This window comes from Paenibacillus barengoltzii NBRC 101215 (assembly GCF_004000745.1).
In the GTDB taxonomy this organism is placed as follows: domain Bacteria; phylum Bacillota; class Bacilli; order Paenibacillales; family Paenibacillaceae; genus Fontibacillus; species Fontibacillus barengoltzii.
In genome coordinates this window covers 1-57,671 of sequence record NZ_BILV01000031.1, presented here as the reverse complement: position 1 = coordinate 57,671, position 57,671 = coordinate 1, and the positions used below count along the sequence as shown (strand labels likewise).

The window sequence follows — 57,671 nt, the reverse complement described above, 5'->3', positions numbered from 1 at the left end:
AGATGTCGGATGCGGATCGCATAGCCTTTGAGGCTTTTCTAACGGAGAACTGGGGGGAACGGTATGGAATTTAACCAGTTGCTTTCCCTTATCTTTGGCGGGGCGGTCGTGCTGCTTCTAGCCGCGATCCTGCTATTCCAGTGGCTGTCCCGCAAAAATACGGGTGCGGGTTCGATCCGCGAATATGAGGAACTGCGGCTCCCCGGCAAACCGACGAATCGACAAGCGGTTTACAGCATCTTGCAACGCATCTATTTGGCTTGCGAACGGGTTCCGTTGCTTCGTGCTTACCTGAACACGATCCGCAGGCGGCTGATGGTGCTAGAGCGGTACGATGAATGGAAGCTGCGGCTGGAGACGATCAAGATTGCGCTAGCGGCGTGGGGGCTGTTGGCGTTCACTCTGATTCCGCTGATCGGCTTTGTTCGTGATCCGGTAACTTTGATCATGATGGTCACAGGCATTTGGGCCATACATGGCATGCTTGCGGATCTGTTTGTGCATCGTGCGGAAAACCGGCTGCTTCACCATCTTCGCCACTTTATGGCCGATGTGCGGCATCATTACCATCGGCATGAAATGGTGGAGGAAGCGGTCTACGATGCAACGGAAACTGCGCCCTATGAGATGGCGCTGCACGGGCAGGAAGTCTATGAGGTGCTGACCGCCCACGAACCGGACGAGAGGCTGGAACGTTACGAGGAGGTGGCGCCGAATCGCTTTCTGAAAGGGTTGGCTGGGATTTCGCATTTGATTAAGGAATACGGGGACAAGAAACTGCAGACCGGTTCGCTCTACTTGAAGGCGCTTGGCAAACTGACGACCGAACTGAACCTGGAGATTTTGCGGCGGGAGAAGCTTAGCTATTTGCTGCAAGGGTTGACGGCGATTGCGCTTTTTCCGATGTTGTTCACAAGGCCGATTGAAAGCTGGGCCAGCCACTATTTTCCGATGATGGACGAATTTTATGCCGGTAAGCTCGGGTGGATCACGAAAGTGGCTCTTCTACTGGTCATTCTGGTTTCCTATGTATTGCTTCGCAACATGCGGGAGTTGGAGGGCGAAACCAAACCGCGGCGTCGCAAGCCTTGGGAGCAAAAAGCGTACGAACTTCCGTGGATTCGTCGGCTTATCGACCGGATCGTTCCTCATCCCGAGACGCGGGAAGCCACGCGCTGCAAGAGGCTGCTAGCCGAAACAAACTCGCCGCTCCGCTTGGAATGGTTTTGGGTGCAGCGCGCGACAGCCGGCATACTCGCGTTTCTGCTGACACTCGGGCTTTTTGTCACGTTGCATGCAGTCACCAAACACCAACTGTTATATGCACCGGTCAAACCGGATATGATGTTTGGCCGCTTGTCCGCCCGGGAAGAAGCGGAAAGCCGGGAGAAGTCGGTGCTGGATCGCCGGATCATGACGGAAGTGAAGGGGGTGAAAACCGGACTTCCGGAAGCTGTGCGTGCCGCTTTGCGCAGCGACCCGCAGTTACAGTGGGAAGAAGCGGAGCTGTTCGTTGCCGCGCAGCGCATTCTGTCCAAAATGGAAGCTATGAACCAAGAATACTTGAAATGGTGGGAGGTGATGCTGGCGTTGTTTGGGGGCTGGGTCGGCTACTCCGCTCCGGTCGGCGTTCTACAGTTTCGCCGGCGAATGCGGCAGATGGAAATGAAACATGAAGTGGACCAACTCCAGTCGGTGATCGCCATGCTGTCCGAAATGGACCGAATGTCGGTAGAGCACATGCTCGAATGGATGGAGCGCTTTGCCCACATCTTCAAGACACCGATTCAGCATTGCCTGCTTCATTATGAACATGGCGCGGAACAAGCGTTGGAGAATCTGAAAGCGGAAGCCCCGTTTTTGCCGTTTGTTCGCATGGTGGAAAAACTGCAAATGGCGGTCGAACGGATTCCGATCCGGGACGCGTTCGATGACCTGGAATCTGAGCAAACCTACTTGCAGGAACAGCGTAAGCAAGATTACGAACGGCTCTTGGATGCAAAAGCCGGGTGGGGGAAAATGATCGGTTTCGCACCGATGATGGTCCTTATCTTCGGTTATCTTGTTTTTCCGCTCGTCTATGTCAGTCTGTCGCAGATGACCGTCTATTACGAGCAGATTCAGAAAATTCAATAACAGCCTCTAAGGCCGTTTCCGGCTCTTGCATACCGCAAGGGCTTTTTTTTCATTCTCATCAATTTAATGTAGAAGGAGAGGGAACTCCATGTCCAACGCTCAAAAAGCGATCGTCATGGCGGCCGGCATTTTGCTTGCCGTCGCACTGATCACCTTGGCCGTTCTGCTGTTTATTTCCGCGCAGGATTCGACGAAAACGGCACAAAGCAACTTTTCCAATCTTCAGACGGAACTGTCGCAAATGCAGTTTACCGTCTACGACAACACGGTGCTGTCCGGCAGCCAAACCGTCAATGCCATTCGCAAGTTCAGCGGGGAGGACCAGTTTGGTATTCAAATCATCACCGGGAAAAATCCGGCCGGCCAATGGTACGGCAAAGTCATCAATACGGGCGTGTCAATGGATAGCATCACCTACGGAACGGTCATAGGGGCCGCACCCGGTCAGCTTGATCACACGATGGATGAATCCAATGTCAACTACGTGAATCCGAGCGGCAAGTTTAGGGCCCAATTGATCAAGGACAAAAGCAACGTGATCCGCGGCATCATCTTCCGGCAACAGTAAGAACGGACCGGCGAACGGCATGTCTTTGTCCTGAAAGCGCAAAGGCATGTCCGCTTCGCTTTGCGGAAAGGAGGACGGCTCATGGGGCACTCCGTACGAACCATGATGGATATAAGCTTTGCATGTCTTGTATTTGTGATGGCAGCCACCGCCGGGTTGCTCCTGTTTCAAAATGGGGCGACCGCGCTGAATGCGGCCGTTGTTTCAGAGCGAATGCAGGACCGAAATGTTCACCAAACGTTTTTCCCGATAGCCGGGGACGGCAGTGTATCCGGCGCGGAAGTACTGCAATCGCTTGCCCGCATCGGGGACGCTGGGGTGGAAGTCGTTGTGAATGGCGTTTTATATGCAACGACGATGGAGCGAGATGATATCTCAGCATCAAGCATTCGGTTGGATAGCCGGTATCAACCCTCGTACGAACGCGGTCCGGACGGGCAGTTGCGGCGAATTGCCTATGTTTTGCGAGGTGAAGGATGAACAGTCTACTCAAAGTGTTTGCCGTCTTGATCGCAGTTCTTCTATTATATATCTTCCCGGTTTCCGCCGCTTTTGATCAGCAGGATGATGTATCCGAACTGGTGGTCTTGCGGGCAACGACATCGTTTGTCGACGCGGTCCGGGACAAAGGTTATATTTCCCCAGTCATGTACAACGATTTTATCCAGGCAATCCATTTGACGGGAAATACCTTCGACGTTCAGATGGAGCACGGACAAAAGCGGTACAATCCGGTTTATGACGATTCTACGCTTCCGGAAACGTTCCGTGGCGAATACGACGTGCATTACGACACATTTTACAATGCACAAATCTTGAAGGTGCTGTTTCCGAACAGCGCGGAGGGCAAAGACGATCCGGCACGCCGCTACCGGCTGCATGTCGGAGATACGTTCTCCGTTGTCGTAAAAAACACGAACCGGACGAATGGAACTATCCTACATGATTTTTTGAATCATGCGATCAGTCCGAATGAGAAAATCTTCGTTCCGTATGGAGGCATTGTCCGAAATGAAGATGATTAATTGGGCGGTCGTGGGTGTTCTGATCTTATTTTCGTTTTTCGTGATCAATCGTATCGAAACGGACACCCAGCGGCGGGTATTGCTCACCGAACTGCGGTACGATGCAGCGTTGGATACAGCGGTAGATGATGCGGCGCGGGCGCTTTTGATCACTGCCGATCAACAACAGGAAGCACGCTATGAATCGGTCAAACAGGTACGGGTGAACAAGGAGGAAGCGATTGATACGTTTTACCGAACCCTGTACATGAACTTCGGCATTGCCGAAGATACGGTAGCACAAGGCGTTCTTCGCCGTTACATTCCCGCGATCATCGTGATGGATTATAACGGGTTCTGGGTATATGCGGAGGAAGAGTTTCGTAATGCGGCCGGAGAAACGGAAATTCGTCCGGTCTGGGGTGCGAAAAAGCCGTATGCTTATGCCGATAGCCAAGGGAACAGTTTGTCCTTTACGTTGGACGATCACGTCCTTGCCTACGAAGCCGGAAGCGGGACTTGGCGGGAAGGATTTCGATCGGAAATACAGGCGGAGACCACGATTCCTCTCTTGCGGGATGCGGCATTGTTCGAACAGGTGCGTCGCAGCACGATCGTGGACGCCATTCAGAATGAACTGGCATACCGAATCAATCGGCATAATCAATACGTTTCCCGCTACGGCATCTCCTACACGTTTACGCTGCCGACGATCAGTGCCGAAGAATGGAATAACACGATCGACGATATCGGCGTAATGGCGTTTGTGCAAGGGATTCCGATGGGGAGCAAAACGTACAACAATTACGCGCTCGGCGGCAGCCGGGTGTTGAAAAAGCCGGCGATTATCGGCGCGGTGAAAGACGGCAGAAAAGTGTATTACCGCGACACATGCGACTACACTTATCCGGTTGAAGAGACGTTTGCGAGTGAAAAAGAGGCTGCGCGGAACGGATATTGGCCGCTGGAATGCAGCAATAACCATTGAGGTCAAACGATTTTTATCCAAGGGTGGACAGGTTGGCACAGGGATTATAAGATGGAGACGTAACGTCGATTTCTTCCTAATATTCACATTTTTTCTCGAATAAAGGAGTGAACCGGACATGAAAAAATGGGTAAGTATTAGCCTAGCGTTTATAACGTTGTTCGGCCTAGCAGCAGGCAACTCCAGCGCGGCATTCAAAGCGCCGACGTTTGTCAGTGTCGTGATGGATGGCGAAAAAATCTGGTTCCCCGATGCCCAAGCGTTTTCCGATGAGAACAACCGGACGCTCGTTCCGGTTCGCTTCGTCGCCGAAAAGATGAAAGCGAAGGTAGGCTGGGAACCACAAACCAAGACCGTCCCGATTGAACAGGGGGATCAGCGTATCCGCCTGACGATAGGCGAGAACAAGGCGACGGTTAATGGCGAAGACGTGACCTTTGATACGAAGGCGATTATGAGCGGTGGCCGAACCTTTGTCCCGTTGCGCTTTGTCAGCGAGGTACTGGGTGTAGAAGTCAATTGGGATGGGGCGACATCAACCGTTGTGATTTCCACAAAGGAGAAGGAAGCTGGTGCCAAGTACGATGAATGGGGCCGGCTCATTCGCACCACCAACCTGCCGAAAAATTCGCAGGATTACCCGTATATTTTGGCTGACGTGCCCAATGAAATGTATGAGATGAAATATCCCTTTTCCAACCCCGATCCCGAGGAACGGTCGGTCTCGGCCGATATGTATGCGAACTGGCCGGAGTTCAAGAAAGAGAACATTGACATCTGGATGGGGCGGCTTAAAACATTCGGGGCGTTATGGCTCAATGTCGACTATCGTACAATTGACGATACATGGGCCGAAAAGCTGGCCGCAGTCCAATCGGACGGCAATACCGGAAAGTTGAAGGCAGCCAAGGAATACGTGGACTGGGTGAAAAAGAACCAGATCGTTCTTGAGGGATACTTGGATCCGGAACCGTCCATAATTTATCAGGATGGATTCGGCGGGTACCATGTGCGATCCAAGTTCAGGGTTAAATTCAATCAATTTAAGCAACATAAAACACTTATTTATGATACGTGGTTCCCAGGGGAGATGAGGCTGGAGAACGATACGTGGGTTTCAAATGATATTCCTTTTAAAAAGGGAGTTTGGTATGAAGGCTATTCGGATATTGCCTTGGTAACCAATGTTGGCGGGAACTGGGGGAAGGCGTTAAAGGTCAGTGCGAATGCAAGCTTGTTCTTTAACCATATTATTCGAGAGGCTGAGTAACAGATGAATAGAGGAATAAAAATCGGTTTGTGCATGCTGCTGGCATGCACTTTTTTATTGTCTTCCTGGCCTTTGATTACTCATGCAGATGTCCCGGACGTTCAATTTAGTAAAGGAAAAATAACGTTCAACATTACCAGTACAACCGCATCATCCGGAATTCGTTTTAAAACCGTCGGTTGGACAGTGCGCCGGGAAAGTTCGCCATCGTGTACGTATGATTCGCAAGGAAAACACTGTGACCCGACCGGCCCGGGATCGGCGAGGGTCGTAGGGTTGGAACAAACGGGACAGTACCCGCCAAACCCTGCGCCCGGCACTCCCGTCACCACGTTCTTCGAAGTGCCTGAGGCGAAGGTGACAAAAGCGTTAACCGATAACGGCCTCGAAGGCATTAAACAGAACGACCAGCTCTATCTCTATGCGATCATGACCGTTACCCGGAACGGAACTCAGATCGGAGGGCCTTACTATACATTAGATGCGATCAAGAAGGCGCAGCCGTGGGCTCATCCCGACGATCTGGACAATTATTTTGGGATTCCCGTAACCTACGACAGTCCGTCCTTTCCGGTTGATATCGTCTGCAAAACCGAAGCGGGGATGGTCATCACGGACCCATCGTGCACGTTCCGGAAGGGCGAGTTTTTAGCTGGAGAAGAGATTGAGCATACGTTCGCCGAAACCTTGGAATCGAACGGGAAATCGTATGAAATCGTCCGATCGTATGTAGTCTCCAAAAATAATCCCGAGAAAAAACAATATGTTCGGGAAATCGGGCAAGACAATCTGCTTGACCGGCACATTAGCGTATTCATTAGCGGAGCTGATATTGTCGCCGAATATAGAGAGTCAACCTCCTTGGTTACCGTAACCTCTCGGATTGAAGCTCCGGCAGAGGTTGCTGGGTCGGTTAACGAAGTCGAGGGGGATTTTATCTTTGAGGCGAAATCGCCGAAGTCCTTAAAGTCATATGAAATCACCAGTATTCAGAATGCGGCGCTAACGCAACCGGCCGATAAATCAGGAACGCTTACCGGTACATCGGCTACCAAAACGCTTCCGATCAAAATCCCGTTTACTTCCGGAAACAGCGTCACGGTAAAGATAACGGTTGTCGTGAAAGATGTGGACGGCAATATGAGCGATTCCACCTCGAACCACACGGTACGCAAACCGGGAAGTGACGGTAGACCGACCCCGGGTGATTCAAAGGAAGCAAGCGTGATGGATCCGGAGGTGTCCGCCGTGATTCAGGCCGATGCGCGCGGAGCCGAAAAATTTGATGTTCTTAAGGGCATACCCACATCGGAGAGTCTGTACGTCAACGCTTTGGCGAAGTCGTATTTGTATCGAAATACGTTCTTGGAAATGATCGGGACAAAATCGTACCCGATTCAAGTGAGTAAGACGTACACGTTGCGGTGGACGGAACAGGTATCCGGTCCCCCGGATGAGAACGGGAATCCGACGACGAGGACGGTATCCCGTTCGGATACCCAAACGGTTACTAAAAATTACACGGTGCAACGTAAATACAGCTTCTGGCTGATTGATCGCCTTGAGGTTTATAGCATTCAAAAAGCCAACTTCACCAACTATGCGCTTCCTTCGGGTGGGGTCACATTGCAACCGGCTGGTTATACACCGCCGTCCGTTTCCGCAGCACACGACGCTTCGTTGAATGCGCATATAACCGATCCCGTTTATTCAAATGTGAGGCTGCCCGGAGAAACCATTTCCGGCGGAAGCAGCCGCCCGTCCGTTCCGAATGAGGATTGGAAGTCGGAAGCGGAGGAGGCCGTCGGAAAAATCAAGGTAAAGAACGATTCACTCGTCTTTAATGGAGGGACCATTATGGACAATCGAGTCGTCGAGGAAAAAGCGCCGACTCCCGGAGCGATTCCGGCTCCGACGACAATCGGGCAGTATGTGCTATACGGATCGGGATATGTGATTGATTCATCGAAAACAAACAAGGCCAACCAGCCAAGTTCGGGCAACATTTCGTACGCCTTAATCAAAGGAATCGGCGGCGGTGAAAACAAGAGCTTTCCGATCAAAGGCATCAACCCGGTGACCGTGCATACGCCGGTGGTGAACTATGCTTCCGTTTCGGATGATCAGGCGCACAACCAAAAAACAAAACCGACGGCAGGGCGTTCCGCGCTTATTTTGGATCGACCGTTTACGGTGACCGTACCGACAAGCGGACAGCACCGGGAGATCAAGGGCTACGGCAATCGGGATTACGCCAAATATACGCGGGACAAGCAGGTATGGTTCCCGTTTGATGTGTATGCTGCGGACCGGAAAACCTTTATACCGAAAGAAACGTGGACATCGATTCCGGTGGCCCAGACCAAGACGACGTTCTATTTACCGGTTTGGGTCGATGAAGGCCAATATGAGGTGCTGTTTCGCACCTTCGCGGAGAACTGCCCTTCCGGATTTACGACGCAGATGAATGCCAATTTGGACCTTTCGCATCATGTGGCTACTCAAGTGGTTCCGGTAGAAGTGATCGGACGGTTGTATGATTTCCGCATAACCGATATCGCTGATTTCCAATGGGAGACCGTATTCCGAAAGCAAAAAGGCAGTGCAACGCCAACCGGGAACGCCTATTGGGTCGGGATGAAGGATATAGATGGTGCGGCTCGCGGCAATAAGCAGCCGTTCACGCTGCCTGTTCGGCAGGGCAGCCATCCGGAGACAGGGAAGAAGAATGTGGCCGTCAAGACGGGATATCATGTAAAGTTCGAAGTCATGACGAAAGGAAATATGTTCGGCTCAGGCGACGGGATTCGAATTACGCCGACGTTCTATTTTGTAGACCGGCAAGGAAAGAAACGTCAAGAAGTAGACTTGTACTATCACTCTGACACAAAAAAATTTGTCCGGGTTGGTTCGAGCGAGGATGTTGAGCGGCGCAATATCACATTGGATACCCGGTTGCGAAATGTAGCCAAGCAGGAGTTGATGGACACAGCCGGCTCATTGTGGGCTTTAAACGGCAGTAGCGGAACGAAACAATCCTTCATCAATCAATATCTGAAAAGCGCTCAAAAGCCAACCTATGTTGGCGGGTACGATATTATGCTGCTGCCTTCACAGCTCCGGACGTTTGTCGGCAACATGAACGTACCATCCGGTGTCAACGCAGCGCGCGCGAATGCTTCGGTACAGCACTGGTTCGGCGAGTACAGTATTCCGGCCGCGGCATATGCCGTACCGAAAGGATTCAATCTGGCTGAGTACGGACGTAAAAACGGGTTGAACGACAAGTCTTCGATTTTCCTGCGGGACGGATATATTATCGTAAATTTCAACCTAGAAACGATTCGTAACAAGGACCTGAACAACCCGCATCTGCAATACATTCATGGCCCACTCAACAACCAGTGGCAAATGGAAGGCTTCCAGCGCAGCTTTACCGATCCGTACGGCGTGACGTTCCAACTGAAGGATGGCGACGCGGTGTTTTATCATGCCAATTTATCATCCTATGACGATTATGGAACGGGTGGTACCCATTAACCGACAAGGAGGTGCTGCGATGCAAAAACAGGAATGGGAGGTCACCATTAAGTGGAAGGATGGGACTCAATCCTGTTATGTCTACGAAGGGAAAAAGGAAGATGCGCGCCGCGATGCGTATCTCAGTTCACCCCAAGGAGATATTCGAAACGTGATTGTAAAGCCGTATCGTCTTGATTAAATCATGATCAGGAAAAACGGTTCAGGTCTATTTCTTATTAGTACAAGGAGGAAACCGATGTTTCGTGAAAAGGGAAGCGTTTGGATGGGACGACGATTTGTCGGAGAGGTGGACGGCTATTATGTGGAGGCACAAGTATTTGACGAGCCGTCCACTTACGGGATTGCATTTGGGCGAATAAGTCGGTTGGACGTGTATCCGGATCGCTCATCCGGATTTCGAAGTAGAATAGCTTGTTACGAGCGAGGCTGGGACGGCGGCCCGCCGCAAGATCGCCGCATACGCCGGGTAGTTGAGAAGACGGTGGAACACTTTGATCGGAAACAAGTGGACTGGGCGGTTGAAGAAAAACGTTATCGGGAAAGTCGGGAGTGAATCTCTAAAAGAGCGACTTGCCAACCATGGCGCGTCAGAGTTAAGATCGACACCAGCCTAATGATCAGGAAGGAGAGGTTGGTGTGGAAACGTTGTCGGGTTGGCTAATGGCGGTATTTCAAAAGCGTATGGATGTTCTGGATTACCGATTCGCACAGCAGAATCGTCAGACAGAGGAATATAAACGGATTGCGGAACTCCGCGATCAACTTTGTCAGAATTTGTCGAAAGAGCAATTTCAAATTCTGTCCGAGTGGGAAGATTATAAGAACGAACGTGCTTCGGCTGAACGGGAAGCGTGGTACCTTTGCGGTCTTTCCGACGGACTGGGGATGTTCATAAGCATGGAAGAGCTTCCGCCGTTTAACAGACGGACTTAGCCCGTATATTCTTCACTTATCCCGCCAGCGTTCTGGCGGGTATTTTCATGTAATGAAGAGGAACTGCTTGATTTGTTCCGATTTCAAACGAAAGGTTACCTGAACTTATCCCATCGAAAGCATGGATTGAAACTTATCAAACAACTCAGATGCCTGAATGCGTAATTGGCAAAATTCAAAGAAAACTTCGATCGATTCATAATACGTTTAATCGGAAAGCCCGCCGTTTGGCGGGTTTTTCATTTTTTTTATTTTTTTGGTCGTTTGCGTAATGCGACAAGCAAGCTTCAGCCGTTCCGTACGGCCACGGCCATATGCCATCAAAGTCTCTTTTGAAAAAGCGATTTCCCTTTTATAATGAAAGGAGAGATGGAGTTTTGCGCAGTGCAGAAATCTTAAGGTATTTAGAAAAAGTCAATGAACAACTAAAACAACAGCAGTTACACGGCGAAATTTGCTTGTTTGGCGGAGCGGTGATGTGTCTAGTGCTCCAAAGCCGCGACAGTACCAAGGACGTCGATGCCATTTTCGCACCGACTCGCGAATTTTATGCGATCATCAAAAATGTGGCCGATGAGTATCGCTTGCCGGCCGATTGGTTAAACAATGCGGTAAAGGGATTTGTTTCGAGTCGGCATGATGTCCAGCTTTATCGCAGGCTGAGCCACTTGGACATTTTCGCTGCCTCGCCACAATATATGCTGGCCATGAAGTGCTTGGCTGCGCGAACATATGAAAGCAAGGATGTGGACGATATCCGCTTTCTGTTGCGGTATTTGAACATCCGAACGGCAGAACAGGCGCTTTCGGTAGTCGAACAGTTTTATCCTCAACACCGGGTGTTGCCGAGAACAGCCTATCTGTTGGAAGAACTACTAAATCATTAATCGGAAAAGAGGGATGGACATGACAGTGTGGGACATTGCCCGGGAAGCAGCAGCAGATATCGACCAATTCGCCATTCATTGCGGTAATTTTCTCGATGCTTTTTATCGGGCTACGCCTGAACAAAGAATTCGCATGGTACAGAGGGAACCGGAAGCTTATCCCGGCTTTCCAGACCACATGCTCCCGTTCCTGGCGGCCATGACACATAAGCTTTGCAACGATTATCAAGTGGAATGCCCGGCTTGGGTTCATCGGAAGCAATATACACTGAGTGAGCCGCACTTTTGGCTCAATGCAACCGGTAATCTCCGGCGTATTCTTTTGGAAGAAAGCCCGACCGAATTTAAAACCCGGAATTTGTTTGTAACGGCGAATACGCTGTCCAGAGCATAAGCGGTTTAGGCAAAATATTACTTGCTAGCTTCACTAGTAAGCCAATTACAAGTCATACGGAACAGTTGAGCCGTCCCATCGGGGCGGCTTTTCTATGTCGCGTGCCCAGAGGCACGCATTATCTAGTTGGTGAAAGTCCAACCAAGAGAGGGGCCAAGCCACTCTTGTAGCTAGGATGCTTGTGCATGGCGAAATCTGTGCGTAAAAGCGCATCGACGAAAGTACCGGCCAGAGGCCGGGCGAGCAACAACCCAGGCCGTAACATCAAGTGAATCCTGCCGCGTCGACAAAAAGGCCCTGCGAAGGGAAGAAGAGGAAGCCGAGTCCCGGACATATGGACGAAGGCCAAGGAAACTGTGCAGAACTTGGAACAATAGTGAAGAATCCTCCGGCGTAGAGGGATCGGCATGGGTTGAAAGATAATGCAGTGAACTGGGGAGACCCTCCCCCACACGGGATTTTTTTTTTTTTTTAGAAACCCGTAAAGAGACGCTCTATAAGTCCAGAAGATGAAGTGAACCGTCTGTGGGAAGGGAGTCCGAGGGGCTCATAGTACCGAAGAACCTAAGGACAACATAACCTTAGGGAGGGAAGGGGTCCTACTTTGTTTATGCTTTTGGAGGAGGTACGAGTGAGTGAATGCCAAGCGGCTAACGACACCCAAGGAAAAAGTTCAAGAACTCCAAGAAAAGCTAGGTCATGCGGCCAAGGAGAACCATAAGCGTAAATTCCATGCCTTGTACGACAAAGTCTACCGGTGGGATGTGCTATGCGAAGCCTGGAAACGGGTGAGAGCAAATAAGGGAGCTGCGGGAGTGGATGCCGTGACGCTTGCAGATATTGAAGAACAAGGAGAAACAAGTTTCCTCAAGGAATGCGAGCGAGAACTAAAGGAAGGCCATTACCATCCGCAGCCCGTGCGGCGGCACTACATCCCGAAGAAAGATGGGAAGCCAAGACCACTAGGCATCCCTACCGTGCGCGACCGAGTCCTACAGATGGCAACCAAACTAGTCATTGAACCCATCTTCGAAGCGGATTTTAAAGAAGTCTCCTTCGGATTTCGTCCGAAACGAAGTGCAAAGGGAGCGTTGGAGCGAATCCGGAAAGCCTGCAACCGTAAAGGAAATTGGGTAGTCGACGTCGATATCCAAGGCTACTTCGACAACATGAATCAAGAGAAACTCATGAAGTTGGTACAGATGCGTATCAACGACAGGAGGATCCTGAAGTTAATCCGGAAGTGGCTACAAGCGGGAGTCATGGAGGAAGGAAACGTAAGACGCTCTGATTTAGGGACACCGCAAGGTGGCGTCATTTCACCGCTTCTGGCGAATATCTACCTGAACTACTTTGACCGGCTGTGGGAGAAACACGGAAGCGGGTTGGGAGAACTGACAAGGTATGCAGACGATTTTGTAGTGGTCTGCAAAACCAGAAAGGACGCCGAGCATGCCTATGAACTCATAGGCAGAATAATGGAACGTCTGGAGCTAACCCTACACCCTACGAAAACCCGCATTGTAGGTTTATGGACAGGAGAAGAAGGATTCGACTTCTTAGGGATGCATCACCGAAAAACAAAAGCAGAAACCTCTCAAGGGAAGGTGTACTATACCACACAACAGTGGCTAACGAAGAAGGCAGAGGAACGTATACGAAGCGTGGTCAAAGACAGATTAGCCCCGCCCGGCATGCGTTCGAAATCGTTCGCGGAACAGGTGGAATGGCTTAATCCAAGGATTCAGGGATGGAGAAATTATTACTACACGAACTACAGCCAAAAGAGATTAGCGAAACTGGATTGGTATATTCTGCAGCGATTCACCCGGTGGTACGCGAAGAAGAGACAACGCAGGAATTGGAAGAGTTCAATATCTGAGGTGAAGTATATTGCCCAAATACATGGACTACAAACGCTATTGTAATCTGCATGCCCATGAATGACGAACATCGGAAAGCCGTATGAGGGAAAACCTCACGTACGGTTTGATGAGGAGGGGCTGGCGAGCCAGCCCTTTACTCTAGCAAAATCGAGGTGGCAGGTGTGGATAGAATTAAGTTTACTTGTTCGAAATGCGGAAAAACGATCCAAATTGACCCTGAGATTTTTGTTCGCATATACCAAGGTCACGATCATTGTTTGTCTTGCCGTACAAATAAATTAAGAACGGGAAGTAAACGTTGGGGTGAGGTGCAGAATGAATCAACAATATGAATGTTTATTGGAAACCAAAGGATATCGTCTTAAAATTTCAATCTATTCGGATGGTGTATTCTCGGCAGAACAGATGGCGCGGCAACGGGCGGTGCGGCTTCTCAAAGAGAATTACGGGATATGTAGAAACGAAGAGGCTTTTAAGGTCGTGGATGTACAAAAAAAGAGTTCTCCAATTTAAAAGAAATAGTGGGGTGAGCCGGATGAGCAGTAACGTCGTTCCCATGTTGCAAAGTAAAAGTCCGTTTGCCAAGCCGAAACGACGCCGAAATGCGATAACGGAGATGAAATTCGAAAAAGGGACAGAAACCACATTGTCGTGGGATGAGGCGGTTGAACTTTTCATCGCGGCTAAGCGTACGGAAACGGAAGCGGAGCGGACAGTGGAATTTGAACAGGAAAACTTGGACAGCTATCGCAAAATCATGGTAGAGCAAGGAATCGAACCACAGGTGGAGGGATTGACGGTTGATTTCCTTCGAAACCATTTCGTGGCGTATATGGTGGATGTGAAAAATTATGCGTTGAATACGATTAACAATCGAATCAAGACGATCAAGCGATTTTTTGCTTTTTTACACCAGGAAGGGTGGATTCAGCAAAACCCGGCCGACTTGTTAAAAGTCCGAAGCGGACAAAAGCCGATCATCTATTCATTTACGGAAGAACAAGTCGTTACTTTACTGGCACAACCGGATCTGACGATGTTTACCGGATACCGGGATTATTGCATGCTCTATCTGATGTTGGACACGGGCCTCCGCTTAGGCGAAGTGGTTAGATTAGATCTCATTCAAATCGATCTCAAACAAAGCTATTTGATCGGTGTATTGGGCAAAAGCAAACGGCCGCGTGACGTCCCGTTTTGCGATGAAGTGCGCAAAGTATTGCTGAAATATTTGAAAATACGCGGGGAACTGCCGGAGCCTGCTTTATTTGTTACGGTAGACGGCACTCGCTTAAGCGGGAGAACTTTCCAGGAAACGCTGAAAAAATATGGGGAGCAGGCAAAAATCCAAGGGGTCAGAGTCAGTCCTCATACATTGCGTCATTCCTTTGCCAAAATGTATATCCTCAATGGCGGCGATCCTTACAGCTTGCAAGAAATCCTCGGCCACACCACACAGGACATGGTCAAAGTATATGTGAACCTGTGGAAGCCGGAAAAGAAGCTGCAGCATATGAAAGCATCTCCGATGCGGAATTTGGGACGGAGGAAATAAAATACGCGTATGGGGGTAAAGGGACTTGAGGTATCGTTTTTCGGGTCTATATTTTTCATTCACAACTTGGATTGGCGGATGGCAAGGTGGATGTGCTGGAGCTGCCGGTGGACGAAGTCTGAAAGACAACGAAAATCTAAAATGTTAAAGTATGAAGGAGAAGGAGTTGAACTCTCCTTCATACTAAATTTCAATACTCCTCGGGAATTGCTTTTTCAAATTTAAGTCTAAAGCGTATTTCTAATTCTTGGATACCTAAGCGTATAGTACTTCTAAAGTTTTTGTAAATTTGTGAGTAGTTGCTGTCCACCCAATCTCCTTGATCATTTTTATAGATAATGTGAGGCCGTTTTTTTGCGTTAAGTTCATCTGAAAATGTGTTGCAAGCATCGGTCATACTTCTCAAAATAGTCTTAGTTGCGTCTGAGAATGCACGGTCACCGAGTAAAACAACGATAAAATTTTTAATTTCTATCGTTGAGGTAGCGCAATGTTCCGGCATTTCCATTTCAATAGGATTTGTAAGAAGTCTCTTTGCCTCCAGAAAATAAAATAACTTTTCAATTCCCTGTCGTTCACTTTCAGTGATTTCCCACGATAAACCTCCAAATGGGGCACTGATTCCTGTAATTTTGATACCCAAAATTGCATCCCTCCAATAAGCAAACCAATATTTACCATTATGGTATCATCGAACACCCTAACAATTCAATAACAGGTTGAATAGTAGCAGTAATACGTAGACCGCAAGTTTTATTACGTTTTGGACACGACTCGGTTTAATCCAATAAATAGGCCCCGAGTACTATTTATGTTGTCGAGTTAGGCAGGGGAAATGGAAAAAATGTAGAAATATATCATAAGGCAAGTATTTGATTTGAAGAGGGAAAATATGAAAAGATGTCGAATGTACATCAAAGTACTTAGAAAGTAAATCAATCGGCTCATTTTTATAGAATAGGTAGGTGATAGCTGTGGCAATGCTTAGTCCAAGCGAGCCGGAAAAACAATTGATTATTGATAAAATTCATAAAATGAATCCTACACCTGAACAGATTGAGAGAGTTTGTCGTGTCGTACTTGAAGAGCATCCCAATGATGTTTATCCGCAGCGATCAACTACGTTTCAAGCTCTAAGTGCAATAGTAGATCGATCCGTACAAAAAGGGGTTACTTCAAAGTTAATTGAGGAGTTCGAGGTATCGATCCACCAAAATGGAAATAAAAGCTCAGGGATCCGACCAATCGATACAGATCTAGCCAATCAATTCGGTAAGGTGTTTACTTCGTTACTGCAAGCGCTTGAGCAGATGGATGATGCTGAATTGGAACAATATACTGCGGATATTGACAGTGCAGATATGACTGAGTTCAAAGACAAGCTTGAAAACAAAGCAAAGTTTTCTAAGGATAGGCAAGAACATGCGATGAGAAGTCGAACAGAGATTTCAGTGCTTCAACGCTTGGCAAAAAAATTAGGATATCGCAAATATAATAATCTTAAAAAAAAGGTCATGTTTTTATATTTTCGCATTTGCGATAATTACCCAGTGAGTCAGTATACAGCAGATTTTAGATTTGAGCGTTTACTTGAACATTTATATGCGCAACTGCCGCCTCAAATTCGGGAATACTACGATGAATGCCTTGAGCAGATAACGGGAGTTATTTTCGACACAACATACGATTGTTACATTTTTAATGAATGAAGGTGAAAGATTATTTTTAAGCGAAATATTGAGCAAGAGTTGGCTACATATGATATTGAAGAGAGTAGTTCAGTCAATGGATTGATATTAATTATAATACTAAATTACATGCCGAAATGCTCCATGAACCAATTGGCTTGCGCACTATACCTTGTACGCTTCTCTAAGGTACTCTCCAAGTTTTTAAGCAAGGAAGAAGAAGTTGATTTTCTAAATAAAGTCCCCGAATGGGAGCTTGGAAATTTAGATGCTATGCTGGTACCGTATATTAACCAAAAATACGATATACGTTTTATTAGGGGTATAAAAGAATTGTTTGCAAAAGGTCTTATTCAAATTGAAAATGAATTTGTTCAACTAATTTCCAAGAAAGAAATCTCATCAGGCAGCGAAACCATTATGCGGATTCAACACAAAGCTGATTATGCGAGTCGCTTGGTGATGGGAATGAACATTGAATTACTTAATAAGCAAATATCACGAATAGTAGGAGAAGAACAATGGGGAACTTTCTCTTCATCAACCGTGTCGCAATAAATCCGCCCAGAGGAAAAACAGATGTCACATTCAGGGCGGGATTAAATGTGATTCGTGCAACTTTAATGGAAGAAACCTCTAGAGAAGGACAAGATAGCCAACCGGGAATACGAAATAGTGTTGGAAAAACAACTTTTTGTCATTTGCTAAATTATGGATTGGGGAAAAGCAGCTTTTTAAATCGAGATAAAGCGTTTGGAAAAAAAACACTCGAATCACATGATTTATTGATGGAATTTAGAATTAAAGATGAAAAATATACCGTTCAACGAAATCTTGTTAAAGGTGATATTTGTATTTTGTATAAAGATTGGCGCATAAGTGATTTACTAAATGGAATACAGCTCACAGGCGAAAGATATCCAATTGAAAATTATAGAAATTTTTTGGAGGAAACAATTTTTTCTAAAGCAAACATTTTTGAAGGGGAAAGATTTATAACGTTTCGTGACATTATGCAGATTTTATTCAGGGATCAAGTTGGTGGTTTTGAAACTATAGATAAAGCGGGGAATTATTATACTAAAGCTGATGAAAAACGTAAACTGCAACAATTTCTTTCTGGATTAACTACCTCTGAAACCTTAGATGCAAACAAACAAGTAAGTGATGCTGAGGCAGCAGAAAAAGAAGCTAAGAAGGCTTTTGATATCATAAAAAAGTATGTACATCATAAGGTTAATCAAGCTGAAGAATTGATTAGATCGGAAGCAGCAACAATATTAGAGCAGATCAAAGAAAAAAATGATGAAATAGCTGGCCTCAAACAACAATTAGTCCTACTTCAACAAAGAGATGATGAACGAATCACGCAAAAGCAAGAGTTTCTTCAGCAGAAATTAAATCTTTCTAAAGAAGAAAACATAATAAAAATGAGAATTAACAGTTTTCAGGCCACGCTTAATGAAGTTCAAACGGAAAAAGAAAATTTAGAAACGGCTCATCATGCACACCAACTATTAGATCCTTATGAGTATGAGAAATGCCCTGTTTGTTTGGTAACTATTACAAATGACTCGTCCTTTAAATGTCCCCGAAGCGCAGAGGATCAAGAGGATTCTAATAAGGCTTTGGAGACTATGCAAATTATTTTGTCCAACGAAAGACAAGATTTGGTTCAATCTATTAATGAGTTAAATCATATATTAGAAGAGCTTCAACTTAGGATGTCTGAAATTGACAGCAAAATAGATGAATTGAATTTGGAAATTTCAGAAGATGCAAGTGAAATACTTTCGAAAATCGACCTAATTGAAAAGGAACAAAAAGAACTTAATGAGAAACTAACTGGATTAAGACAAGACTTAGAGTATTTTCGAGATCATGAAGAATACAAAAGGAAACATGGTTTAGCAAAGGATCAACTTGCGATTGCAAAATCAAACAGAAACCGAGTTCAACAACAAATGGAAGATAATATTGATAATTTGAAGAAGTACTTTCATGAAGTTGTTTCCTATTTATATTTTGAGAACCGAATTGGTTCATTTCAACTAAGTGAGAGGGCGAAAAATTTCGAAGTTGAAATTAGATATCTTAATTTGGGTGAGGGCAAAGATACAGGCGCGGCAGCAATTACTTTGGCAGTGATTGCTTATGACCTGGCATTATTAAAATTGGCACTAAAGGTTGATACACCCCATCCCAGATTACTTGTTCATGACTCTCCTAACATAAATGACATTGATCCAGCTGTTTATAACAGGATTTTTACTTATGTGAAAGATACCTTAGAAAAATCATTCACTGATGAAGGTTTGGAACCTGAATTCCAATATATCATTACAACTATCTTGATGCCAGAAGAACTAGCAACTGATCCTTACATTAGATTGGAGCTCAATAATAATGGAGACGAGGGAAAACTCTTTGAATTCACATTTTGAAAACAATCTGGTGAATCAACAACGCTTAATAGATTTCTTGAAACGATCATTCTCTGAAGAAGAAATTTATGCATTGGGGCGCTTGTTAAATTTAGAAAAAGAAGATTATGTTGGTAGGGGGATGACCAAGCAACAGTTATGTAGTGCTTTTGTTGAAATGCTCACTCAACGATCGTTATTCAATAGATTATTTGTATATCTTGAGTCACCTTCATATATTCGCCCAAGGATGTATCAAGAATTTGGTGACTTAGGAATAAAAGAACCTTTGTCTGATCATGGTTTAGAGCAGGCATTACAGGAATTTTATGGAAAAGTTGAAGAAGCCAAACAAAATAAATCTTTTTCGGATTGGCTTGATAATTGGAAGAAATCAATGGTCCTAGTTTTGGGGAAAGACAATACACCAGAAGCATGGGCAAAATTGGTCGCAATTTGTAATGAACTAAAACAACTAGGATATTCACCTTATTTAATTAAAGATCAGCCCGACATCGGTCATCTTACAAATGAGGAAAAAATGTTAGCGTATGCTGCCGCATCAAGATTTATTGTTATTGAAAAATCAGAGCCATCTGGACATATTGATGAAGCCCATATTTGTGCTATAAATCGCTTTGTTGGGATTTGGATTAGAGAAGAGGGAAAGGGAGACACCTGGATGCAAGGCGATTACGAGGTAAGCTTCCTTAATATCAAGAGTTTTACATATGCTACAGGAAATATAAAAAAGGCAATCAGCGATGGTGTTGATTGGGCAGAACAATACTTAGAAGAGAAAGAAAAACAATTAAATGGGTTGTATCCTTTTAGAAGGTAGGACTTCGACTCTGGTTTACATTGAGATGAAATAATAAGTAGTTACAGTATTTTCAAAAGAACAGTTTGGGTATTCCTCAAAATTGTCTTGAAAAGTAGCAAAGGGCCGCCTAATGCAGCCCTTTGTTTATTTTCTTATTGTATATTATCCACCGATCCGGAGTCGACTCATATTCTCCACCGGACTATATTTCTGATGCTGTTCCCGAATATCCTTGCTAAAAAGCTCTACATAATAGCGGACCATGTCCAGTGTGCTGTGGCCGAGAATCTGTTGTAGGGTAAAAACGTCGCCGCCGTTCAGGATGTAAAACTTCGCCATTGTATGTCTGAATGTATGAGGCGATACCCGAACGCCCGATATGCCGGCTAACTTCCCATACTCCTGAATGTTTTCCTGTATGGTTCGTGTACGAAGGGCTGTGCCCTCTACATTCACGAAGAGCCAGTCCGTCTCTACATTACCGCGTTCGGCTAAGTATTGTTTCAACACTTTAATGCACGTTTTTTGAATGGGGACGCGCCGCGCTTTTCCGCCTTTGCCCCGAACAATCCGGATCTCCATTTCTTTTAAGAAAAGATCGCCGACCTTCAAGTTCAGCAATTCTCCGATCCGCATCCCCGTTTCCAGCATAACCATCATGATCGTATAATCCCGAAATCCCGTAAAGGTTTGGCGATTGGGTTGGTTGAGCAAGGCAAGCAATTGCTCTTTGGTAAAGGTTTGGATCATTTTCTTTTCCGCTTTGATTAGCCGTAGTTCATCAGCCAGTTTGTGCTTGATATAGCCTTCCTCATATAAAAACTTGAAAAACGCTTTGCAGGTTTTGATGCGCCCGTTTACCGTATTGCTGGCCAGTCCTTTGCCAAGCATATATCCGATATAATGATGCTTGATGTCCCGGTTGGTCATGGTGAGGATGTCAAAGTCCTGGTTTTGTTCTTCGAATGTCTTCTGCATCATGATCATATTTTCTTCATAAAACTCGATAGTTCGATCGGATAAATTTTTGGCTCGGCATTCAAACACAAATGATTGCAGCAGTTTGGGAAAACCGATTTGGGGTTTGCTCGGTGTAGCTGCCGATATTGGGGCAACTACCTGAGTAGCAGCGGAGGTAAGTGTATTTTTACGACGTTTTACTGGCATCTCCATGTTTACTGCACCTCGCTTTCATTGAAGCTGCCTTCGACCGCGAGGTTCTCAATCGGGCTGTACTTTTCGTGCTGTTTATGAATATCGGTGCTGAACAACTCGACGTAGTATCGAGTCATTTCGAGGTTGGCGTGGCCGAGGAGGTATTGCAAAGTAAAGATGTCGCCGCCATTCATCAAAAACAATTTCGCCATCGTGTGTCTAAACACATGGCAGGCTCCTTCCACGCCAGTAATGCCTGCTCGATGAAAATACTCCTTCACCATTTTAATGAAGGAATTTCTCGCCATGGGCATATTGAATACTGTAATCCAGATGTCGTCGAAGGGCTGATCTCCCCGTTCCACAATATATCGTTTGAGGATCTCCGCACATGTGGCTTGAAATGGCACCAATCGGAATTTACGGCCTTTCCCCATTTGAATGTGCACCGTATTTTCCTCAAAATTCACATCTGAGATTTTCAAACGGCTCATTTCGATGACGCGTATGCCGGTTTCAAGGAAAAGAAGCATAATGGCATAGTCCCGTAATCCGGTAAATGTAGTTTGATCGGGGGAGGCTAGGATTCGTTTGACTTGCTCTTCGGAAAAAGTATGAACGACTTGCCGTTTGTTCTTGAGGGGCTTTAACCCTTCGGCAATGTTAGTCGTCAGTAATCCATCCTCGAATAAAAATTTGAAAAACTGCTGAAGCGTGCGAATCTTTCCGTTGATCGTATTGGGCTTATATTGCTGTTCGAGCATTTTGTTAATCATGCGGACGGAGAGGTCTTTAGGGGTCAAAGTATCCAGGGAAAGGCACCAATCTTCAAGATCGCGTTGCAACGATTTGAGATAGACGTGGTAACCGTCTATGGTAAACTTGGAGAGATTGCGAAACTGGCAGTCCATCAAGAACAGCCGGACGGCTTCGGTGTATTGGTTTTTTGCCGAAACTGCGTCGTACGCTACAATAGTTTCATCAAAATTTTTTCCTTGCAACATTGCATATCACTCCCAGAATTTGGATTGGGAGTTTGGTGCGGTGAAAAGATTGGCGCGCCTGACGGCCTTTAGCCGCGTCAATCTGTGGGTTTAGCGAGCGCATACAACCCTGTCGGAAAACAAGGGACGTTTTGGGTCGGTGGGAAAATAATCCATGTCCGACTTCCCTTGTCCTATGCGGAATCTCGGCGATTGGCGAATGAGTGGTTCCCTCCTTCCATAGCGCCAATCTCAAAATCGTGAGGGAAACCGTGGGGGTTCGAGTCCCTTCACCGGCATCAAACAAGCAGATTTGTTAAATCACGGATCGTGATTTAACAAATCTGCTTTTTTTGTTACAACGTGAGATGATCTTAAGTTTAATAATTACAATACCAAATGACACCGAAGAGCTCAGGAGGAAACGATACAAAAGTTACATGGTTAAGCCGTTTACTTTTGAATATACAAATGAAAAGAAATTTGGTTTCTTCAGTAATCGGCGGAGATAGCCAGGAACCAGAAGTTGTAGCAGGAAATTATAAATAAGACTATCTTTAGTTTTAAGAAGGAGGGAATGAAAAGGAAGGAATCCAGCGAGTAATAAGAAGGAGTTGGGATTTAAAAGGATATATTTCCTATTGATGTAATAATGCTTGACAAAAAATATTGAAATCAAGTTGAATACACTATATAATATGTATAAAATTACAATATTTACCTCAAGATTAATGGTAATCCCTCCATCATGAGTACCACTTTACTTCTTTTACAATAGTGCAGCCAACCCAGTTATCCCCTCTCTTCTTCGACATTTAATTTGCAGTTTCTGTCTTGCGTCGATGTTGTAAGATGTTAGCTTTAATGTGCGTGCCGGAGGCGGACAACGCAGAATTTCCGCTTCAAACAAGCATTGTTTAGAATGAGCGTAGGAAAGGTGTAAGTCGAAGTGTTTATGTATTGAATGGTTTGATTAATGAAGCAGATATTGATGTTCAATAATGACTGATTGTATCAAGAATACCAGAAGGGGTGTATCTGATATCTGGTATCTTGCTGCAATAAATAAGAGTCGATTTCCATACTGCTTTTGGAGGAGCGATGGAAATCAACTCTGTACGCTCTTTGCTATGTTCAAAGCAAACAGCCTAGATACTATTATAAGATAAAAAATGTTTTGTACATAGTTGATAGAGTGGGCTTTTAGAGAGGAGGAGGGATTTAGTCTAAATAGAAAGATTGAGAATTTCTTGTAGGGTTAGATGTGCTGTTTTTTAATTGGAATGAAAAACTTTTAAAGAGGTGAAAAACAGTGATCTCAAAAAAGATGAAAGCATTAACTGTATTTAGTCTTTTGGCATCTTTATTATTACTTAGTCTTAATTCAGGTGTTTATGCAGCGGAAACGAATCTTTCAAAAAGAACATTAGATGAAATTTCTGCTGTTTATGACTCCCTACCAAAGAATTTGAAGCAAAATAAGGCCAATCTTATTGATGAGAACATTATGATTTATGATGAAAGCGGCCGAATTAAAAATGAAATCCATTCTGACGGACGAATTTACGATATTCAATGGGACAATGATAGAATTATTCAAGTTACTGACACAGCAGGGTATAAAACAGTTTACGACTATTCCAAGAATGGACAAGTTGTCGAGAATATTTTTTATAACAATCAACTGCAGACATCTTACTTTCGGGAGAAAGAGCTGTATCAAATAAATCTTGGAAAATTCAGCAATGCAGAAGCAACTTTGAAAGATGAAATAGCTAAACAATATTCCCAAGGGCTAGTTGACAGTTCCACTGTTAATAGGCTTGAGAATAGTTCTGTTACTCCTTTTGCAATTGTCGATTATTATGTTGCCGGCAAAAGGATGAATTCACTATTATCCTCAAGTGATTTTCTTTATAACAATGACGACGCAATGACTGAAAGTGAAATTCAGAGTTTCCTTACAAGTAAAAATTCTGTTTTGAGGAATAGCATTAAGATTTATGCTATCAATTCTAGTGGTAATGCTTATGATACTGGTAGAACAGTAAAACCTTCAAAGGTTATTAGTGATGCAGCAAAGAATGCGGGTATTAATCCTCGAGTGATACTGGTTACCCTACAGAAAGAAAGCAGTCTAGTTACCAGTACAGATACTAACGTTAATAGAAGAGCATTTCATTACGCTATGGGCTATGGAGCGACGGATAGTGGAGATATTACCACGTACACCGGTTTTGATAAGCAGGTCGAACTTGCCAGTGCGTGGATGTATGATAAGTGGCTGCATGATTCCAAGCTAGATGTGTTTTTGACTGTTAATGGCGGTGTATCAAAAACATCTGGTGGTGTGACTTATGCTGGGAAAATACAGGTGGACACTTTTCCAGCATGGGTATTGTATACGTATACTCCACATGTAATTGACTATTCTTTATTACCGACAATAGGTGGCGGAAACTATTTATTCCTGAAAGTCTTTGAAGGCTGGTGGAATAGTTGGTATGATTGAATATGAATAAAGAAAAAACACATGCGAGAGGATTTTTTATAATAAATGAAAAAAAATTTAATTGTTATTGTAAGTTGTCTGATTTTAATAGGCGTACTTTATTATATCAACTCTGATCAAAAGCGAGGACAAGAAGATCTTCAAGCATTATTCAACAGGTGGGATAGAGGAGAAGTAGAGGATTCAGAGAAAACAAAGATCATGAACACACTAGCCGATAGATTAAGGGAAAATCCACAGTTTTCTATTAAAGAGATAGAAGAAATATCAAAATTCTTTTCATTTTTTGAAGCTGATTCCTTAAAAGTAATTCAGTACATTGAAAATCCGGAGTTTTACGGCTCCAGTGGTAGGGAAAGTTTTCACATTGTGGTCTATAACGATCTGGTCGAGATCATCGACAGTCGAGGGAGTATGCGGATTGAAGATATAAAAAGGCGGGACGAACACCTTTATTATGTTTATGCCACTGATTATAGAATTACGAATATAACAGGTATCCACGTATTTAAGATTGAGATCGAGGATGGACAAACCCTAGACTGGAGTTCTTTGATTAATAAAGAAAGGTTGACTGACAATTTTCAATATGATGAAGCAAGTGAAGTATTATATTATCACGATGGACACATCTATTATAAAGAAATAAGGGACAATGGGAATGAAGTTTTGATTACAGCAGCTGATACCGACTACTTATTACAATTGGGTGATGATGGTCTTTATTATATACCACCCGAATAACGCTTATAAGGTATCGGTTCCATCCGACTCGCAAGAAGTGACTGTACGTCTGAAGGGGAATAGATAATAACGAATAAAATCGAATATTAATGCTTGACTTGTATGTCGAAGTCGCTATAATAGAAAGAGTGGCCCGATTTTTTAGAAATCGGTAAATCACTTGATAACGGGACGTAGCTCAGCTTGGTAGAGCACCTGGTTTGGGACCAGGGGGTCGCATGTTCGAATCGTGTCGTCCCGATCTATGGAGCAGTCATCTTAATGGATGGCTGCTTTTTTGATGCTTACGAAAGGCAGCCGTTGTTTTTGAGAACTGAATAAAGGCTTCCACTATCGGTCAAAATAGAGACAAAAGTCCGATAGAAGGGGATAACCGTGAATATCTTCCAAATCAAAAAACATCTGAAAAAGCGATGGAGAAGATGGAGACGCGCCATATGGACCGCCAGCGCCTTGGCTCTGATTGCGGTTATGGCCTGGATGGGGCTTCCATTATCCGATCAAATGGAGAAGTTGATGGCTCGTGAACCGATGGCGATCGAAACCCTTGGCATGTGGCAAGAAGCTGCTCCGGATGCCGATAACGAATGGTTATCGGAGCTGGAAGAGGGGAAATCGAGAATCGTCCATCTGACGAAAATATATACCTGTGGAGAAGAAAGCAGTGTTCTCGGCATTATGACCCCAAATGAAATCGCTGAGTTGATGAAGGATCACCCGACATGGAAAGGCAGACTTGGCGCCGGGGGCGACGTATGGATCGAAGAGAGGATCGACGGTCTTTCCGAAGACTGCAAAACGCAAGGATACATCGGCTTGGACAAGGATGGCAACTTGACGTTATTTGACGGTCCACCGAAGAAGGAGAAGGCGGTTCGTACTTTTTTTCAGATTGACGTGGAAATGATGGAGAGCGCCTTGCCGGCAGAAGTCATCCAGCAGCTGCGGCAAGGAATTCGTATTCAGGATGTGGAGGAATACAATAGTGTATTGTCCACCTTCAGCGATTTTGCAATTGAGCCGTCGGAGAGAGTGATGCAGCAGGAGGAACAGCCATAAAGCAGCTCGTTGCACGCTTTCGTTCACCGAAAGATGGATTGGATCAACCAGAAGAGGGAGTTCCCATAAGTTATCGTAGATAACGGAGGGACATCCCTCTTTTTATTTTGCCTGCATGAATTACACTTTTTTCACCTGCAAATAAGTTTTTCCTCAATCTTGACCGATCTTTTGCTATAATAAAGTGAATACATATGTTCGCTTTATGTAGGACAGGGCTCCATCCGAGGATCATGGGGGAGTTATAGCAACGATAGGGAGAGATGAGCCTTGCGGATACTTGGAATTGACCCTGGCATTGCGATTGTCGGGTTCGGATTTATTGATAAACAAGGTAATAAGGTTACGCCGGTGCAGTATGGCTGCATTCAAACTGAAGCCCATACGCCGGAGGAAGAACGGCTTATGCATGTTTATGAGGCGATGGTTCAGTTGATTGACAAATATAAGCCGGATGCGGTGGCGTTCGAGAAGCTGTTTTTCAATCGGAACGTGACGACGGCGATGTCGGTCAGTCAAGCGAGGGGCGTGTTGGTGCTTGCTGCGGCGCAGAAGGGGCTTCCGATTGCGGAATACACCCCGATGCAGGTGAAGCAGGCAATCGTCGGTTACGGGAAAGCGGAGAAACGCCAGGTGCAGGAGATGACGCGCATGTTCCTGAAGCTCCAGGCGATTCCGAAGCCCGACGACGTGGCGGATGCATTATCCGTGGCAATCTGCCATGCACATTCGTATACTTTAAAATCTAAAATAAACGAGGTATTGCGTTCATGATTGATTTTTTACGGGGCCAGATTGCCCATTTGGAAACAGAGTACGTCGTCTTGGATGTACAAGGGGTAGGGTACCGGGTATTTTGTCCGAATCCTTATGCTTTTGCAGCCAAAGGACAAGAGACGGTGACGATCTACACCCATCACCATGTGCGTGAAGATGCGATTCTGTTGTTTGGATTCCCCACTCGTGAGGAGCAGAAGCTGTTCCGCAAGCTGATTGAGGTATCCGGGATCGGCCCGCGTGTCGCGCTGGGGATTTTGAGCGGTGGAAATCCGGATCATGTTGTGGCGGCAATTCACCAGGAGAACATCTCCTTCTTGACCAAGCTGCCGGGGATTGGGAAGAAGACGGCGCAGCGGATGATTTTGGATCTGAAGGACAAGTTGGAGGGCGTTGGCGGCACGTTGTTTGATCCAGTGCCTGCGGATGCCGGCGAGATCTTGGGAGATGGCGGTAATCCGGGATGGCCGGAGGCCCGCGAAGGCCTAAAAGCGCTGGGGTATACCGAAGCAGAGTTGGACAAGGTATGGCATCGCCTGAAGGACGATGTCGGGCCGGACGAGGCGGTGGATTCCGTCATGAAGAAGGCGCTCAAGCTGCTGTACGCCGGCTGAGGATGAGGACAGGAAGGGGAGCGTAGCGCATGATGGAGGACCGGATCATCTCCGCGAATTTAATGATGGAAGATCAGGCGGTGGAGTTAAGCCTGCGGCCGCGTTATTTGGCGGAGTATATCGGACAGAACCAGATCAAGGAAAACTTAAAAATATACATTGAAGCAGCGAAAATGCGCAAGGAAGCGCTGGATCACGTGCTGCTCTATGGACCACCGGGGCTCGGCAAAACAACGCTGGCGAATATCATTGCCAACGAGCTAGGTGTGAACCTGCGTACGACCTCTGGGCCTGCGATTGAACGGCCGGGGGATTTGGCTGCGCTGCTGACCAATCTGCAGGAAGGCGACGTCTTGTTTATCGACGAGATTCACCGGCTGCATCGGACGGTGGAGGAAGTGCTGTATCCAGCGATGGAGGATTTTGCGCTGGATATTATGATCGGCAAGGGGCCAAGTGCGCGGTCGGTTCGACTGGACTTGCCGCCCTTTACGCTTGTAGGCGCAACGACGCGGGCAGGGCTCTTGTCGGCGCCGTTGCGCGACCGCTTTGGCGTCGTCAGCCGGCTCGAGTTCTATAACATCGATGAGCTTAGCTATATCGTATCGCGAGGCGCGGATATTTTCGGCATCGAAATGATTGGGGATGCGGCGACGGAAATCGCCCTTCGTTCGCGGGGAACGCCGCGGATTGCAAATCGCTTGTTGAAGCGCGTGCGCGACTATGCGCAGGTGCGGGGCGATGGCATGATTACCACAGAAATTGCCAAAGAAGCGCTGAAAATGCTGCAGGTTGACCCTATGGGGCTGGATTTGATCGACCATAAAATGCTGCGGGCAATGATTACGAGCTTCCGCGGCGGGCCTGTCGGCCTGGACACGATCGCTGCGACCATCGGCGAGGAGAGTCAGACGATCGAGGATGTATATGAGCCTTACCTGCTGCAGATTGGATTTCTGCAGCGGACGCCGCGCGGACGGGTGGTTACGCCGGCAGCGTATCAGCATTTAGGTCTGCCGATGCCGGAGACACCTTAAGACCTCAGTGAATTTGGCTCGAAGGCACCATGAAGGGAGAGAAGCAAGGTTGAAACGTACAACACGAACGAAGCGGTCATTTTCGTTAGCCCGATGGGGAAAAGGCATGATTGCGGGCTTGCTGTTAGCTGGGGCTTTTCAGTTGCCGGCAGCAGCTGATGATTCAGATACATCCCTTGTCCGCGTAGCTATGTACCTGGACTTGGGCAGCACCTATAAATCGACTACTCCGGCCGTTACTTTAAAAACGGCAGCTGCGGCAGAGGTCATCCTGGCAGGCAGTACAGGGCCGGAGTCTTGGCTCCAGTTGGGAGCGGGAGCTACAACGAGATTTAGCGTCAGCGGTTATAAGGTGAAAGCGTTGGAATCTGCGGATTGGGCAACGGTCGCTGCTGCGGTTAAGAAGCTGCAGGCTACATCTGATCGGCCGGTGGCTTATGCGGTAAATCAAGCGGGAAGCACAATCTACCGCGTGTATACAGGCCCTTACGTCAGTGCGGCAGAAGCGCAAAAAGCAGCGGATCGGATCAGCCAATCTTTAGCCGCATCGTTAAAAGGTGCTAAAGCCGAAGCACGTGGACCACTCTACGTCTCCGCCGGTTCGTTTGCAAGCCAGACGGAGGCCGAGAATCTTCGCCAAACGCTGTCCGCACAGCATGCAGAGGCCGTTGTGGCAATGACCGGCTCGGGACAGTATGCGGTATGGGTTGGGGGCGCGTTAAGTGCTTCTGAACAGTCCGCACTCCAAACCGAGCTGTCCGGACTGTATCCGGGGCTTTCTTTAGCGCCGGTGAATGAGCATGTCCCTGCATTACTCCTGCATCGGGACGTGACGTTGAATTTGGAGGGTCCAGTCAGTGTGGACCATTATGAGTTAAGCGGAGAAGGCGCCAAATTGACAGTTCGGGATAACGGCAATTCGCCGATCCAGGTGGTGGAGCGTTCGGGACGCAGCTACCGCGGGGATTTTGAGATTAGTAAAGTGAACGGTCAACTGGCGCTTGTCAACGAGGTGCCGTTAGAGCAATATCTGTATTCCGTTGTCGCCGGCGAAGTACCATCGTCTTGGCCGCAGGAAGCGTTGAAGGCTCAAGCGGTTGCGGCGCGCAGCTATGCGCTGTATAATGCAGGGCTTAATAAGTTTAAAGTAGCTGGACTGGTGGATACGACACTAAGCCAGGTCTACAACGGGACAGAGAAAGAGGTCGCCAGCATCGTTCAAGCGGTAGATGCTACTGCGGGAGAAGTGCTGGTATCGTCAAACGGACAAATTGTCGAAGGCATCTTTGCATCCAACAGCGGCGGGGTGACCGCAGATTCGGTTGAGGTTTGGGGGAATGTGAACCCGATCTACGCCAGCGTACCCAGCGATGGAGATGAATCGGCACAAGCCTCATTAAAATCGTGGTATCATGTGCTGCTGTCAAACGGGATCACAGGATATGTCCGTGAAGATAATACCGTCGTCAACGGGACGAATCCGGCAGGGTTGCAGAAGCTGACGGTGACGACCAGCAATGTACTGGTCCGGAAGCTGCCGCTCATTCAATCGGATGTAGAGCCCCTAGCGAAGCTGAATCCAGGCGACCAAGCCATCGTATTGGATAAGGTGCCTGAATCCAGCTCCTATGCATGGATTCGCGGACCATATACCTCCGATGAACTGGTGAAGTCTCTAAAGGGGAAAACGACCTCCGACGTCCCTTCCTCGATATCCAATCTGGAGGTCAGCCAACGGGGCCCATCCGGACGCGTGACCCAAGTTACAGCCAACGGACAGCCATTGAACGTCAAATATGCGGACACGTATCGCTCTGCTCTGAATGGCTTGCCCAGCACTTTGTTTGATATCGTGCAAACAGGACGTTATACTGTACAAGGTGCAGGAGGAACGACAGGTACCGGCACCGCGACGTCCACAACGACGATTCAGTCGGCATCGGGCAAGACGACAGCGAGCGGCAAGCTGGTGGTGATGAGCGGCGATCGAACCGCCCGCGTGGTGGACACGCCAAATCAATTCGTCTTCGTGGGACGCGGCAACGGCCATGGCTTGGGACTTTCCCAATGGGGAGCCAAAGGATTGGCCGACGCTGGGTATGATTACCGGCAAATCTTGCAACACTACTATCAAAACGTGTCTATCGTTAAGGAATGAGAATATACCGATGAATGTAGATCTATATGACTTCGAGCTTCCAGAGGAGCTCATCGCTCAGACCCCACTAGCTGATCGCACCGCTTCGCGCTTGCTGACGCTAAATAAACAGACCGGTGAAATCCGGCATCACAAGTTTTCCGATATATTGGATTACTTGCAGCCAGGCGATACGCTGGTGCTGAATGATACGCGGGTGATTCCTGCCCGGTTGTTTGGAACAAAAGAAGGGACCGGTGCCAAAGCCGAAGTGCTGCTGCTCAAAAATTTGGGCGAAGATCGCTGGGAAGCCTTGGTCAAACCCGGTAAGAAATTAAAGACCGGGGCGGTGATCGTGTTCGGGGACGAACTGAGAGCCACCGTTGAGTCCGAAGGAGACATGGGGGAACGCGTGCTTCGGTTCGCCTATGAAGGGATTTTTAACGAAATCCTAGATCGCTTGGGGCAAATGCCGTTACCTCCTTACATTAAGGAGAAGCTGGATGATCGCGAACGTTATCAGACGGTGTATTCCAAGCATGAGGGTTCGGCCGCCGCACCAACGGCGGGCTTGCATTTCACCGAAGAACTGCTGGAGCAGGTGCGGGCAAAAGGGGTGACGATCGCCTTCGTCACTTTGCACGTCGGGCTAGGCACGTTCCGGCCGATGTCGGTGGACCGGGTTGAGGATCATGTCATGCACGAAGAATATTATGTGCTGCCGCAGGAAACGGCTGACATCTTAAATGAAACGAAAGCGAGAGGCGGCAGGGTCATTGCCGTCGGAACCACCTCGGCCCGAACGCTGGAGACGGTAGCAAAGCAATGTGAGGGCGGACCGATCGTCAAGAGCAGCGGCTGGACAGGGATCTTTATTTATCCCGGATACCAGTTTGGACTGGTCGATGCGTTGCTTACGAACTTCCATCTTCCGAAATCGACGCTGGTGATGCTGGTCAGTGCGCTGGCAGGACGGGAGCGGATCCTTAAGGCTTATCAGGAAGCGATCGACTTGAAGTACCGTTTCTTCAGCTTTGGCGACGCCATGTTTATTTACTAAACGTATTTTTATTTGAGTAGAGGACGGTTGATCAGATTGGCAGCAGCAATTACGTATGAACATATCAAAACCTGCAAGCAGTCCGGAGCCCGGTTAGGGCGCGTGCATACTCCGCACGGCTCGTTCGAGACCCCGATCTTTATGCCGGTGGGTACGCAGGCAACGGTAAAAACGATGAGTCCGGAAGAACTGAAGGAGATGGATGCGAAGATCATCTTAAGTAACACGTACCATCTCTTCCTGCGTCCGGGACATGAGATTATTCGTGAGGCAGGCGGACTGCATAAATTTATGAATTGGGATCGTGCGATTTTGACAGACAGCGGCGGGTTTCAAGTGTTCTCGCTGAGTGAAATGCGCAAAATCACGGAGGAAGGCGTGCATTTCCGCTCCCACCTGAATGGTGACAAACTATTCCTGTCTCCGGAAGTTGCTATGGAAATTCAAAACGCACTCGGCTCGGACATTATGATGGCGTTTGATGAATGCCCGCCGTATCCGGCGGATTATGAATATGTGAAAAATTCGCTGGAGCGTACGACCCGCTGGGCGGAACGCTGCTTGAAGAGCCATGCTCGTCCACAGGATCAAGGGCTGTTTGCCATCGTTCAAGGCGGCATGTACGAGGACCTGCGCAAGCAAAGCGCTCGTGATTTGACTTCCCTAGATTTTCCGGGGTATGCTATTGGTGGACTGAGTGTAGGCGAGCCTAAGCCGCTCATGTACGAGGTGCTGGAATATACCGTTCCGCTGCTGCCGGCAGACAAGCCCCGTTATTTGATGGGCGTCGGGTCTCCGGATGCTTTAATTGAAGGAGCGATTCGCGGCATCGACATGTTCGATTGCGTGTTGCCGACACGGATTGCGCGTAACGGAACGACGATGACCAGCCAAGGCCGTTTAGTCGTACGCAATGCTCAGTATGCCAACGATTTCGGACCGCTGGATCCCGAGTGTGACTGCTATACCTGCCGAAATTACTCCAGGGCGTATCTCCGCCACCTGATCAAAGCCGATGAGACGTTTGGGCTGCGATTAACTACATACCATAATCTGCATTTCCTCATCAATTTGATGGGTAAAGTGCGTCAAGCGATTATGGAAGATCGGTTGTTGAGTTTCCGGGATGAATTTTTTGAGCAGTACGGTCTGTTTGGCAATGACAAAGGATTTTAAGCAAAGTTTCAGTTTGATGTTGGAAAGGGGGAAATCACATGTTCTTTCAGTATGCCGCGCAACAAACATCTGGAGGTAATCCGCTAATCTCCATGATCATTCCGTTTGTTATTATGATCGCCGTTTTCTACTTTTTATTGATTCGTCCGCAGAAGAAGAAGCAACAGCAACGGAACTCGATGCTGAGCGCTTTGAAGAAAGGCGATAAGATCGTTACGATTGGCGGATTGCATGGAACGATTATGGAGCTGACTGACGATACGGTCGTGCTTCGCGTGAATGACGTCACCAAGCTGACGTTTGATCGCAGCGCGATCAGCCACACCATTAAAGAGTCGGAAGGTTAATCTCATAAGCAGACAAACACAATAAGAAAGAGCCTGTTGCAGGCTCTTTTTTTTATGGTCGCTAACCGCGGTCAGTTTTACTTGGAATGTACGTCGATAGACGTTTTAGTGATGGACTGATGCGGCTTAAGGTTGCCAAATCGCGTGGAATTCGCTAAACGGTTGCCCCAAACAAGGCCGAGGGTGGAAGCCAAAACAGCCAGTACCAGCCCCCCAAGCATATCTGTGAACCAATGAATCCCCATATAAAAGATAGATAACACGATAATCAAGGAACAAAGAGAAGCAAACCAGCCCCAGCGCCGGTTTCCTGAACGAATCGCCAATATTGCCATCGAGACGGAGACCGAGGTGTGCAGGCTAGGAAAGCAGTTATCCAGACCGGACAAGGGGCGATACACCTGTTCGAAGTTGGGGAAAACCTCCAGCATATAAAAATCAGCTCCCGAGGGAGGATAAGACCATACTTCATTCACCGGGAACAGTAAATAAAACGGGATCGCTGCCAAATAATTGAGGATCACGGTACAACAAGTGGCATACAGAAACGGCAGACGATCATCGGAAGCATAGATCCCGAGCGATGCAAGAATTAATGCCTGCAGGATGACCAAATAAAAGAAAGCCAAGATGGCAGTTACAGTCGTTGAATGAAACAGACTTTGAAACGTTGAAACGAAATGTCCCTCCATACGATATACCCACGGCGTGAAATCGTGATGAAAGGGAAGATGATCTTCTAGGATCAGTTCAAACTTATTGATCAGCAATACGCCTACCGTGAGCAGCAGAAGCCAAAGCAAATGTTTGGATTTAATCAATTGTTCAAAAAAAGAAGTAACGGCATGCCACGGCGAGCGAAGCGTGTTTACCCAGACGATGATGATGACGGAAATCCCGGTTAGCCATGAAATGCCGGACATGGAATGATACATCGTGCAAGAACGACCTCCTCATGATGATGTCGATAGACTTAAGTCCAACTTACCATGAATGGAGGCCGTTCGTAAAACTATAGTTACTTGCGGCCAAGATTTACGCCAATCATGCCGCCGATAGCACCGATGACAAACCCAGGCAGGATATATGCCCATTCCCGGAGCCCTAGTGATGTATCCAGAGCCAAGAAGCTGATCAACAGCAAGATGAGCACATACAATGCTCCGGTTAATGCGCCTTGATACCATCCTTTCTGTTTGGCACGTTTGCCGGAGACAATCCCCGCGAACAAGACGGCAACGGCATGCACCAGATACGTGTACATCGACAGTTCCAACTCTTCAACCATTTCACCCTGTAACAATAAAGAGAGAATCAATGCGCCGATCATCATCCATAAAAATCCATACCACAACCCGGCAACGGTGGGCTGGGACATACGCATCCCGAAAATTCGGCGGATCAAATGCATTGTGGTCAGCCTCCTGTTTTTCATGTCTTCGACAGACGTTTTACCACATTTTATGGTCAAGCTAACTCGGATAGACCAACTTGGCCTAATTGAGTGAGGAAGATTCATGTAAACCTCCCGGATTTTAACCGGATCTCTTTCGCATGGAACGGGAGGTCGGCGGTCAGAATACCAATACCATGTTTTGTGCGAACTTGTAACCTGAAGGAGGGATTGGCGTGGTCGAGCATGTGGTAAACCATGTTTTCCGAACCGTCCTGATGTATTTTTTGGTATTCGGAGTCATGCGGATCATGGGAAAAAGAGAAATCGGCGAGCTGTCGATCTTCGATTTGGTCATCTCGATTATGATCGCAGAGATCGCCGTTTTTGCCTTGGAAGATATAGAGCGTCCGCTCTATGACGGAGTCATACCGATGTTGACCCTGCTATTGATTCAGATCGTTATCGCCATGCTGTCGCTTCGATTCCGGAAGTTAAGGCTGTGGTTTGACGGCGAACCTAGTGTCATCATTCAAAACGGGCAAATCAACCGAAAAGAAATGAAACGTCAGCGTTACAACTTAGATGACTTAATGATGCAGCTGCGTTCGCAGCAAATCGACAGCGTAGCCGATGTCGAGTTTGCCGTGCTGGAAACGAGCGGGCAGCTGAGTGTGATTCCTAAAGAAAAATCTGGAGGAGGGGGAGGGCAACCTTCCAAGAAGAAGGATGCTGACCTCTCTGCCAAAATCAAGTATGAAGCTCTTCCGCTGCCGCTCATTATGGATGGCAAGGTGAACGACGAGAACTTGCGTAAAATCGGGAAGACCCGCTTTTGGTTGAAAAATCAGATCCAAATGAAGGGTTTAATGGATTTCAAGCAGGTGTTCTTTTGCAGTATCGATCATAATGGAAAGCTGTATATCAATGCGATGGACGAAAAACAATGACCTCCGTTACTTCCGGAACCATTTACCTAGGATAGGGAGCCGTTTCAGGTCATGGAGATCAAACAATCCCATGATGGCAGCAAGAGCTAGATACAGCAATCCGGATAGAGAGGCCGCCATCAAGAACTGCCAGCCCATTTGCGAGCTTAGGATGAGGTTTTTATATAAATAGTCTGCGGCGGCGGCCATAATGATCATTGCTGCTCCAACCTTGAGGATATCCAGGTAAGGCATGCGATACCGCAGTGATTTTGATACACCAACCGCATGCATAACCGTCACGATAATAAAGTTGATAATAATGGCGATGATGGCCCCGTAGATTCCTAGTGTTGGGTTCGAAGCGAGATAGAAGATTAAGGTGATTTTGATGATGGCCCCAACCAGCGTGTTGATCAGTGCGCGCCCCGGCTTATCCAGCGCTTGCAGCGTGGCCTGCAGCGGCGTTTGGATATACAGCAGGAGGGCGAAGGGGGCCATGATTTTGAGCATACCTCCGATCGTGGCATCGTTGTACACCAGGCGGCAGATCGGGTCTGCCAACACGAACATAATCGCGGCGAACGGAGCGCCGGTGACCAGCGCCAGCCGTAAGGATTGATGGAGCCGCAGGTGGATCGTCCTCATGTCACCGCGGGCTTGCGCTTCAGCCAGCGAAGGGACAAGCGAGACGGCGAGTGATGAAGTTAACGCTCCTGGCAACAGTAACAGCGGGATGATCATACCTTGCAATGCTCCATATTGGGAGGTTGCGACGCCAACGGCTACGCCGGCGATAGCCAGGCTGCGTGCTGTCGTAATCGACTCCAGCAAGTAGGAGAGCGAACCGACCAGGCGGCTGCCGGTCACCGGAATGGCGATGCGCAGAACTCGGCGCAAGGTGGCGCGGAACGGATAGGCGGAGAAATCAGAGGTGTCCTTGTTCGGGCTCACAGCACTGTCAGGGCTTCCTGCGAGATCACCGGGAGGTGAGCCTCCCTGCCGCTCCCGTCGCTTCAACCGATGATACTGCCAGAGGAGAACCCCCATTCCAACGACCTCGCCGGCAACAACGCCAAGCATGGCTCCTGCAGCCGCATAGGCGATGCCCAGCGGGAGCATGAGATAGGAGAACCAGAGGACGCCGATGATCCGGGCGACCGTTTCCATGATGGACGACACCGCCGAGGGAATCATATCCTGCTTCCCTTGGAAATATCCGCGGAAGACCGAAGAGACCGCGACGATGATGATCATCGGGCTCATCGCGATAAAGGTGTGGTAGACACGGGCGTCGGTCAGAATATAGCGGGTCACCCATGGCGCACCAAACAAGCAGAGGAACGTAAACAGAAAGCCGGCTGCCGTCGTAAATACCAAGCTTGTCCGCAAAATCGACACCGAACGTCCCGGTTGACCCGAGGATTCGGCTTCAGCCACCAGCTTGGCTACAGCAAGCGGTATGCCGCCGGTAATAATTGTTACGATCACGAGAAAAAAAGGATAACCGAGCTGATACAGCCCTACGCCTTCGGCCCCGATCACACGGGGCAACATGATGCGCGGAATGAAGCCCAGGAGGCGGTTTACGATCCCAGCCACAAGCAGGATCATCGTACCTTGGATAAAGGTTTGCTTATTCAATCGAAACTCCACTCCCCCGGCAGCACTCTGGTAACTTCTACATACGCGAATTCGATAGAAATCTGCTGCCTTATAAACTCGTAAGCGAGGCGTACAACCTCTCACTTCATGGATATGACAGACCTGTCCCGGTTCATGACTTGTCTTTTTCGCAAGATTCGAAAACCGAACAACTCGAGCAAGCAGGATTCGAAGATTTAGGGTAGAATGTAATAAGACGGGTTTTCGAAGGAGGCTGGAAGTATGGCTGAAGAACAAATGACGGACCAACAATTAAATGAGGCAATCGAAAGCTTGTGCCGCAGCAAGGCCGAGGAGTTTCGGCTGATCGGGTACGAGCATGTGACCGGACCTGACATTTGGGAATGTATCAGCCATAAATACGAGAAGGGGGGAATCCCTCCCTTGTACCAACTGGTGAATGACATTCTTTCTCTGAAAGCAACCCAGTTTATGAACTATATGACGATGTCTGCCTTTCGGGGATCCCGTTTGGATTAAATGGGATCTTTTTTCGTGCCGATCGTTTATCGAATTGACAAATTTAGATAAATTGACTGGTTTTTCGGCCATCGCTATAATAGGAATATTGAGAATTTGAAAGGGGAAAGAAGTACGGGATGAAAAGAATTATCGCATTCATAACCGTCGTGGTTGTCTCGTTTGGCATCATGGCTTGGACAACCCCCGACCTATTAAAGAACGTACGTCTCGGCCTTGATCTGAAAGGCGGCTTTGAGATTCTATATGAAGCCAGTCCGCTGGAAGGCGGAGGTCAGGTCACGAAGGAATCCTTAATCCAAACGGCCAAGAGCCTGGAGGACCGGGCGAACAAGCTGGGGACCAGCGAGCCGGAAGTTACAACAGAAGGCACGAACCGGATCCGCTTGAAGGTGGCCGGCGTTACCGATGAAGAAACGGTGCGCAAGACAATGAAGGAGCCTGCTTCGCTGACGTTCCGCAGTAAGGACGGCACGGAAAAGAACGCAGACGAGTACAACAAGATCGAAATGATCGGAACCGATTTCGCGGAAAATGGTGCCAAGCTGGAGTTCACACAGATGAATGAACCCGTTGTCAGCATTAAAGTGAAGAACAAAGAAAAATTTGCTGAAGTCACCAAACGTTTGCTGGGACAACCCCTGGCAATTTACATGAACGATGAGCTGGTCTCCGATCCGATCGTTCAAGCCGTTTTGACTGACGGATCCGCTCAAATCAGCGTGGGCGGCGATTTGGAGAAGGCGAAAGAGCTGCGCGATAAGATTAACCTCGGCGCACTCCCGTTGAAGCTGACGGAGAAATATTCGCAAAGCGTTGGTGCAACGCTTGGTAAGCAATCGCTGAATCAGACGATTGAAGCTGGTTTGATTGGCTCTGTTTTCATTTTGCTGTTTATGGTTGGGATGTACCGGGTGCCCGGGCTGATTGCCTCTTTTACCCTGATTGTGCATACCTGGCTGCTCATTTTGGTGTTCGTATGGGCAGACTTTACGTTAACTCTTCCAGGGATTGCGGCGATTATTCTCGGGATTGGTATGGCGGTGGATGCCAACATTATTACCAATGAACGGATTCATGAGGAAATACGGGCCGGCAAAAGTATCATGTCTGCGGTCAAAGCAGGGGACAAGCATTCCCTTCGTACTGTGCTTGATTCGCAGATTACGACGATTATCGTTGCGGCCGTTATGTATGCGTATGGTACGGGGGCCGTTAAAGGCTTTGCCTTGGTGCTCATCGTGGAAATCGTACTGAGTATCGCCACGAATATCTATCTCGCCCGTTTCCTGCTAAACCTGCTGCTCAAAGCCGGCAAGCTGTTGAAACCGAAGTACTTCGGTGTGAAGGAGCGTGACATTCGTGAGCTTTAAGAAGAACCTAGATTATATACATCTGAGTAAATACTTCTACACCCTTTCAATCGTTTTGACGATTGCCGGCATCATTTGCTTGGCGTTCTTCGGTTTGAACTATAGCGTAGATTTCAAAGCCGGGTCGAATGTGGACATCTCTCTGTCCAAGCCGTTGACGGCTGATCAAGTTCGCCCGATCCTGAAAAATATGGGGATCGAAGAGGATGAAGCAAGCATCAGTCCAGGACAAGACCGGATGAATATCCGGTTCACGCAAGTATTAAGCGAAGAGAATGACGCGAAGCTGAAAGCGGAAATTTCCAAATTAGACGACAGGGCTTCGTTTGAAGTAAATACGGTGGATCCGGAAATGGCCAAGGAACTGGCCCGCAATGCGATTTATGCCGTGTTGATCTCCTGTATCGGGATTATTATTTACGTTAGCATCCGATTTGAATGGCGGTTTGCTGTTGCGGCGATCATCGCGTTGCTGCACGATGCTTTTATGGTCATTGCCGTCTTCTCGATCTTCCGGCTTGAGGTTGACTTGACCTTTATCGTCGCTGTACTTACGATTATCGGTTACTCAATTAATGATACGATCGTTATCTTTGACCGGGTTCGCGAAAATCTGCGATTTGCCAAAACGAAAACTCGTCAGGACCTGATCAATCTGGTGAACCTGAGCGTATCGCAGACGATCATGCGTTCCTTGTACACAGCGTTAACGGTGTTCGTAGCGGCCTTCTTCCTCTTCCTTCTGGGCGGAGAGTCAATCCGGATGTTCTCGCTTGCGATGGTCATCGGCCTGTTGTTCGGGGCGTATTCGTCCATCTTTATCGCAAGCCCGCTCTGGTTCCTGCTCAAGAGTAAGCAAAAGCATAAACCGGCTAAAGCTTCCTGAACGGCCGAAATGTCTGATTGAAGCACCCATTCACTTGTGAATTAAGCTAAAGCCGCGTCTTCTGACGCGGCTTTCGTAACTTGTCCGTTTTTACGTGCATCAGGAGGGGGATTATGACACGAGAACAAGCTGTAGTTCCAGCACCGGCTACATGGCCCGGGATCGCTGGGGATCTTGTCCTGGCCGTGTTTTTGGGGACGGTTGGGCTGCTGTATAGCAGCCTTGCCTTGCTGGCCGGGGCATTATATGCCGCCTACGATGTTGCAGTTGGCGTGGCCGCAAGATTGTCTGTTCCGGGCAAAAGGCGTATACGGCTGGCCGGTTCTTCCACAAACCTTGCGACGCCTGAGCCGTTGCCGGCGATTTTCTTCTCCGTTTTTTTGCTGATGGGCACCGTGCAACTGTGGATTGCGGCCATCACTGACATGGTTGAAGGCGACGCTACTCCACCGGAGACTTTTGTTTTGGCAGCTGTACTCCTATCGATGGCTTTGCGCGAAACTTTGTTTCAAGTTAAGCTTCGTCTGACTCGCAGGAGGTCTAATCAAGAGTTGCAGCAGATCGTTGAGAAACACCGTCATGCCTTGTTCTCATCTGTAGTTGTTCTCGCGGGTGTGTTTGGAGCGATGGCAGGGCAAGCCTGGGAGGTGCCTGTCCTAGCGTATCTTGATCCAGTTGCTGCAATTCTGGTCGCTTTGCATGTTATGCTTCAAGTCTATCGGCTAGTAAGACGCTCCATCTATGGACCAGTTCGTACGGAGGTACGCGAAGAGGATGCGTCGACCTTCATCGAGACGGTTCAGCGGGTGCACGGCGTAATTACAGTAGACGATTTGAAAGCGCAGGAGAATGGACATTATGTGACCGTGACCGCCAAGATTAGCGTAAATCCTAAGCTTACGGTGATGGAAGCCAACGATATCGCCAACCGGGCCAAAATGCTGCTGCTTAACCGTTTCTCCCATGTCACTGACGTTCGAATCCAAGTCGGGCCTTACGAGGCGGGGTATCCATATAAGAGCAATACCGATGCTGATAGTGATTTGCCGAACTTGCTGCAGTAAGCTGGCCCTGACCGACAGGAAGAAAGAAGGTGACGTTATTGCTTCATGCCAAATATCGCTGGACACAGCTTCCCTATGACGAAGAGGCGGCCAGTCGACTGGCCGGCCAGTTGAATATTTCCCCTTTGCTGGCGTCATTGCTGGTAAAGCGGGAGATGGAAAGCCCTGAGAAGGCAGAGCTCTTCTTAAGAGGAACCCTTGCGGATCAACACGATCCGATGCTGCTCAGCGGCATGAAAGATGCCGTTCCGCGTATTCGCCTAGCGGTGGAGAACGGGGAGCGGATTTTGATTTATGGGGATTATGATGCCGATGGGGTGTCGTCAACGACGCTAATGATCTACCTGATGAGGCATCTCGGTGCGACATATGACTTCTACATCCCGCATCGAACGAAAGAGGGATATGGACTACATATTCCAGTGCTGGAGCATTATCAGAAGAAGGGCTTCACGCTGATCGTAACGGTGGATACGGGGATCAGCGCCGTTGAACAGGTGGCCTATGCTAATTCGGTTGGGATGGACGTCATCGTCACTGACCATCATGAACCGCCGGCTGTTTTACCAGAAGCGTATGCTCTAATTAACCCCAAGCTGCCATACTGCACGTATCCGTTTAAAGGATTGGCCGGGGTTGGGGTGGCGTACAAGCTGGCCCAAGCACTCTTGGGGAAGGACACCCCTGTTGCATGGACCGAGCTGGCTGCGTTGGGGACGATTGCCGACCTGATGCCTCTGACCGGAGAGAACCGGATGATCGTCAAGTCTGGTCTGGCCTCGATGGAGCGCTCGGCATTTCCAGGCATGACGGCATTGCTTGGAACTTCCGGCTGGTCCAGCGGGGAGGTGACTTCAACGGCGGTGGCCTTCGGACTGGCACCGCGGATTAATGCCAGCGGCCGTATGAGCCACGCCAACCGTGCCGTTGCCTTGTTGACAGCGGAGGACATGGAAGAAGCCGAGGCGATCGCCGAGGAGCTGGATGTGCTAAACAAGGAGCGCCAAATGCTGGTGGAGGATATGGTGCAGGAGGCGCTGCAGCAGTTGGAAAGCCAGGAGCAGTCAGAAGGGCTGCCTGATGTCATCGTGGTGGCTGGCGAAGGCTGGAATGCAGGCGTTGTAGGGATCGTCGCCTCTAAATTGCTAGAACGGTATTATCGCCCGACGATCGTGCTTGGAATAAATCCGGAGACCGGCGAATGTAAAGGCTCTGCCCGCTCGATTCCCGGCTTTGATATTTATGAAGCATTAACCGATTGCGCCGACCTGCTGGACCACTTTGGCGGACACCCATCCGCTGCAGGGATGTCTCTCAGCCGAGAGCGGTTGGAGGAATTTGGCCGGAGGCTGAATGCATTTGCCGCTGGGCGGCTCACGCCGGAGCATTTCGTACCGGTGTTGGAGACCGATTTGAGTTGCTCCTTAAAAGACATTACACTGCAAGCAATCGAGCAACTTCAGCAATTGGCTCCATTTGGCATGGCCAACAGCTGTCCCAGGCTGCTGCTTCGCGGCCTGAAGCTGCTGGAATGCCGTCAGATGGGCAAAGAAGGCAAGCACTTGAAGCTGATACTTGGCCAAAACGGCAAAACCGTAGAAGCGGTCGCTTTTGGCAAAGGTGAATTGGCCCCGCTGCTGTCAGAGGAAGCGCGCATCGATATCGTTGCGGAAGCCAGTGTCAACGAGTGGAATGGTTCGCGTAAGCCGCAGCTGATGATCCAGGATTTGGCGGTGTCTCATCTGCAGGTGTTTGATTACCGCGGCTCCCGGAATCCTTCACAGCTGCTCGAAGAGCTTCGACGGAAGCTGGATAAGCTGCCCGCCTGCGGTTCAGGAGCGTCGGCAGTTGTCGTAAATGAAGGCTCCGCATTTTTCCATACCCTTGATTTGAAGGAGACCCCGATTTGGGTATATGATAAGAACGTTGGCGTGCGTGCTGGGAACGAGCTCGCGCAAACCGCCGGGCTTCACGCTGCGTCGACCTTGTTTGTCCTGGAGCTTCCGGATGCACCGGAGAGCTGGACCGGGATGGTATCCGCTTTTACCGGTTTGGAGCGCATCTATATGCTGCATTCGCCGCGTGCACCTCAAGAGCGGATCGAGCCGCCTTCACGTGATCATTTCAAGCTCGTGTATAGCTTGATCTATCGTGGGGCCAGCCAAGGGCTTCCAGAGGAAGAACTGGTAGCGGCGTTAGTGAAGCGTACCGGTTGGTCAAGGCGGATGGTTGAGATGGCGCTTGGGGTATTCGAGGAGCTAGGATTTATTATTCGGGCATCCGGGATGATTCGGATCCATCCGTCTCCTTCCAAGCAGGCCTTGGAAACGTCAAGCCGTTACCGGGAGCTGGGACTGCTGGCTGAAATCGAACAGATGCTGCAGTACGGCCGGGTGCCGGAAATTACTGAATGGATGCTAACCCATATTCAGGGAGCCTCATAAATGTTTTGATTTGAAACTTAAGAATGATTCGCACGCATTTGAACTAGGAGGAGATTGGTTTGGATTTTAAAGAGTACATCCGGGTGATTCCTGACTTCCCGCAACCGGGCATTAGCTTCAAGGATATTACGACGCTGCTGAATGACGGGAACATGTACCGCAAGGCGATCGACGAACTGAAGCAGCGGGTATCTCATCTGAAGATCGATTTGATTGCCGGCCCTGAAGCCCGCGGTTTCGTTGTAGGTGCGCCGCTGGCTTACGCGCTTGGCGTTGGATTCGTACCGATCCGCAAGAGCGGGAAGCTGCCTTACGAAACGATTGAGGTGGAATACGACCTGGAATACGGCAAAGACCGGTTGGCGATGCACAGCGATGCGGTAAAACCGGGGCAAAACGTGCTGATTGCCGACGACTTGCTGGCGACAGGAGGAACGATCTCGACTTCGGTGGATCTGGTTCGCCAATTAGGAGGTAACGTCGTGGGTACTGCGTTCCTGATTGAGTTAAGTGAATTGGAAGGCCGCAAGAAGCTGCCGGGAATTGAAGTCTATTCCCTCGTACAATACGAATAAGGATAGATCTCATACAAAAAGGGGCTGCTGCCATGGATCACATGGCAGCAGCCCCTAGTTTGTATAGAAGAGTGAGCTTAATGGGCCGCTTCTTCGTTATCGTTGCTCAATTTCAGCACTTGAATGAGCTTGAAGAACAGACTAAGCAGAATACCAACGATCGTTGCCAAGGCCATCCCCTTCAGCGCGACATTCCCCATGGTCAGTTGGGTGCCGCTCAGGCCGATGACCAGGACAACCGTAGTCAGCAGCATATTGGTAGGCTTGGAGAAGTCCACCTTCTGTTCGACGAAGATCCGCAAGCCCGAAGCAGCGATAACGCCAAACAGCAGCAGGGATACACCGCCCATTACCGGATCTGGAATATTCGCGACAATTGCCGAGAACTTCCCGGAGAAGGAGAGCAGAATGGCAAAGATCGCCGCACCTCCGATGACGTAGACGGAGAATACGCGGGTTAATGCCATGACACCGATGTTCTCCCCGTAAGTCGTGTTCGGCGTGGAACCTACAAAACCGGAAAGAATCGTGGAGATCCCGTTCCCCATCAGCGACCGGTGCAAGCCCGGGTCTTTGGACAAGTCCTTACCCACAATGTTGCTAGTTACCAGCAGGTGGCCGATATGCTCTACGATGACAACCAGCGCAACCGGCACGATCGAGATGATAACGGAGGTATCCCATTGCGGGGTCGTGACCGTCGGCAGGGTAAACCACTTCGCTTGTTCGATCGCTGCGGTGTTAACTACACCCATGCTTAAAGCAAGTACATAACCTACAACGATCCCGATCAGGATATGGATGATTTTTGGAAAACCGCGGAACAAGACGGCACCAAGCAACGTGACAATTAATGTTACGAGCGACAGGGTGATGGCCGTCCCATCTGGCGTCCAGCCCTCCGATCCATCAGAGATCCATCCAGCCATGCTGGCAGCGACCGGAATCAGTTCCAAACCGATCAGGGCAACGATCGCCCCCATCGCAGCCGGCGGGAATACGACGTCAATCCACTTCGTGCCGGCGTATTTGATCAGCAGCGCGACCAGAACGAAGATCCCACCGGTGACGATAAACGCGCCGAGGGCCATCGCATAACCGTTTCCCGTATGATTCTGGATAACCGCTGAAACTGGGGCGATAAAGGCAAAGCTGGAGCCCAGATAAGCAGGGATTTTTCCTTTACAGATCAGGATGTACAACAGGGTACCGATGCCGTTCATCAGCAGAATCATGCCGGGGTCAACACCAAACAGATTTGGCACCAGCACCGTGCTTCCGAACATGGCAAATAAGTGCTGCAGGCTTAACAGCACGCCCGGTCCGAACGGGACTTTCTCATTCACTTGAATTTCACGTTGCAACGCGTTCACTCCTCTATAGATACGTTCATAAGATAACTATCCCTAATAGGATAATGACATTGGCGACAATTTTCAACAGAAAAATACTTGACATTTGTCTTTCTCCCCCAAATATTCCCTTCATCGATTGGTCGGTATCCCCTCCTAAGGCAGGTTCATCCTGCTAAGGTGCTGTCCATGCAGCGTAGACAATACCTGGAGTTGACGTGAGGGAACGCAAGAGGCATAATTATAGGAAATCAAAATGAGGCGAATTATGCTCTTGTATGCGTTTTTTCAGTATATTTTCATATAGAAAGGAATCAACAGGATCTCAATGGGCATAGAGCAATTACTCGAAAAGGCGTCTGCCTATATAAAGGAACCGGATCTGAAGCGGATTCGGGAAGCGTACGAGTTTGCGGATCAAGCCCATCACGGACAGGTTCGCAAATCCGGAGAACCTTATATTCTACATCCTTTGGCCGTAGCGGATATCGTTGTGAGCATGCAAATGGATGCGCTATCGGTCATTGCGGCCCTGCTCCATGATGTGGTGGAAGACACAACAGTGTCCTTAAAGGAGATACAGGAGCATTTCGGCAGTGATTGTGCGTTGCTCGTTGACGGCTTAACCAAGCTGGAGCGGATCAAATTCCAATCCAAAGAAGAGCAGCAGAACGAGAACTACCGTAAAATGTTCATTGCGATGGCACAAGACATCCGCGTCATCGTCATCAAATTGGCGGACCGGCTGCACAATATGCGGACGTTGAGATATCAGTCCGAGGAGAGTCAGCGCCGGATTGCCTATGAAACGCTGGAAATCTTTTGTCCGATCGCCAATCGGCTTGGGATCTCCGCCATCAAATGGGAAATGGAGGATATTGCCCTGCGGTACTTGAACCCGCAGCAATATTACCGGATCGCGAATTTGATGCGCAAGAAACGGGCAGAGCGCGAGGAATATATCAAGAACGTCATCGCCCGCATCGCCGAGAAGCTGGACGAAATGGGCATCCAAGCAGATTTGTCGGGGCGACCCAAGCATATTTACAGCGTGTATAAGAAAATGACGATGAAGAACAAGCAGTTTAACGAAATTTACGATCTGCTGGCCATCCGTATCATCGTGGACAATATCAAGGATTGTTATGCGACCCTGGGCATTATCCATACGTTATGGAAGCCGATGCCAGGGCGGTTTAAGGACTATATCGCGATGCCGAAGGCGAATATGTACCAGTCGTTGCATACGACGGTCGTCGGGCCAAACGGGGAACCTACAGAGGTTCAAATCCGCACCTGGGAAATGCATCGCACGGCAGAATACGGGATCGCCGCGCACTGGGCTTACAAAGAAGGTGCAGGAACAGGTGGTCTCGAGAACAAAATTACGTTCTTTAACGAAATCCTCGAGCTTCAACATGAAGCCAAGGATGCTTCTGAATTCGTAGAATCGCTGAAAATGGACTTCTTCTCGGACCTGGTGTTTGTGTTCACACCGTCCGGGGAAGTCATAGAGCTGCCGGCCGGCTCCGTGCCGTTGGACTTCGCGTACCGTATCCATACGGAAGTGGGGAATCGGACGATTGGGGCCAAGGTGAACGGACGGATCGTCCCGCTGGATCATCGGTTGAAAACCGGGGACATCGTGGAGATTTTAACGTCCAAGCACTCGTATGGACCAAGTCAGGATTGGCTCAAAATCGCGCAATCCTCCCATGCTCGCAGCAAGATCAAGCAATGGTTCAAGAAGGAAAAACGCGAAGAGAACGTGGAAAAAGGACGCGAAGCGATCGAACGCGAGCTGAAGCGGGCCGGGCTTGAGCCGTCCTTGTGGATGAGCGACGACAAGCTGTTGGAGGCGGCGAAGAAGTATGCCTTCAACGACATCGACGATATGTTGTCGGCGATTGGGTTCGGCGGGATCACGGCTTCCCAGGTCGTGACGAAGCTGACCGAAAAGCTGCGCAAAGAGCAAGAGGAAGCGGCCGGGAATATCGAATTGACCACAGAGGTCAAAGAAGTAAAAGCGCCGGAAGAACGTCGCCATCGTCCAACGAATGGCGTCGTTGTAAAGGGGATCGACAATCTGCTGGTGCGGTTTGCAAGATGCTGTAACCCGGTGCCCGGCGACGAGATCGTGGGTTACATTACCCGCGGCCGCGGCGTATCCGTGCATCGCAGCGACTGTCCGAATATCCCGAGCGGTGGTGAAGGCGAAGAGGCAGCGCGCGTGATCGACGTGGAATGGGAAGATTCGATCGAGGCGAATTACAGTGTCGATATCGAAATTACCGGTCACGATCGTCGTAACTTCTTAAATGAAGTGCTGCAGGCCGTGTCGGAAAGCAAAACGAATATTTCGGCCGTCTCCGGGCGGTCGGATAAGAACAAGATGGCTTTGGTGCACATGACGATTCTGATTCGGAATACCGATCATCTGCAATCCGTTGTGGAGAAGATCAAACGGGTGAAGGATGTATATACGGTCCACCGGATTATGCAGTAGCGATAGGAAAGGATTCAAACCAAGATGAGAGTGGTTGTGCAGCGTTGCCGAGAGGCGCGCGTGGTCGTAGCGGGAGAGACGGTCGGGGCGATTGGCCCTGGGCTCATGCTGTTGGTTGGCGTGACGCATGAGGATACCGAGCAGGATGCCGCCTATTTGGCGGAGAAGATCTCCGGCTTACGGATATTTGAAGATGAAGCAGGCAAGATGAACCTGGCGGTTACGGAGATCGGCGGGGCGATTTTGTCGGTCTCCCAGTTTACGTTGTATGGGGATTGCCGCAAGGGGAAACGGCCTAACTTCATGGCAGCAGCCCGGCCGGAAACGGCGGAACCGCTGTACGAGCGGTTTAACGAGCTGCTTCGGGCGAAAGGGTTGACGGTCGAAACCGGCGTGTTTGGTGCCGATATGGACGTACAATTGACGAATTGGGGGCCGGTGACCTTAATTGTGGACAGCCCTAGTAGCGAGGGGTAACTGCAAGGATTTGAGAGCGGGGCAAGACGTAGTAATTTTGCGTCTTGCCCCTTTTTTGCGTTAACGGAACGGGACGATATGGACAAATTTCCTCCATTTTCACGCAAGATTTCGGGTTCTATAGGATAAGCGGACCGATTTTGGTACAACCTTGTGATAAAGAGCTTGACGACCAAAGGAGGTGCTCACATGCACCAATCCGCGAAATCGAGAGACTGGCAATCCTCTCCGCTCATGACGGCGGGACACCGCAGCGAAGCCCGGATGACGGCCCGGCTGGCCGAACCGGAGCGATTTGAACCGATGATGCAGGAGACCCGGCCCTCTGCCGACTGGCTCCCTCGACCCGGAAGTTGATGCTGAGAATGAAGGAGGAATCGGTTATGGCCAGACATATTCAGGCCTATTTTAATACAGAAGATCAAGTAGAAGGTGCACGTATCACCCTGCGGGCTTACAACACGAATGCGGTTGAAGCAGGAAATGTGTCGAATGAATGGGGCGAAGACGATGAGTTTCAAGTTACGTTATTGCCTCTAAATAACGGGGTGATCAGCGCATCAGGTGCAAACAACCCGGGAGTTGTCCCTGTACCCGGTATGGTACGCGGCGTGCAGAGCGTGCTGCCCGTGGTAGCTTTGGGAGAAGACGGTACCGGCGATACGTTAGATGGTGAACGCAGCCAAGCGATGGGAGACGGAGAGCAACTGATCACATCGAAACCTCCCATCACAACGGGTGACGAGCCGCAGGGTTGGAAATATGTTCTTAGTGCAAAAGTGAAGGACAGCGATTATGAGACGGTCGTGCGGAAATTACGCGAGCATGGGGGCTATGTTGTAACGGAATAGCCGGGGATAAGGGGTCTTGTAATATAACTGTAATATTAGATACATGTTCCCTTAACATTGCTTGTTTATAATAACGGCATGACCCCCTTTTTAATATAATACCTTTTGGACCTGCACCCCGTTGGTGACAGGTTTTTTTCTTTGTGTAGACATTTTTCGCGTCTCGGGCTTGACTTTAGTGCGGTGGTTTCATACAATCTAAAAATAACAGTTGACGTCACGTCTATGGCGTGAATGAAAACGAATAGGTATTCGATGACGGGACAAAGTAGTTTAACCCCACACCCACAGAGAGGAATCCCCGACTTCGTTGCAGCAGACGGATCAATCGTATTCGTTAGGCGTGTGGTGAAGCAGGCTGGAAGGATTCTGATGATGATTAGACGAAAGACTTCCCCGAGAACCGGCGGCGAAATCAAAGGTGGCTAATGGCTTCCCTTCGAGAGTAGACGTGCGGCGTAGGCGGGCGATAACCGCTTGAAGCGAATTGAGATGCTGGGAGGCTGAATAAGAGCAGCTTTGAAGCGTCGACATTCGGAATGTGGGTGGCACCACGGGTGATTGCGTAACGATCTCTCGTCCCTGTTTGAATCAAACAGGAACGGGAGATTTTTTATATTGGCTTACGAGTCTGAGATGGAGGATGAACAATATGGCTTTTCAGAAACCGACGGGCACGCAGGATATTTTGCCAGGAACCGTCGAGAAATGGCAGTTTATTGAGGAGAAGGCCAGAGACTTGTGCCGGCGTTTTAATTACCGGGAAATTCGGACCCCGATCTTTGAACAAACCTCGCTGTTTGAACGGGGCGTTGGGGAGACGACGGATATCGTCGAGAAGGAAATGTATACGTTCCTGGATAAAGGGGATCGCAGCATGACGCTGCGTCCAGAAGGGACGGCTGGGGTTGTTCGTTCCTATGTGGAGAACAAGATGTACGGCGAACCGGACGTCAGCAAGCTGTATTACATCGGGCCGATGTTTCGCTATGAGCGCCCGCAAGCAGGACGTCAACGCCAGTTCCATCAGTTTGGGGTGGAGGCGTTTGGAGCAATCGATCCGGCGATCGATGCCGAGGTTGTGGCACTGGGATATCAGTTTTGCCGGGAGCTGGGTCTTCAAGGGGTGAAGGTGGAGATTAACTCCGTTGGCAATCCGTCCAGCCGCGCGGCTTACCGCGAGAAGCTGCTGGCGTTCCTGCTGCCGATGAAGGACAGCTTGTGCAAAGACTGCCAAGCTCGGATTGAACGTAATCCGCTGCGTGTGTTGGACTGTAAGACGGACCAGGACAAATTTGATGGGGCTCCGTCAATTCTGGATAGTTTGGATGAGGAATGCACTACGCATTTTGCGAAGGTTCAGGAACTGCTGAGCGCGATGGAGATTGATTATGAAATCAATCCTCGCCTTGTTCGCGGCTTGGACTACTATACGCACACCGCTTTTGAGTATAAAGCCCAAGGCATCGGCGCCATCGACACGATTGGCGGCGGCGGCCGGTATAACGGGCTGGTGGCGGAAGTGGGCGGTCCTGACCAACCGGGCATCGGCTTCGGGATGGGGCTTGAACGGATTGCGCTGATTTTGGAAAAGCAAGAGATCGAGCTCGGCGCCGTCAAGCCGCTGGACGTGTATCTGATCGCCCTTGGCGAAGCAGCGGAGAAGGAGATTACGACTCAGCTGTTTAAGCTGCGGCAAGCAGGATTCTCTGCGGAACGCGATTATCTGGGCCGGAAGATGAAGGCGCAGATGAAGTCCGCCGACCGGATGCAGGCACGCTACACGGCCATTCTCGGTGACGATGAACTGCAGCGCGGGGAAATTGCGCTAAAGTCGATGGACAGCGGTGAGCAGCGCACGGTGAAGTTAAGCGAATTGGTAAATGAGTTGCAATAACCTAAACAAATAAAAAACATAACGCGAAGAAAAGGGGAGTTACGATGAAACGAACGCATCATTGCGGTACGCTGAGCACCGCGAACATCGGAGAAACCGTTACATTAAACGGCTGGGTACAGACCCGCCGTGACTTGGGGGGCGTGCTGTTCATCGATCTGCGCGACCGCAGCGGTATTGTGCAAATCGTGTTTAACCCGGCTTATTCCGGTGAAGCGCTGAAAATTGCCGACCGCGTGCGCAGCGAATACGTGCTGGCCGTTACCGGGAAAGTGGTAGCCCGTGATCCTGAAACGGTCAATCCGAATTTGCCAACCGGCGATATCGAAGTACAAATTACTGAAATCGATGTGTTGAACGCAGCGAAGACGCCGCCGTTCTTCATTGAAGACGGCATCGAAGTGGATGAATCGCTGCGCTTGAAATATCGTTATCTCGACCTACGCCGTCCGGAAATGCAGCAAACGTTGTGGTTGCGCTCTAAAGCGGCGAAGGTATTCCGCGATTTCCTTGACGGTGAAGGTTTTATCGAGGTAGAAACCCCGATCTTGACCAAGAGCTCGCCGGAAGGGGCACGCGATTATCTTGTGCCAAGCCGCGTGCATCCAGGTGAATTTTTCGCCCTGCCGCAATCGCCTCAGCTGTACAAGCAGCTGCTCATGGTCAGCGGTATCGAGCGTTACTATCAAATCGCCCGCTGCTTCCGCGATGAGGATTTGCGCGCTGACCGTCAACCGGAGTTTACCCAGGTCGACATCGAGACTTCGTTCCTCTCGCGCGACGAGCTGCTCGAGATGATGGAGAAGCTGATCGTACGCCTGTTCAAAGAAACGAAAGGCATTGACATTCCAACGCCATTCCAACGCATTAGCTATGCTGACGCGATGGATAAGTACGGTTCGGACAAACCGGACCTCCGTTTCGGTTTAGAACTGGTGAACGTCAGCGATCTTGTGGCCAATAGCGGCGTTAAAGTATTTTCTTCTGTCATTGAAAAGGGCGGGGAAGTCAAAGTACTGAACGCTAAAGGCTGCGGGACTTGGAGTCGTAAGGACATCGACGATCTTGGACCGTATGCAGCCCGTTACGGAGCCAAAGGTCTGGCCTGGATTCAAGTGAAGGAAGGCGAGTTCCGCGGTCCGATTGTGAAGTTCTTTACGGAACAAGAGATCGAAGCGATCAAGGAACGCACCGGTGCCGAAGAAGGCGACCTGCTCCTGTTCTCCGCCGATAACAAAAAGGTTGTTGCCGACGTCCTCGGCGCATTGCGTCTGAAAATCGGCCGCGATCTTGGTCTGATTGACGACAGCGTGTATAAATTTGCATGGGTTGTAGACTTCCCGCTGCTTGGCTGGGATGAAGAGCAAAAACGCTACGTCGCTGAGCACCATCCATTCACCCGTCCGCGCGACGAGGATCTGCCGCTGTTTGACACCGATCCGGGCAAAATCCTCGCGCAAGCGTACGATCTCGTGCTGAACGGTTATGAAGTGGGCGGCGGTTCGATGCGGATTTACAAACGCGACGTGCAAGAGAAGATGTTCAAAGCGATCGGCTTGTCGCCGGAAGAAGCTCAAGATAAATTCGGCTATTTGATGGATGCGTTCGAATACGGTACGCCGCCACACGGCGGGATCGCCTTCGGCTTCGATCGTCTGGTCATGCTGCTGGCTGGCCGTTCCAACCTGCGTGAGACCATTGCCTTCCCAAAAACAGCGAGCGCTACGGACTTACTGATGAACTCGCCTTCGGAAGTCGACGGATCGCAGCTGGATCAGCTGCACATCAAGCTGGCTCCCAAACTGGCAGAAGTAAAGAAATAATCGGTTAAGATGTCAACCTAACGGAGGTACACTGACCATGCTTCATCAATTTTCGCGGACAGAACTCGCCATCGGGGCAGAGGGTCTGGATATTCTCAAGAACAGCACGGTTGCCGTGCTTGGTGTCGGCGGCGTAGGCGCGATGGCCGTCGAAGGGCTGGCCAGAACCGGAATCGGCCGGATTATTATGATCGACAAGGATGTCGTCGATATCACCAACATTAACCGGCAAATTCATGCGCTGACGACGACGATCGGCCAGAAGAAGGCCGATCTCATGCGCGACCGGATCAAGCTGATTAACCCGGAGTGCGATGCGATCGCGCTGAATATGTTCTACACGGAAGAGACTTACGAAGAACTATTCAAGTACGATATTGATTATGTACTTGACGCTTCGGATACCATTACGTACAAAATTCACCTGATCAAGCAATGCTTGCAGCGGGGCATCCCGATCTTGTCAAGCATGGGGGCGGCCAACAAAATGGACCCGACGAAATTCCAGGTCACGGATATTTCGAAAACCCATATGGACCCCATGGCTCGCGTCATTCGCACGAAGCTGCGGGAAGACGGGATCAAGAAGGGCGTTAAGGTCGTTTTCTCGACTGAACCGCCTGTCCGCCCGCGCAAGGACGTTACGGAGAAAATTGCGCCTGCTGGCGCTAAAATCCGTAAGGCCAAGCAGCCGCCGGCCAGCAACTCGTTTGTGCCGCCGGTGGTCGGCCTAATTATGGTCAGCGCAGCAGTGCGTGAACTGCTAGAGCGCGGCGGCGTTAGTGTGTAAATCCGGAGCTAAGACGCTGGATGAGACTTGATAAACAAGTCTCCCAGCGTCTTATTTTTTTGAGAAAGTTCGCCTTTTCGCCTGAGGTAGTGGTATAATAGAACTCCTTTTGAGTCTGGAGTACACAATAACCTTAGGAGGTAACTGAAATGAATGATTTTCAAAGTGCCTATCAAGAAGAGAAGGCGCGGCTGGACCGCACCTTGGAAGAGATCGATCGGCAGCTGCAACGGTTGCGTTCGATTCCGGTGTACACCGGACATGATTTTACCGAACAGCTTCTCGAGGAGAATCGGGAAACCCAGCGGAAACAGCTGGAGCAATCGATTCGAGAGCCGTATTTTGGACGACTTGATTTTGAGGAGCGCAGAGGAAGAAGAAAGCCGCTATACATCGGCAAGGTCGGTGTAGGCGACCCGGATGGTAAAGATCCGATTGTCATCGATTGGCGCGCGCCGGTCGCTAGTTTGTTCTACTCATTTACCGGCGGGGACGATGCTTCGTATGAAGCGCCTGAGGGCTTGATTGAAGGCTTGGTGTACTTGAAGCGCAACATTGTGATCCGCAAGGGGATTCTCGACCGGGTGGTGGACACATATAACCGCGACAGCGACGGTCCGGCCGTATCCGATGAGTTCCTGGTGTACCGGCTTGGAGAGAACAAGGACAACCGCCTGCGGGACATCGTCTCGACAATTCAGGCCGAACAGGACCGAATCATCCGGGCGGCGAAAAATACGGCGCTGATTATTCAAGGCGTAGCCGGCAGCGGGAAAACGACCGTGGCGCTGCATCGGCTGGCTTTTTTGCTGTATCAATATAAGGAACAGATTAAGGCGGAACGTTTAGTTATTTTTGCGCCTAACCTTATGTTTATCGATTATATATCCGAAGTGCTGCCTGAGCTTGGGGTGGGGGATATCCAACAAAGCACGTTCAGCGATTGGGCAGCGAAAGTGCTGGGATTGGACGAGGTCCCAAGCGATGGCTCGGAGGCGTTGTCCCGCTGGTTTGACGGCGGAGAGGCAGAGGCGGAAACGTGGCAGGATACAGAGCTGCCAGGACGCTTCAAGGGGTCGATGACGTTTAAAGAGATCATCGATGCGTCGGCAAGCACTCTTGAGTCAGCCTGCGTGCCTGAGGGCGATTTCGAACCGTGGGAAGGTGCACGGCTGCCGCGTAAGAAGATCTTGGCCTGGTTCGAAGGCGAATATCGCCACTACCCGGTGGCCCGACGCAAGGAGCGGGTACTGGCGCGGATCCATCGTTGGATCGAGATGGAGCTGAAGAAGGCGCCATCGGCTGCGGCCCTAAAGGAACGAAAGAAAAAAGCCCAGCTGCGGGAAAAAAGCTATGCAAAAAAATGGCCGGAGCTGACGCCGCTTAACCTCTACCGGGAGATGTTTGGCATACGAAAAAGCGGCAGCACGGAAGGCATGGCCGATGTCTCAGACCGGATACCGCCGAGTATCTGGAAGGAGACGCAGGCGCGCTTAAAGAAAAACATCGTCAAGGAAGAGGACTTGGCCGCCCTATTGTATTTATATACTTTAATTCACGAAATTGACGGCAATCTGACCTTCGACCATGTGGTGATTGACGAGGCGCAGGATTTTACGCCGTTTCAGGTGTATGTGCTGGACCGTTTTGTGAAGGGGCATTCCTTTACGATTCTCGGAGATTTGTCCCAAGGGATCCACTACTACAAAGGTGTGCGCAGTTGGGAAGAGATGCAAGTGCTGTTCCGACCGGAGGAAACCGCTTATTTCGCGTTAACGCGTAGTTACCGGTCCACGATGGAAATTATCCAATTCGCCAACGATATCCTAGAACGCGGCGTAGGTACGGAATTGCTGGCGGTTCCGGTATTCCGCAGCGGGGAGCCGGTGCGGCTGGTCGAAGCGGAGGGCGAGCGGCGGCTGCCATTGATTCGCAAGGCATTGGACAAGGTGCTGGGCGGATCGTTCCGCACGGCGGCGGTGTTAACCCGGACGATGCGGGAAGCAGAGGAGCTGCATGCTGCATTAAGCCAAGGTGAGTTGGAAGTTAACCTGATCACCGGGGAACTGACGCAATACAACGGGGGCATCTCAGTGCTGCCGGTGTACCTGTCGAAGGGCCTGGAGTTTGATGCGGTGATCGTGACGGACGTGGACAAGGCGCATTACAGTTCCAAAGATGCTAAACTGCTGTACGTCGGCTGTACCCGCGCCTTGCACGAACTGTGGCTGCTGCACGGCAAAGAACTGCCGGACTACGTCCCAGGCGATCGTTCAACAGACTATGCCGTCAGGACGAACCTAGAGGCATAAGAGGTACATGTCGAGATATAGTCAATGAGTATTGGGGAGGGGCACACCCTCCCTTTTTTTGTCCCCTTTTGCATCATTATCCCTCTCGCTCAGATGAATGGTGGTTGGATGGGAGAGAGTAAGTGGATTTAGATTGGGTGCAAGTGGATTTAAATTAGGTGCGGGAATGGTGGAGCCTCCATTTGGAGGTCTTTTTCGGCATTATCCCGTTTGTTCAGGTGGCGGGTGGTGTGGAAGAGTGGTCAAGCGGGTTGGAAGTGGGGGATGGGATTAGTGTGTCATGGACTGTCGTTTGCATCATTATCCCCCTCGCTCAGGTGAACGGTGGTTGGATGGGAGAGGGTTTGTGGATTGGATGAGGTATAGAGAAGGGGCAAGTAGGCAATGTGCCCAACAGGGGGCTTTACTCGGAAATCATCTCTGGTGGCGAAGCGCATAAAGTTACGTGGTCAGAAATGTGTTTGATTTTTCATATATAATTTGCCCAAAATCTATGCGAAAAACCGAAATGTACTCGGTTTTTCGCATAGATTTTGGGCAAAACCGTTCAGAAAGCGCGAATGGATATGAAATTTCATATCCATTTAGTTAAAATCGCTCAAGGTAGCCCAATTGTACTCGATTTTTCAGATAGAATCACAGCACGTGGTCACATCATTGTGGATTTCGGCTCTGTTTCGACTATTGACTATTGATGGTGGAAACGAGAACTTACTTTGATTACGCGTCGTCCTGCATGAACTCGTCCAGCCAGCGATCGGCTTTGCTTTGGTTGCACAGATTGCAGGCGCAGACGCAGTTTACTGGTGTTGTGTGACCGCCCTTGGCTCTGGGCAGCAAATGGTCGATTGTATCGCCGTACTCTCCACAGAAGAAGCAGGTGTAATGATCCCGCGTCAAAATATAATGGCGAAACGCCTTGTTCGTGTACAAACGGCGGATGGTGAACGGGTTCACGACGACGGCCATATGCTCACGCACGAGCGTGACCGCCAGGTCATAGTCGATCTCCTGCTGCCAGCGCCGACCTTTGTCGGTACGCCCGCGCAGGCGGATCATGCCGTTGCGGTTCGGTCTGAGGGTCCCGACGTCGGGACCCTCGGCTTTTGGCGGCGGCGCGGCAGCGCCCCCGTGCCGCCCCGCGGCGCCCGCCGG

General features: G+C 49.2%; 53 protein-coding genes and 1 tRNA gene (1 of these 54 running past the window's edge). 46 read left to right on the top strand and 8 right to left on the bottom strand.

Annotated elements, in window-relative coordinates; translation table 11 throughout:
* From PBA01S_RS10670 to PBA01S_RS10600, 16 genes are all read left to right on the top strand, one after another.
* Positions 1–74, top strand: the end of a protein-coding gene (locus PBA01S_RS10670) for an ATPase, T2SS/T4P/T4SS family (RefSeq protein WP_127575959.1). The gene continues 1,798 nt to the left of window position 1, outside the view; the window shows 74 of its 1,872 coding nt (coding positions 1,799–1,872); its start codon lies off the left edge, out of view; its stop codon occupies positions 72–74.
* On the top strand, positions 64–2,136 hold the full coding sequence (locus PBA01S_RS10665) for a hypothetical protein (protein WP_127575958.1): 2,073 nt from the start codon (positions 64–66) through the stop codon (positions 2,134–2,136). Before PBA01S_RS10670 ends, PBA01S_RS10665 begins: the two co-directional genes overlap by 11 nt.
* Positions 2,137–2,224: 88 nt before the next feature.
* Positions 2,225–2,704 carry a hypothetical protein gene (locus PBA01S_RS10660; protein WP_009226907.1) on the top strand — a complete coding sequence of 160 codons (480 nt, stop codon included), beginning with the start codon at positions 2,225–2,227 and terminating at the stop codon, positions 2,702–2,704.
* An 81-nt stretch (positions 2,705–2,785) separates the two neighbouring features.
* A complete protein-coding gene (locus PBA01S_RS10655) occupies positions 2,786–3,184 on the top strand; it encodes a hypothetical protein (protein ID WP_127575957.1) in 399 nt (132 codons plus the stop codon).
* The gene (locus PBA01S_RS10650; protein WP_127575956.1) at positions 3,181–3,729 is read left to right on the top strand and encodes a hypothetical protein; all 549 of its coding nucleotides are present in this window, start codon (positions 3,181–3,183) and stop codon (positions 3,727–3,729) included. Before PBA01S_RS10655 ends, PBA01S_RS10650 begins: the two co-directional genes overlap by 4 nt.
* The gene (locus PBA01S_RS10645) at positions 3,716–4,696 is read left to right on the top strand and encodes a hypothetical protein (protein WP_127575955.1); all 981 of its coding nucleotides are present in this window, start codon (positions 3,716–3,718) and stop codon (positions 4,694–4,696) included. The genes PBA01S_RS10650 and PBA01S_RS10645 overlap by 14 nt, the downstream gene beginning before the upstream one ends.
* A 118-nt stretch (positions 4,697–4,814) precedes the next feature.
* A complete protein-coding gene (locus tag PBA01S_RS10640) occupies positions 4,815–5,966 on the top strand; it encodes a copper amine oxidase N-terminal domain-containing protein (RefSeq protein ID WP_127575954.1) in 1,152 nt (383 codons plus the stop codon).
* Positions 5,967–6,242: 276 nt separating this feature from the next.
* Positions 6,243–9,506, top strand: coding sequence for a DUF5704 domain-containing protein (locus PBA01S_RS10635; protein ID WP_127575953.1), 3,264 nt, complete (start codon positions 6,243–6,245; stop codon positions 9,504–9,506).
* 19 nt (positions 9,507–9,525) lie between these two features.
* Entirely contained in the window at positions 9,526–9,687 is a 162-nt protein-coding gene (locus PBA01S_RS22775) for a hypothetical protein (protein WP_164744144.1), read from the top strand.
* Between the two features lie 57 nt (positions 9,688–9,744).
* Positions 9,745–10,062: a DUF7678 domain-containing protein gene (locus PBA01S_RS10630; RefSeq protein ID WP_009226914.1), complete on the top strand. Its 318-nt coding sequence runs from the start codon at positions 9,745–9,747 to the stop codon at positions 10,060–10,062.
* 83 nt (positions 10,063–10,145) lie between these two features.
* The gene (locus PBA01S_RS10625) at positions 10,146–10,442 is read left to right on the top strand and encodes a hypothetical protein (RefSeq protein ID WP_127575952.1); all 297 of its coding nucleotides are present in this window, start codon (positions 10,146–10,148) and stop codon (positions 10,440–10,442) included.
* 377 nt (positions 10,443–10,819) lie between these two features.
* Positions 10,820–11,329 carry a DUF6036 family nucleotidyltransferase gene (locus PBA01S_RS10620; RefSeq protein WP_127575951.1) on the top strand — a complete coding sequence of 170 codons (510 nt, stop codon included), beginning with the start codon at positions 10,820–10,822 and terminating at the stop codon, positions 11,327–11,329.
* A gap of 19 nt (positions 11,330–11,348) precedes the next feature.
* A complete protein-coding gene (locus PBA01S_RS10615; RefSeq protein WP_255315338.1) occupies positions 11,349–11,723 on the top strand; it encodes a hypothetical protein in 375 nt (124 codons plus the stop codon).
* Between the two features lie 635 nt (positions 11,724–12,358).
* Complete coding sequence (ltrA, locus tag PBA01S_RS10610; protein WP_127575949.1) at positions 12,359–13,651, top strand: group II intron reverse transcriptase/maturase; 1,293 nt, start codon at positions 12,359–12,361, stop codon at positions 13,649–13,651.
* Between the two features lie 273 nt (positions 13,652–13,924).
* Positions 13,925–14,122, top strand: a complete 198-nt coding sequence (locus PBA01S_RS10605) for a hypothetical protein (RefSeq protein ID WP_127575948.1) — start codon at positions 13,925–13,927, stop codon at positions 14,120–14,122.
* A 22-nt stretch (positions 14,123–14,144) separates the two neighbouring features.
* Positions 14,145–15,164 carry a tyrosine-type recombinase/integrase gene (locus tag PBA01S_RS10600; protein ID WP_127575947.1) on the top strand — a complete coding sequence of 340 codons (1,020 nt, stop codon included), beginning with the start codon at positions 14,145–14,147 and terminating at the stop codon, positions 15,162–15,164.
* A 190-nt stretch (positions 15,165–15,354) separates the two neighbouring features.
* Here the strand turns inward: PBA01S_RS10600 and PBA01S_RS10595 are convergent, their stop codons facing one another.
* Complete coding sequence (locus tag PBA01S_RS10595) at positions 15,355–15,807, bottom strand: DUF6650 family protein (RefSeq protein WP_127575946.1); 453 nt, start codon at positions 15,805–15,807, stop codon at positions 15,355–15,357.
* A gap of 331 nt (positions 15,808–16,138) precedes the next feature.
* On the opposite strand from PBA01S_RS10595, the gene PBA01S_RS10590 reads away from it, so the two are divergent.
* The 4 genes from PBA01S_RS10590 to PBA01S_RS10575 all read left to right on the top strand — a co-directional run bounded on the left by PBA01S_RS10590 (position 16,139) and on the right by PBA01S_RS10575 (position 20,116).
* Positions 16,139–16,873 (top strand): hypothetical protein, encoded by a 735-nt coding sequence (locus tag PBA01S_RS10590; RefSeq protein WP_127575945.1) that lies wholly within the window; start codon positions 16,139–16,141, stop codon positions 16,871–16,873.
* A 123-nt stretch (positions 16,874–16,996) separates the two neighbouring features.
* Positions 16,997–17,410: a hypothetical protein gene (locus PBA01S_RS10585; RefSeq protein WP_127575944.1), complete on the top strand. Its 414-nt coding sequence runs from the start codon at positions 16,997–16,999 to the stop codon at positions 17,408–17,410.
* Positions 17,374–19,296: a DUF2326 domain-containing protein gene (locus tag PBA01S_RS10580; RefSeq protein WP_127575943.1), complete on the top strand. Its 1,923-nt coding sequence runs from the start codon at positions 17,374–17,376 to the stop codon at positions 19,294–19,296. The genes PBA01S_RS10585 and PBA01S_RS10580 overlap by 37 nt, the downstream gene beginning before the upstream one ends.
* Complete coding sequence (locus PBA01S_RS10575) at positions 19,280–20,116, top strand: hypothetical protein (protein ID WP_127575942.1); 837 nt, start codon at positions 19,280–19,282, stop codon at positions 20,114–20,116. Before PBA01S_RS10580 ends, PBA01S_RS10575 begins: the two co-directional genes overlap by 17 nt.
* A 144-nt stretch (positions 20,117–20,260) precedes the next feature.
* Here the strand turns inward: PBA01S_RS10575 and PBA01S_RS10570 are convergent, their stop codons facing one another.
* The gene (locus PBA01S_RS10570; RefSeq protein ID WP_127575941.1) at positions 20,261–21,271 is read right to left on the bottom strand and encodes a tyrosine-type recombinase/integrase; all 1,011 of its coding nucleotides are present in this window, start codon (positions 21,269–21,271) and stop codon (positions 20,261–20,263) included.
* 2 nt (positions 21,272–21,273) lie between these two features.
* A complete protein-coding gene (locus tag PBA01S_RS10565; RefSeq protein WP_127575940.1) occupies positions 21,274–22,257 on the bottom strand; it encodes a tyrosine-type recombinase/integrase in 984 nt (327 codons plus the stop codon).
* A gap of 1,291 nt (positions 22,258–23,548) precedes the next feature.
* Here PBA01S_RS10565 and PBA01S_RS10560 point away from each other — a divergent pair.
* The 11 genes from PBA01S_RS10560 (at position 23,549) to yajC (ending at position 33,699) form a co-directional block, all read left to right on the top strand.
* Complete coding sequence (locus tag PBA01S_RS10560; protein ID WP_127575939.1) at positions 23,549–24,748, top strand: LasA N-terminal domain-containing protein; 1,200 nt, start codon at positions 23,549–23,551, stop codon at positions 24,746–24,748.
* A 45-nt stretch (positions 24,749–24,793) separates the two neighbouring features.
* A complete protein-coding gene (locus PBA01S_RS10555) occupies positions 24,794–25,492 on the top strand; it encodes a hypothetical protein (protein ID WP_028539731.1) in 699 nt (232 codons plus the stop codon).
* 167 nt (positions 25,493–25,659) lie between these two features.
* Positions 25,660–25,733: transfer RNA gene (locus tag PBA01S_RS10550), tRNA-Pro, on the top strand.
* A 134-nt stretch (positions 25,734–25,867) separates the two neighbouring features.
* Positions 25,868–26,551: a BofC C-terminal domain-containing protein gene (locus PBA01S_RS10545; RefSeq protein WP_016311144.1), complete on the top strand. Its 684-nt coding sequence runs from the start codon at positions 25,868–25,870 to the stop codon at positions 26,549–26,551.
* A 270-nt stretch (positions 26,552–26,821) separates the two neighbouring features.
* Positions 26,822–27,325 carry a crossover junction endodeoxyribonuclease RuvC gene (gene ruvC, locus PBA01S_RS10540; protein ID WP_085170349.1) on the top strand — a complete coding sequence of 168 codons (504 nt, stop codon included), beginning with the start codon at positions 26,822–26,824 and terminating at the stop codon, positions 27,323–27,325.
* Entirely contained in the window at positions 27,322–27,942 is a 621-nt protein-coding gene (ruvA, locus tag PBA01S_RS10535; RefSeq protein ID WP_016311146.1) for a Holliday junction branch migration protein RuvA, read from the top strand. The genes ruvC and ruvA overlap by 4 nt, the downstream gene beginning before the upstream one ends.
* Before the next feature lie 32 nt (positions 27,943–27,974).
* Entirely contained in the window at positions 27,975–28,979 is a 1,005-nt protein-coding gene (ruvB, locus tag PBA01S_RS10530; protein ID WP_028539729.1) for a Holliday junction branch migration DNA helicase RuvB, read from the top strand.
* A gap of 106 nt (positions 28,980–29,085) precedes the next feature.
* On the top strand, positions 29,086–31,137 hold the full coding sequence (locus PBA01S_RS10525; protein ID WP_085170348.1) for a SpoIID/LytB domain-containing protein: 2,052 nt from the start codon (positions 29,086–29,088) through the stop codon (positions 31,135–31,137).
* Between the two features lie 10 nt (positions 31,138–31,147).
* The gene (gene queA / locus PBA01S_RS10520) at positions 31,148–32,176 is read left to right on the top strand and encodes a tRNA preQ1(34) S-adenosylmethionine ribosyltransferase-isomerase QueA (protein ID WP_085170347.1); all 1,029 of its coding nucleotides are present in this window, start codon (positions 31,148–31,150) and stop codon (positions 32,174–32,176) included.
* Positions 32,177–32,212: 36 nt separating this feature from the next.
* On the top strand, positions 32,213–33,352 hold the full coding sequence (gene tgt, locus PBA01S_RS10515) for a tRNA guanosine(34) transglycosylase Tgt (protein WP_016311150.1): 1,140 nt from the start codon (positions 32,213–32,215) through the stop codon (positions 33,350–33,352).
* A 38-nt stretch (positions 33,353–33,390) separates the two neighbouring features.
* Complete coding sequence (gene yajC / locus PBA01S_RS10510) at positions 33,391–33,699, top strand: preprotein translocase subunit YajC (protein WP_016311151.1); 309 nt, start codon at positions 33,391–33,393, stop codon at positions 33,697–33,699.
* A 77-nt stretch (positions 33,700–33,776) separates the two neighbouring features.
* Here yajC and PBA01S_RS10505 read toward each other — a convergent pair whose 3' ends face one another.
* Together PBA01S_RS10505 and PBA01S_RS10500 are read right to left on the bottom strand one after the other, a co-directional pair.
* Complete coding sequence (locus PBA01S_RS10505; RefSeq protein WP_036700852.1) at positions 33,777–34,634, bottom strand: phosphatase PAP2 family protein; 858 nt, start codon at positions 34,632–34,634, stop codon at positions 33,777–33,779.
* An 83-nt stretch (positions 34,635–34,717) separates the two neighbouring features.
* A complete protein-coding gene (locus PBA01S_RS10500; protein WP_016311153.1) occupies positions 34,718–35,110 on the bottom strand; it encodes a TIGR04086 family membrane protein in 393 nt (130 codons plus the stop codon).
* A 260-nt stretch (positions 35,111–35,370) separates the two neighbouring features.
* On the opposite strand from PBA01S_RS10500, the gene PBA01S_RS10495 reads away from it, so the two are divergent.
* The gene (locus tag PBA01S_RS10495) at positions 35,371–36,042 is read left to right on the top strand and encodes a DUF421 domain-containing protein (protein ID WP_051417081.1); all 672 of its coding nucleotides are present in this window, start codon (positions 35,371–35,373) and stop codon (positions 36,040–36,042) included.
* A 6-nt stretch (positions 36,043–36,048) separates the two neighbouring features.
* Here the strand turns inward: PBA01S_RS10495 and PBA01S_RS10490 are convergent, their stop codons facing one another.
* Entirely contained in the window at positions 36,049–37,665 is a 1,617-nt protein-coding gene (locus tag PBA01S_RS10490; protein ID WP_028539725.1) for a putative polysaccharide biosynthesis protein, read from the bottom strand.
* 243 nt (positions 37,666–37,908) lie between these two features.
* On the opposite strand from PBA01S_RS10490, the gene PBA01S_RS10485 reads away from it, so the two are divergent.
* The 6 genes from PBA01S_RS10485 (at position 37,909) to PBA01S_RS10460 (ending at position 44,508) form a co-directional block, all read left to right on the top strand.
* A complete protein-coding gene (locus tag PBA01S_RS10485; protein ID WP_016311156.1) occupies positions 37,909–38,166 on the top strand; it encodes a post-transcriptional regulator in 258 nt (85 codons plus the stop codon).
* A 119-nt stretch (positions 38,167–38,285) separates the two neighbouring features.
* The gene (secD, locus tag PBA01S_RS10480; protein WP_028539724.1) at positions 38,286–39,539 is read left to right on the top strand and encodes a protein translocase subunit SecD; all 1,254 of its coding nucleotides are present in this window, start codon (positions 38,286–38,288) and stop codon (positions 39,537–39,539) included.
* On the top strand, positions 39,529–40,425 hold the full coding sequence (secF, locus tag PBA01S_RS10475) for a protein translocase subunit SecF (protein ID WP_036700848.1): 897 nt from the start codon (positions 39,529–39,531) through the stop codon (positions 40,423–40,425). The genes secD and secF overlap by 11 nt, the downstream gene beginning before the upstream one ends.
* A 113-nt stretch (positions 40,426–40,538) precedes the next feature.
* Entirely contained in the window at positions 40,539–41,489 is a 951-nt protein-coding gene (locus PBA01S_RS10470; RefSeq protein ID WP_028539722.1) for a cation diffusion facilitator family transporter, read from the top strand.
* 38 nt (positions 41,490–41,527) lie between these two features.
* Positions 41,528–43,933 (top strand): single-stranded-DNA-specific exonuclease RecJ, encoded by a 2,406-nt coding sequence (recJ, locus tag PBA01S_RS10465; RefSeq protein ID WP_085278112.1) that lies wholly within the window; start codon positions 41,528–41,530, stop codon positions 43,931–43,933.
* 59 nt (positions 43,934–43,992) lie between these two features.
* The gene (locus PBA01S_RS10460; protein ID WP_028539720.1) at positions 43,993–44,508 is read left to right on the top strand and encodes an adenine phosphoribosyltransferase; all 516 of its coding nucleotides are present in this window, start codon (positions 43,993–43,995) and stop codon (positions 44,506–44,508) included.
* A gap of 77 nt (positions 44,509–44,585) precedes the next feature.
* Here PBA01S_RS10460 and uraA read toward each other — a convergent pair whose 3' ends face one another.
* Positions 44,586–45,872, bottom strand: a complete 1,287-nt coding sequence (gene uraA / locus PBA01S_RS10455) for a uracil permease (protein ID WP_028539719.1) — start codon at positions 45,870–45,872, stop codon at positions 44,586–44,588.
* 316 nt (positions 45,873–46,188) lie between these two features.
* Between uraA and PBA01S_RS10450 the strand changes: the two genes are divergently transcribed.
* The 8 genes from PBA01S_RS10450 (at position 46,189) to PBA01S_RS10420 (ending at position 56,516) form a co-directional block, all read left to right on the top strand.
* Complete coding sequence (locus PBA01S_RS10450; RefSeq protein WP_127575938.1) at positions 46,189–48,366, top strand: RelA/SpoT family protein; 2,178 nt, start codon at positions 46,189–46,191, stop codon at positions 48,364–48,366.
* 24 nt (positions 48,367–48,390) lie between these two features.
* Positions 48,391–48,843: a D-aminoacyl-tRNA deacylase gene (dtd, locus tag PBA01S_RS10445; protein ID WP_085170346.1), complete on the top strand. Its 453-nt coding sequence runs from the start codon at positions 48,391–48,393 to the stop codon at positions 48,841–48,843.
* Positions 48,844–49,032: 189 nt separating this feature from the next.
* Positions 49,033–49,200, top strand: a complete 168-nt coding sequence (locus PBA01S_RS22770) for a hypothetical protein (RefSeq protein ID WP_164744143.1) — start codon at positions 49,033–49,035, stop codon at positions 49,198–49,200.
* A 26-nt stretch (positions 49,201–49,226) separates the two neighbouring features.
* Positions 49,227–49,694 (top strand): hypothetical protein, encoded by a 468-nt coding sequence (locus PBA01S_RS10440; RefSeq protein ID WP_028539717.1) that lies wholly within the window; start codon positions 49,227–49,229, stop codon positions 49,692–49,694.
* 652 nt (positions 49,695–50,346) lie between these two features.
* Positions 50,347–51,591 (top strand): histidine--tRNA ligase, encoded by a 1,245-nt coding sequence (hisS, locus tag PBA01S_RS10435; protein ID WP_028539716.1) that lies wholly within the window; start codon positions 50,347–50,349, stop codon positions 51,589–51,591.
* A gap of 44 nt (positions 51,592–51,635) precedes the next feature.
* A complete protein-coding gene (aspS, locus tag PBA01S_RS10430) occupies positions 51,636–53,414 on the top strand; it encodes an aspartate--tRNA ligase (RefSeq protein ID WP_016311169.1) in 1,779 nt (592 codons plus the stop codon).
* Between the two features lie 37 nt (positions 53,415–53,451).
* Entirely contained in the window at positions 53,452–54,204 is a 753-nt protein-coding gene (locus PBA01S_RS10425; protein ID WP_016311170.1) for a tRNA threonylcarbamoyladenosine dehydratase, read from the top strand.
* Positions 54,205–54,353: 149 nt separating this feature from the next.
* Entirely contained in the window at positions 54,354–56,516 is a 2,163-nt protein-coding gene (locus PBA01S_RS10420) for a HelD family protein (protein WP_127575937.1), read from the top strand.
* Between the two features lie 720 nt (positions 56,517–57,236).
* Here the strand turns inward: PBA01S_RS10420 and PBA01S_RS10415 are convergent.
* Positions 57,237–57,671: HNH endonuclease (locus PBA01S_RS10415; RefSeq protein ID WP_255315336.1), on the bottom strand; the 435-nt coding region annotated here is incomplete at its 5' end.

Excerpts from the sequence above, each read along its gene's own strand:
- PBA01S_RS10495 (WP_051417081.1), top strand. The coding sequence starts at position 35,371 with ATGTATTTTTTGGTATTCGGAGTCATGCGGATCATGGGAAAAAGAGAA.
- PBA01S_RS10660 (WP_009226907.1), top strand. The coding sequence starts at position 2,225 with ATGTCCAACGCTCAAAAAGCGATCGTCATGGCGGCCGGCATTTTGCTT.
- PBA01S_RS10630 (WP_009226914.1), top strand. The coding sequence starts at position 9,745 with ATGTTTCGTGAAAAGGGAAGCGTTTGGATGGGACGACGATTTGTCGGA.
- PBA01S_RS10485 (WP_016311156.1), top strand. The coding sequence starts at position 37,909 with ATGGCTGAAGAACAAATGACGGACCAACAATTAAATGAGGCAATCGAA.
- PBA01S_RS10555 (WP_028539731.1), top strand. The coding sequence starts at position 24,794 with ATGAAAAAAAATTTAATTGTTATTGTAAGTTGTCTGATTTTAATAGGC.
- PBA01S_RS10580 (WP_127575943.1), top strand. The coding sequence starts at position 17,374 with ATGGGGAACTTTCTCTTCATCAACCGTGTCGCAATAAATCCGCCCAGA.
- PBA01S_RS10500 (WP_016311153.1), bottom strand. The coding sequence starts at position 35,110 with ATGCATTTGATCCGCCGAATTTTCGGGATGCGTATGTCCCAGCCCACC.
- hisS (WP_028539716.1), top strand. The coding sequence starts at position 50,347 with ATGGCTTTTCAGAAACCGACGGGCACGCAGGATATTTTGCCAGGAACC.
- PBA01S_RS10450 (WP_127575938.1), top strand. The coding sequence starts at position 46,189 with ATGGGCATAGAGCAATTACTCGAAAAGGCGTCTGCCTATATAAAGGAA.
- PBA01S_RS10565 (WP_127575940.1), bottom strand. The coding sequence starts at position 22,257 with ATGTTGCAAGGAAAAAATTTTGATGAAACTATTGTAGCGTACGACGCA.
- PBA01S_RS10420 (WP_127575937.1), top strand. The coding sequence starts at position 54,354 with ATGAATGATTTTCAAAGTGCCTATCAAGAAGAGAAGGCGCGGCTGGAC.
- ruvA (WP_016311146.1), top strand. The coding sequence starts at position 27,322 with ATGATTGATTTTTTACGGGGCCAGATTGCCCATTTGGAAACAGAGTAC.
- secD (WP_028539724.1), top strand. The coding sequence starts at position 38,286 with ATGAAAAGAATTATCGCATTCATAACCGTCGTGGTTGTCTCGTTTGGC.
- PBA01S_RS10470 (WP_028539722.1), top strand. The coding sequence starts at position 40,539 with ATGACACGAGAACAAGCTGTAGTTCCAGCACCGGCTACATGGCCCGGG.
- PBA01S_RS10570 (WP_127575941.1), bottom strand. The coding sequence starts at position 21,271 with ATGGAGATGCCAGTAAAACGTCGTAAAAATACACTTACCTCCGCTGCT.
- PBA01S_RS10425 (WP_016311170.1), top strand. The coding sequence starts at position 53,452 with ATGCTTCATCAATTTTCGCGGACAGAACTCGCCATCGGGGCAGAGGGT.
- PBA01S_RS10615 (WP_255315338.1), top strand. The coding sequence starts at position 11,349 with ATGACAGTGTGGGACATTGCCCGGGAAGCAGCAGCAGATATCGACCAA.
- PBA01S_RS10645 (WP_127575955.1), top strand. The coding sequence starts at position 3,716 with ATGAAGATGATTAATTGGGCGGTCGTGGGTGTTCTGATCTTATTTTCG.
- PBA01S_RS10665 (WP_127575958.1), top strand. The coding sequence starts at position 64 with ATGGAATTTAACCAGTTGCTTTCCCTTATCTTTGGCGGGGCGGTCGTG.
- PBA01S_RS10640 (WP_127575954.1), top strand. The coding sequence starts at position 4,815 with ATGAAAAAATGGGTAAGTATTAGCCTAGCGTTTATAACGTTGTTCGGC.
- PBA01S_RS10440 (WP_028539717.1), top strand. The coding sequence starts at position 49,227 with ATGGCCAGACATATTCAGGCCTATTTTAATACAGAAGATCAAGTAGAA.
- PBA01S_RS10655 (WP_127575957.1), top strand. The coding sequence starts at position 2,786 with ATGGGGCACTCCGTACGAACCATGATGGATATAAGCTTTGCATGTCTT.
- PBA01S_RS10600 (WP_127575947.1), top strand. The coding sequence starts at position 14,145 with ATGAGCAGTAACGTCGTTCCCATGTTGCAAAGTAAAAGTCCGTTTGCC.
- ruvB (WP_028539729.1), top strand. The coding sequence starts at position 27,975 with ATGGAGGACCGGATCATCTCCGCGAATTTAATGATGGAAGATCAGGCG.
- dtd (WP_085170346.1), top strand. The coding sequence starts at position 48,391 with ATGAGAGTGGTTGTGCAGCGTTGCCGAGAGGCGCGCGTGGTCGTAGCG.
- PBA01S_RS10585 (WP_127575944.1), top strand. The coding sequence starts at position 16,997 with ATGAACCAATTGGCTTGCGCACTATACCTTGTACGCTTCTCTAAGGTA.
- PBA01S_RS22770 (WP_164744143.1), top strand. The coding sequence starts at position 49,033 with ATGCACCAATCCGCGAAATCGAGAGACTGGCAATCCTCTCCGCTCATG.
- queA (WP_085170347.1), top strand. The coding sequence starts at position 31,148 with ATGAATGTAGATCTATATGACTTCGAGCTTCCAGAGGAGCTCATCGCT.
- PBA01S_RS10605 (WP_127575948.1), top strand. The coding sequence starts at position 13,925 with ATGAATCAACAATATGAATGTTTATTGGAAACCAAAGGATATCGTCTT.
- PBA01S_RS10505 (WP_036700852.1), bottom strand. The coding sequence starts at position 34,634 with ATGTATCATTCCATGTCCGGCATTTCATGGCTAACCGGGATTTCCGTC.
- aspS (WP_016311169.1), top strand. The coding sequence starts at position 51,636 with ATGAAACGAACGCATCATTGCGGTACGCTGAGCACCGCGAACATCGGA.
- PBA01S_RS10525 (WP_085170348.1), top strand. The coding sequence starts at position 29,086 with ATGATTGCGGGCTTGCTGTTAGCTGGGGCTTTTCAGTTGCCGGCAGCA.
- yajC (WP_016311151.1), top strand. The coding sequence starts at position 33,391 with ATGTTCTTTCAGTATGCCGCGCAACAAACATCTGGAGGTAATCCGCTA.
- PBA01S_RS10650 (WP_127575956.1), top strand. The coding sequence starts at position 3,181 with ATGAACAGTCTACTCAAAGTGTTTGCCGTCTTGATCGCAGTTCTTCTA.
- PBA01S_RS22775 (WP_164744144.1), top strand. The coding sequence starts at position 9,526 with ATGCAAAAACAGGAATGGGAGGTCACCATTAAGTGGAAGGATGGGACT.